This window comes from Trinickia fusca (assembly GCF_003628145.1).
Classification (GTDB): domain Bacteria; phylum Pseudomonadota; class Gammaproteobacteria; order Burkholderiales; family Burkholderiaceae; genus Trinickia; species Trinickia fusca.
Genome location: NZ_RBZV01000001.1, coordinates 835,229 through 891,419, shown reverse-complemented (window position 1 = coordinate 891,419; position 56,191 = coordinate 835,229). Strand labels below are relative to the sequence as shown.

The 56,191-nt window shown below is 65.4% G+C and carries 51 protein-coding genes and 1 tRNA gene (2 of these 52 cut by a window edge); 32 read left to right on the top strand and 20 right to left on the bottom strand.

From position 1 onward, the window contains the following. From clpX to D7S89_RS03665, 5 genes are all read left to right on the top strand, one after another. Window positions 1–388 carry the 3' end of an ATP-dependent Clp protease ATP-binding subunit ClpX gene (clpX, locus tag D7S89_RS03685; protein ID WP_121275660.1) on the top strand. Its footprint begins 884 nt before the window's first position, so the window shows 388 of its 1,272 coding nt (coding positions 885–1,272); its start codon lies off the left edge, out of view; the stop codon is at window positions 386–388. A gap of 184 nt (window positions 389–572) precedes the next feature. Then, entirely contained in the window at window positions 573–2,990 is a 2,418-nt protein-coding gene (lon, locus tag D7S89_RS03680; protein WP_121275658.1) for an endopeptidase La, read from the top strand. 230 nt (window positions 2,991–3,220) lie between these two features. Next, window positions 3,221–3,493 (top strand): HU family DNA-binding protein, encoded by a 273-nt coding sequence (locus tag D7S89_RS03675; protein WP_121275656.1) that lies wholly within the window; start codon window positions 3,221–3,223, stop codon window positions 3,491–3,493. Window positions 3,494–3,558: 65 nt separating this feature from the next. Further along, window positions 3,559–3,634, top strand: a tRNA-Val gene (locus tag D7S89_RS03670). 324 nt (window positions 3,635–3,958) lie between these two features. After that, on the top strand, window positions 3,959–4,285 hold the full coding sequence (locus D7S89_RS03665) for a DUF4148 domain-containing protein (protein ID WP_121275655.1): 327 nt from the start codon (window positions 3,959–3,961) through the stop codon (window positions 4,283–4,285). A 110-nt stretch (window positions 4,286–4,395) separates the two neighbouring features. On the opposite strand, the gene D7S89_RS03660 is transcribed toward D7S89_RS03665, so the two are convergent. Both D7S89_RS03660 and D7S89_RS03655 read right to left on the bottom strand, forming a co-directional pair. Continuing rightward, a complete protein-coding gene (locus tag D7S89_RS03660) occupies window positions 4,396–5,460 on the bottom strand; it encodes a GGDEF domain-containing protein (RefSeq protein WP_121275653.1) in 1,065 nt (354 codons plus the stop codon). Window positions 5,461–5,631: 171 nt separating this feature from the next. Next, window positions 5,632–6,510: a LysR family transcriptional regulator gene (locus D7S89_RS03655; RefSeq protein WP_121275651.1), complete on the bottom strand. Its 879-nt coding sequence runs from the start codon at window positions 6,508–6,510 to the stop codon at window positions 5,632–5,634. 111 nt (window positions 6,511–6,621) lie between these two features. On the opposite strand from D7S89_RS03655, the gene D7S89_RS03650 reads away from it, so the two are divergent. Both D7S89_RS03650 and D7S89_RS03645 read left to right on the top strand, forming a co-directional pair. Next, window positions 6,622–7,872, top strand: a complete 1,251-nt coding sequence (locus tag D7S89_RS03650; protein ID WP_245982686.1) for an MFS transporter — start codon at window positions 6,622–6,624, stop codon at window positions 7,870–7,872. Between the two features lie 33 nt (window positions 7,873–7,905). Then, a complete protein-coding gene (locus tag D7S89_RS03645; RefSeq protein ID WP_121275650.1) occupies window positions 7,906–8,895 on the top strand; it encodes a zinc-dependent alcohol dehydrogenase family protein in 990 nt (329 codons plus the stop codon). Window positions 8,896–8,902: 7 nt separating this feature from the next. On the opposite strand, the gene fnr is transcribed toward D7S89_RS03645, so the two are convergent. Next, window positions 8,903–9,676, bottom strand: a complete 774-nt coding sequence (gene fnr, locus D7S89_RS03640) for a fumarate/nitrate reduction transcriptional regulator Fnr (RefSeq protein WP_121275648.1) — start codon at window positions 9,674–9,676, stop codon at window positions 8,903–8,905. 304 nt (window positions 9,677–9,980) lie between these two features. On the opposite strand from fnr, the gene D7S89_RS03635 reads away from it, so the two are divergent. Further along, window positions 9,981–10,466, top strand: coding sequence for a universal stress protein (locus D7S89_RS03635; protein ID WP_121275646.1), 486 nt, complete (start codon window positions 9,981–9,983; stop codon window positions 10,464–10,466). A 49-nt stretch (window positions 10,467–10,515) separates the two neighbouring features. On the opposite strand, the gene phaZ is transcribed toward D7S89_RS03635, so the two are convergent. Next, on the bottom strand, window positions 10,516–11,769 hold the full coding sequence (phaZ, locus tag D7S89_RS03630; RefSeq protein ID WP_121275644.1) for a polyhydroxyalkanoate depolymerase: 1,254 nt from the start codon (window positions 11,767–11,769) through the stop codon (window positions 10,516–10,518). Window positions 11,770–12,062: 293 nt separating this feature from the next. Here phaZ and D7S89_RS03625 point away from each other — a divergent pair, with 293 nt between their 5' ends. Beyond that, entirely contained in the window at window positions 12,063–13,994 is a 1,932-nt protein-coding gene (locus D7S89_RS03625) for a SurA N-terminal domain-containing protein (RefSeq protein ID WP_121275643.1), read from the top strand. A 134-nt stretch (window positions 13,995–14,128) separates the two neighbouring features. Here D7S89_RS03625 and D7S89_RS03620 read toward each other — a convergent pair whose 3' ends face one another. Next, window positions 14,129–14,830 (bottom strand): arylesterase, encoded by a 702-nt coding sequence (locus tag D7S89_RS03620; protein WP_121275641.1) that lies wholly within the window; start codon window positions 14,828–14,830, stop codon window positions 14,129–14,131. Between D7S89_RS03620 and D7S89_RS03615 the strand changes: the two genes are divergently transcribed. Then, window positions 14,829–15,530 carry an ABC transporter ATP-binding protein gene (locus D7S89_RS03615; RefSeq protein WP_121275639.1) on the top strand — a complete coding sequence of 234 codons (702 nt, stop codon included), beginning with the start codon at window positions 14,829–14,831 and terminating at the stop codon, window positions 15,528–15,530. The two genes, D7S89_RS03620 and D7S89_RS03615, sit on opposite strands and share 2 nt — an antisense overlap. Window positions 15,531–15,584: 54 nt before the next feature. Here D7S89_RS03615 and pgi read toward each other — a convergent pair whose 3' ends face one another. From pgi to D7S89_RS03600, 3 genes are all read right to left on the bottom strand, one after another. Then, complete coding sequence (gene pgi, locus D7S89_RS03610; RefSeq protein WP_121275637.1) at window positions 15,585–17,207, bottom strand: glucose-6-phosphate isomerase; 1,623 nt, start codon at window positions 17,205–17,207, stop codon at window positions 15,585–15,587. A 164-nt stretch (window positions 17,208–17,371) separates the two neighbouring features. Continuing rightward, window positions 17,372–18,946 carry an NAD(P)H-hydrate dehydratase gene (locus D7S89_RS03605; RefSeq protein ID WP_121275636.1) on the bottom strand — a complete coding sequence of 525 codons (1,575 nt, stop codon included), beginning with the start codon at window positions 18,944–18,946 and terminating at the stop codon, window positions 17,372–17,374. A gap of 197 nt (window positions 18,947–19,143) precedes the next feature. Then, a complete protein-coding gene (locus D7S89_RS03600) occupies window positions 19,144–20,448 on the bottom strand; it encodes an FAD-dependent oxidoreductase (RefSeq protein WP_121276067.1) in 1,305 nt (434 codons plus the stop codon). A gap of 341 nt (window positions 20,449–20,789) precedes the next feature. Between D7S89_RS03600 and purL the strand changes: the two genes are divergently transcribed. Together purL and D7S89_RS03590 are read left to right on the top strand one after the other, a co-directional pair. Continuing rightward, entirely contained in the window at window positions 20,790–24,860 is a 4,071-nt protein-coding gene (gene purL, locus D7S89_RS03595) for a phosphoribosylformylglycinamidine synthase (protein WP_121275634.1), read from the top strand. 86 nt (window positions 24,861–24,946) lie between these two features. Continuing rightward, window positions 24,947–25,390, top strand: a complete 444-nt coding sequence (locus tag D7S89_RS03590) for a DUF29 domain-containing protein (RefSeq protein WP_121275632.1) — start codon at window positions 24,947–24,949, stop codon at window positions 25,388–25,390. Between the two features lie 101 nt (window positions 25,391–25,491). Here D7S89_RS03590 and D7S89_RS03585 read toward each other — a convergent pair whose 3' ends face one another. The 5 genes from D7S89_RS03585 to D7S89_RS03565 form a co-directional block, all read right to left on the bottom strand. Beyond that, window positions 25,492–26,271, bottom strand: coding sequence for a peptidylprolyl isomerase (locus D7S89_RS03585; RefSeq protein WP_121275630.1), 780 nt, complete (start codon window positions 26,269–26,271; stop codon window positions 25,492–25,494). A 107-nt stretch (window positions 26,272–26,378) separates the two neighbouring features. After that, on the bottom strand, window positions 26,379–26,708 hold the full coding sequence (locus D7S89_RS03580; protein WP_121275628.1) for a BolA family protein: 330 nt from the start codon (window positions 26,706–26,708) through the stop codon (window positions 26,379–26,381). Between the two features lie 4 nt (window positions 26,709–26,712). Beyond that, a complete protein-coding gene (locus tag D7S89_RS03575) occupies window positions 26,713–27,243 on the bottom strand; it encodes a septation protein A (protein ID WP_121275627.1) in 531 nt (176 codons plus the stop codon). A 111-nt stretch (window positions 27,244–27,354) separates the two neighbouring features. Next, entirely contained in the window at window positions 27,355–27,804 is a 450-nt protein-coding gene (gene msrB, locus D7S89_RS03570; protein WP_121275625.1) for a peptide-methionine (R)-S-oxide reductase MsrB, read from the bottom strand. 137 nt (window positions 27,805–27,941) lie between these two features. Then, complete coding sequence (locus D7S89_RS03565) at window positions 27,942–29,498, bottom strand: protein adenylyltransferase SelO (protein WP_121275623.1); 1,557 nt, start codon at window positions 29,496–29,498, stop codon at window positions 27,942–27,944. A 170-nt stretch (window positions 29,499–29,668) separates the two neighbouring features. Between D7S89_RS03565 and D7S89_RS03560 the strand changes: the two genes are divergently transcribed. The 9 genes from D7S89_RS03560 (at window position 29,669) to D7S89_RS03520 (ending at window position 38,922) form a co-directional block, all read left to right on the top strand. After that, window positions 29,669–31,324, top strand: coding sequence for a 3-(methylthio)propionyl-CoA ligase (locus tag D7S89_RS03560; RefSeq protein WP_121275621.1), 1,656 nt, complete (start codon window positions 29,669–29,671; stop codon window positions 31,322–31,324). Window positions 31,325–31,518: 194 nt separating this feature from the next. Next, on the top strand, window positions 31,519–33,615 hold the full coding sequence (locus tag D7S89_RS03555; protein ID WP_121275619.1) for a 3-hydroxyacyl-CoA dehydrogenase NAD-binding domain-containing protein: 2,097 nt from the start codon (window positions 31,519–31,521) through the stop codon (window positions 33,613–33,615). A 33-nt stretch (window positions 33,616–33,648) separates the two neighbouring features. After that, the gene (gene pncA, locus D7S89_RS03550) at window positions 33,649–34,275 is read left to right on the top strand and encodes a bifunctional nicotinamidase/pyrazinamidase (RefSeq protein WP_121275617.1); all 627 of its coding nucleotides are present in this window, start codon (window positions 33,649–33,651) and stop codon (window positions 34,273–34,275) included. Between the two features lie 90 nt (window positions 34,276–34,365). Continuing rightward, window positions 34,366–35,544, top strand: a complete 1,179-nt coding sequence (locus D7S89_RS03545) for an acetyl-CoA C-acyltransferase (RefSeq protein WP_121275615.1) — start codon at window positions 34,366–34,368, stop codon at window positions 35,542–35,544. A gap of 80 nt (window positions 35,545–35,624) precedes the next feature. Then, on the top strand, window positions 35,625–35,927 hold the full coding sequence (locus tag D7S89_RS03540) for a Dabb family protein (RefSeq protein WP_121276065.1): 303 nt from the start codon (window positions 35,625–35,627) through the stop codon (window positions 35,925–35,927). A gap of 10 nt (window positions 35,928–35,937) precedes the next feature. Then, window positions 35,938–36,426: a PaaI family thioesterase gene (locus D7S89_RS03535; RefSeq protein ID WP_121275613.1), complete on the top strand. Its 489-nt coding sequence runs from the start codon at window positions 35,938–35,940 to the stop codon at window positions 36,424–36,426. A gap of 41 nt (window positions 36,427–36,467) precedes the next feature. Beyond that, a complete protein-coding gene (locus D7S89_RS03530) occupies window positions 36,468–37,466 on the top strand; it encodes an NADP-dependent oxidoreductase (protein ID WP_121275611.1) in 999 nt (332 codons plus the stop codon). Window positions 37,467–37,555: 89 nt separating this feature from the next. Beyond that, the gene (locus tag D7S89_RS03525) at window positions 37,556–38,443 is read left to right on the top strand and encodes an SDR family oxidoreductase (RefSeq protein ID WP_121275609.1); all 888 of its coding nucleotides are present in this window, start codon (window positions 37,556–37,558) and stop codon (window positions 38,441–38,443) included. Window positions 38,444–38,475: 32 nt separating this feature from the next. Continuing rightward, window positions 38,476–38,922, top strand: a complete 447-nt coding sequence (locus D7S89_RS03520; RefSeq protein ID WP_121276064.1) for a GNAT family N-acetyltransferase — start codon at window positions 38,476–38,478, stop codon at window positions 38,920–38,922. Window positions 38,923–38,926: 4 nt separating this feature from the next. On the opposite strand, the gene D7S89_RS03515 is transcribed toward D7S89_RS03520, so the two are convergent. From D7S89_RS03515 to D7S89_RS03500, 4 genes are all read right to left on the bottom strand, one after another. After that, window positions 38,927–40,462, bottom strand: coding sequence for a serine hydrolase domain-containing protein (locus D7S89_RS03515; protein ID WP_220702117.1), 1,536 nt, complete (start codon window positions 40,460–40,462; stop codon window positions 38,927–38,929). 143 nt (window positions 40,463–40,605) lie between these two features. Beyond that, on the bottom strand, window positions 40,606–41,436 hold the full coding sequence (locus tag D7S89_RS03510; RefSeq protein WP_121275606.1) for an NRDE family protein: 831 nt from the start codon (window positions 41,434–41,436) through the stop codon (window positions 40,606–40,608). Between the two features lie 13 nt (window positions 41,437–41,449). Beyond that, entirely contained in the window at window positions 41,450–42,487 is a 1,038-nt protein-coding gene (gene ygfZ / locus D7S89_RS03505) for a CAF17-like 4Fe-4S cluster assembly/insertion protein YgfZ (protein WP_121275604.1), read from the bottom strand. A gap of 412 nt (window positions 42,488–42,899) precedes the next feature. Next, a complete protein-coding gene (locus tag D7S89_RS03500; RefSeq protein WP_121275602.1) occupies window positions 42,900–44,345 on the bottom strand; it encodes a DEAD/DEAH box helicase in 1,446 nt (481 codons plus the stop codon). 251 nt (window positions 44,346–44,596) lie between these two features. On the opposite strand from D7S89_RS03500, the gene mltG reads away from it, so the two are divergent. From mltG to D7S89_RS03455, 9 genes are all read left to right on the top strand, one after another. Beyond that, entirely contained in the window at window positions 44,597–45,622 is a 1,026-nt protein-coding gene (gene mltG, locus D7S89_RS03495; protein WP_121275600.1) for an endolytic transglycosylase MltG, read from the top strand. Window position 45,623: 1 nt separating this feature from the next. Further along, complete coding sequence (gene tmk / locus D7S89_RS03490) at window positions 45,624–46,244, top strand: dTMP kinase (protein WP_121275598.1); 621 nt, start codon at window positions 45,624–45,626, stop codon at window positions 46,242–46,244. 15 nt (window positions 46,245–46,259) lie between these two features. Continuing rightward, window positions 46,260–47,300: a DNA polymerase III subunit delta' gene (locus D7S89_RS03485; protein WP_121275597.1), complete on the top strand. Its 1,041-nt coding sequence runs from the start codon at window positions 46,260–46,262 to the stop codon at window positions 47,298–47,300. Window positions 47,301–47,314: 14 nt separating this feature from the next. Further along, a complete protein-coding gene (locus tag D7S89_RS03480) occupies window positions 47,315–47,857 on the top strand; it encodes a GNAT family N-acetyltransferase (protein ID WP_121275595.1) in 543 nt (180 codons plus the stop codon). 68 nt (window positions 47,858–47,925) lie between these two features. After that, entirely contained in the window at window positions 47,926–48,705 is a 780-nt protein-coding gene (locus D7S89_RS03475; RefSeq protein ID WP_121275594.1) for a TatD family hydrolase, read from the top strand. Between the two features lie 189 nt (window positions 48,706–48,894). Next, the gene (locus D7S89_RS03470) at window positions 48,895–49,563 is read left to right on the top strand and encodes an ankyrin repeat domain-containing protein (protein WP_245982682.1); all 669 of its coding nucleotides are present in this window, start codon (window positions 48,895–48,897) and stop codon (window positions 49,561–49,563) included. Window positions 49,564–49,666: 103 nt separating this feature from the next. Further along, on the top strand, window positions 49,667–50,023 hold the full coding sequence (locus D7S89_RS03465) for a Rap1a/Tai family immunity protein (protein ID WP_121275592.1): 357 nt from the start codon (window positions 49,667–49,669) through the stop codon (window positions 50,021–50,023). A gap of 9 nt (window positions 50,024–50,032) precedes the next feature. Beyond that, window positions 50,033–51,418, top strand: coding sequence for an alpha,alpha-trehalose-phosphate synthase (UDP-forming) (otsA, locus tag D7S89_RS03460; RefSeq protein ID WP_121275590.1), 1,386 nt, complete (start codon window positions 50,033–50,035; stop codon window positions 51,416–51,418). Between the two features lie 251 nt (window positions 51,419–51,669). Then, a complete protein-coding gene (locus D7S89_RS03455) occupies window positions 51,670–52,737 on the top strand; it encodes a glycosyltransferase family 4 protein (RefSeq protein ID WP_121275588.1) in 1,068 nt (355 codons plus the stop codon). A 39-nt stretch (window positions 52,738–52,776) separates the two neighbouring features. On the opposite strand, the gene D7S89_RS03450 is transcribed toward D7S89_RS03455, so the two are convergent. Both D7S89_RS03450 and D7S89_RS03445 read right to left on the bottom strand, forming a co-directional pair. Further along, on the bottom strand, window positions 52,777–53,376 hold the full coding sequence (locus D7S89_RS03450; protein WP_121275587.1) for a BPSL1445 family SYLF domain-containing lipoprotein: 600 nt from the start codon (window positions 53,374–53,376) through the stop codon (window positions 52,777–52,779). Window positions 53,377–53,497: 121 nt separating this feature from the next. Continuing rightward, window positions 53,498–53,953 (bottom strand): hypothetical protein, encoded by a 456-nt coding sequence (locus tag D7S89_RS03445; RefSeq protein ID WP_121275585.1) that lies wholly within the window; start codon window positions 53,951–53,953, stop codon window positions 53,498–53,500. A gap of 373 nt (window positions 53,954–54,326) precedes the next feature. Here D7S89_RS03445 and D7S89_RS03440 point away from each other — a divergent pair, with 373 nt between their 5' ends. Then, window positions 54,327–54,608 (top strand): hypothetical protein, encoded by a 282-nt coding sequence (locus tag D7S89_RS03440; protein WP_121275583.1) that lies wholly within the window; start codon window positions 54,327–54,329, stop codon window positions 54,606–54,608. Window positions 54,609–54,669: 61 nt separating this feature from the next. On the opposite strand, the gene D7S89_RS03435 is transcribed toward D7S89_RS03440, so the two are convergent. Beyond that, window positions 54,670–55,245, bottom strand: coding sequence for a TetR/AcrR family transcriptional regulator (locus D7S89_RS03435; protein WP_121275581.1), 576 nt, complete (start codon window positions 55,243–55,245; stop codon window positions 54,670–54,672). A 283-nt stretch (window positions 55,246–55,528) separates the two neighbouring features. Between D7S89_RS03435 and D7S89_RS03430 the strand changes: the two genes are divergently transcribed. Further along, on the top strand, window positions 55,529–56,191 hold the 5' portion of the coding sequence (locus D7S89_RS03430) for a sugar ABC transporter substrate-binding protein (RefSeq protein ID WP_121275580.1). The gene runs 300 nt beyond the window's last position; only the first 663 of its 963 coding nucleotides appear in the window; it begins with the start codon at window positions 55,529–55,531; the stop codon falls past the right edge of the window.

The following is a 56,191-nucleotide window of genomic DNA, read 5'->3' as shown; positions in this document are numbered from 1 at the left end:
GATCAAGTTCGGCCTGATCCCCGAGTTGATCGGTCGTTTGCCCGTCGTGGCGACGCTGGGCAAGCTCGACGAAGCCGCACTGATGAAGATCCTCGTCGAGCCCAAGAACGCGCTCGTGAAGCAATATCACAAGCTGTTCGGGATGGAACGCGTCGAGCTCGAGATCCGTCCGGCTGCGCTGCAGGCCGTGGCGCGCAAGGCGATCCGCCGCAAGACGGGCGCGCGCGGGTTGCGCTCCATTCTGGAACAGGCGTTGCTTGACGTGATGTACGAATTGCCGGCCATGAAAGGGGTCAGCAAAGTCATCATCGAGGAGAACGTCATCGATGGCGACGGCAAGCCTCTGTTGATCTACGAAGAAGCCCCTAAGGTTGCGGGCTCGAATTGATCAGCCCTAAAGCTTTTTCTGAAACAGCCGTTCATGGCAACGTGAACGGCTTTTTTCGTTTATCTTGTGGGTACCACTGACTGCTTCCTAGCTGCACCAAACTTTTTCCCACACGCGAAGGCTTGCAATTCGTTCAGCGGGCCTCAACTACCGAACGATCTGATTCCACTCATGGGGAAATGAAATGTCAGGAACCCAACTCCTCCCTTCGGAGCGCACTACGCTCCCACTCCTGCCTCTGCGAGACGTAGTCGTTTTCCCGCATATGGTAATCCCGCTGTTCGTGGGCCGGCCGAAGTCGATCAAGGCGCTCGAAGTGGCGATGGAGGGCGGCAAGCACATCATGCTCGTCGCGCAAAAGACAGCCGCCAAGGACGAGCCGACTGAAAAGGATATGTACGAAGTAGGGTGTATCGCCAACATCCTGCAAATGCTGAAGCTGCCGGACGGCACCGTGAAGGTGCTCGTCGAGGGCCTGCAGCGCGCGAAGACGCTCACGATCGAAGAGCAGGAAACGCAGTTCTCGTGCGATGTCATGCCGCTCGAGCCCGACCACGCCGATAGCGCCGAAACCGAGGCGCTGCGCCGTGCGATCGTGTCGCAGTTCGATCAGTACGTGAAGCTGAACAAGAAGATCCCGCCCGAGATCCTGACCTCGCTGGCGGGCATCGACGAGGCAGGGCGCCTGGCCGATACGATCGCCGCGCATCTGCCGCTCAAGCTCGATCAGAAGCAGCATATCCTCGAGATGTTCCCGGTTGTGGAGCGCCTCGAGCACCTGCTCGCGCAGCTTGAAGCCGAAATCGACATCCTGCAGGTCGAAAAGCGCATCCGTGGCCGCGTCAAGCGCCAGATGGAGAAGAGCCAGCGCGAGTACTACCTGAACGAGCAAGTCAAGGCGATCCAGAAGGAACTCGGCGAAGGTGAAGAAGGGGCGGATCTCGAAGAGCTCGAAAAGCGCATCGAGGCGGCCCGCATGCCGAAGGAAGCCAAGAAGAAGGCCGATTCCGAACTCAAGAAGCTCAAGCTGATGTCGCCGATGTCGGCCGAGGCGACGGTCGTGCGCAACTACATCGACACGCTGATCGGCCTGCCGTGGCGCAAGAAGAGCAAGGTCAACAACGACCTGTCGAACGCCGAGCGCGTGCTCGACGAAGACCACTTCGGGCTCGAGAAGGTCAAGGAACGCATTCTCGAGTACCTCGCGGTGCAACAGCGCGTCGACAAGGTCAAGGCGCCGATCCTGTGCCTCGTCGGGCCTCCGGGCGTGGGCAAGACCTCGCTGGGTCAGTCGATTGCGCGCGCAACGAACCGCAAGTTCGTGCGCATGGCGCTGGGTGGCGTGCGTGACGAGGCCGAGATCCGTGGCCACCGCCGCACGTACATCGGTTCGATGCCGGGCAAGATCCTGCAGAGCCTCACGAAGGTCGGCGTGCGCAATCCGCTCTTCCTGCTCGACGAAGTCGACAAGATGGGCATGGATTTCCGCGGCGATCCTTCCTCGGCGCTGCTCGAGGTGCTGGACCCGGAACAGAACCACACGTTTGCCGACCACTACGTCGAGGTCGATTTCGACCTGTCGGACGTGATGTTCGTGGCGACGTCGAACTCGCTGAATATTCCGCCCCCGCTGCTCGACCGGATGGAAGTCATCCGTCTGTCGGGCTACACCGAGGACGAAAAGGTCAGCATCGCGCAGCGTTACCTGCTGCCGAAGCAGAAGAAGAACAACGGCTTGCGCGATGGCGAGGTCGAGGTCACCGAGCAGGCGATCCGCGACATCATTCGCTACTACACGCGCGAAGCCGGCGTGCGTTCGCTCGAGCGTGAAGTCTCGAAGATCTGCCGCAAGGTCGTGAAGATGCTGCTGCTGAAGAAGGCTGAAGGTGCGGTCAAGGTAGACGGCGGCAATCTCGATACGTTCCTCGGCGTGCGCAAGTACGACTTCGGCCTGGCTGCCAAGGAAAACCAGACCGGCCAGGTCACGGGGCTCGCATGGACCGAAGTCGGCGGCGATCTGCTGACGATCGAAGCGGCCGTGATGCCGGGCAAGGGCAACGTCATCCGCACGGGCTCGCTCGGCGACGTGATGAAGGAGTCCGTCGAAGCGGCACGCTCGGTGGTGCGTTCGCGCTCGCGGCGCCTCGGCGTCAAAGATGAGGCGTTCGAGAAGCAGGACATCCACATCCACGTGCCGGAAGGCGCGACGCCGAAGGACGGTCCGTCGGCCGGTATCGCGATGACGACGGCGCTCGTCTCGGTGCTGACGGGCATCCCCGTGCGCGCCGATGTGGCGATGACGGGCGAGATCACGCTGCGCGGTGAGGTATTGCCGATCGGCGGCCTCAAGGAGAAGCTGCTGGCCGCGCATCGCGGCGGCATCAAGCTCGTGCTGATCCCTGAGGAAAACGTCAAGGATCTGGCCGAGATCCCCGACAACGTCAAGAACGCGATCGAGATCGTGCCGGTCCGCTGGATCGACAAGGTCCTCGAACTCGCGCTCGAGCGTGTGCCGGAGCCGCTTGCCGAAGAAGAGCCGAAGGCTGCACCGGTGGCCGATCAGGCCAAGGATGCGACGGCCAACGAGGTCGTCAAGCACTGACCGTCTCCTGGTCAAAGCTCGACCGAAACGAAAACCCGCGGCTTGCGTTGCAGCCGCGGGTTTTTTAATGGGCGCGCAAGGCTCCGCAGGGGGGCACATCCGGCGCAACCCCGCTTGACACAAGGGTTTCGGCCACATTAAATGAGCGGGCTCAGCGTGGTGCTGTGCTTAATATCCGGCGCTTTGAAGCGCTTTCACGATTGCCCAACAATTCATTCTCGGGGGCCTGGATGAACAAGACGGAATTGATCGACCACATCGCAGAACAAGCGGATCTATCCAAAGCCGCGGCAGGGCGCGCACTCGATGCGCTGATTGGCGGCGTCAAAGGCACGCTGAAAAAGGGCGGTTCGGTGACGTTGGTCGGTTTCGGCACGTTCGTGGTCGGCAAGCGGACGGCTCGCACGGGCCGTAACCCGCGAACGGGTGCGGCGATCAAGATCAAGGCGGCGAAGGTTCCGAAATTTAAACCTGGCAAAGCGCTAAAAGATGCGTTAAACTAGCGGGCTCGCTGACTGATGATTTTTCTAGCGAACAATTGATCGGTCAGTCGTAGCAGCACGCGGACGGGTGCTTAGCTCAGTTGGTAGAGCGGCGCCCTTACAAGGCGTAGGTCGGGAGTTCGAGCCTCTCAGCACCCACCAGATTTTTCCGTTTCGCATGCTGCTCGCGCGCTTGAACCTGTTTCGGCGCAATCATCAAAGAACCCGCATCGCTGATGGCCATGCGGGTTTTTTGTTGTCCGTCGCGAATCGATCACCTCGTACCCAGTCTCGCCACCACGAACACAGGCCGTGCCAGGCGCCGCCCGCGTCATTGCTGCAGCTGCAGCATTGTTCGCACAGGGGTATCAGTGAATTCTGAATTCGACTATTTATCGGCTTGGCCGAGCCTCCTAGACTGCCCATACCAGCTGCACACAAACGTGGTTGCAGCCCCGTAACAGGAAGTGATCTGGAGGTTCAATCATGAAGTCGCTCATCAACGCTGTTGCCCTGACCGTTGCGCTTGCCGCTCCCGTTGTCACGTTCGCCCAGTCGAATCAGCCGCTGACGCGTGAGCAAGTGCGTCAAGACCTCATTCGCATGGAACAAGCCGGCTATAACCCGTCGGACTGGATGCACTATCCCGACAACGCACAGGCCGCGTTAAAGCGCATTTCCGCGCAACAGCAGGCCGCGGCACCGGCCGATACGAGCGGCTATGGGACCAGCGTCGAAGGGATGTCGCAGTCGGGACAACGTACCGAAGGCGTAGTCAGCTCTTATTCTCCGCCTATTTATCAGCATAACTAATTAATTACGCGAGGCGCCACAGCGCGAAGCGCTCCAACCCGCTGGACACCCGGTGGTCTTGCCCAGGTCATGAACGACCTGGGCTTTTTTGTGTGCGCTGTCGCCTCGCATCAGCGATGCAGGGCTCGCGCTTCGCGGTGGCGCTGCTGGTCCTGTGTCATGCGCTGCTGCGCGACGCGCAACGCTTCCTTGAGTCGTTTGCGCGTATGGGCCGTCGCGGTGCCGATCGCGAACGCCAGTGTCGGTCGTGCGTAGCGTGCATTGGCGAGCGACAAATACCGGGCGATTTCCTCGAGCACTGTCTGCGCCTCGCGCTCGTCGGCGCCCGGCAACAGCACCGCGAACTCGTCGCCGCCGATGCGTGCGGCGAGCCCCGGCCCATGCACGGCATCGCCCAGGACCTCGCCGGCGCGGCAGAGCAGCGCGTCGCCGGCAGCGGGGCCAAGATAGTCGTTCAGGTGCCGCAAATCGTCGACGTCCAGCAGGATCACACTGAGCGGGAACGGTCCTTCGCATTCGAGCCGGTGCAACTCGTCGAAGTAGAACGCGCGATTGCTCAATCGAGTAAGGGCGTCGTGCTGACTCAGATGCTCCAACTGCGCTTGTGCCTTGTCGCGTGCGGTGACGTCGGTCAACGCGAGCAACACGAGGTCCCAATGCGGTTCATGACCGGGCAGCACGGATAGCTGCAATTGCACGGACACCGGCGTGCCGTCCAGCGAGTAATGCACGGCGTCGCGCTGCTGGAACAGCCGTCCGTCCCACAGATCCAGCAACTGAGCGAGAAACGACGGCGCCACGCCATGTCCGAGCGTCTGCGGCAGGCTGGCGAGCAACGTCGCTTTATCGGGGGCGTTCAGCATGTCGAGCGTTTCGCGATTGACGTCGAGCACGACGATGTCGGCGAGGCTCTGCGCGACGAACTCGGGATGCTCAGTGACGAAAGCCCTCAGATCGGTTACGCCTTCTGCACGTAGTGCGTCGAAGCGCGCCTTGATCTGGCGAAAGTCTTCGAGCCACAGCGAGACAGGTGCGTGTTCGAACAGGCTGTACGCAAGGGCGCCGCGATCCTCTAGCCAATGCAGGGAGCGAGTGTCATCGGCGCAGTCGAGGCGGACACGGTCCGGTGCGGCGGATACCGCGGCAGGTGGCGAAGCAGCGTGTGAGTCGATCATGGCCTGACGAAGTGCGCGGGGCGGCGCAAAGCTACCCACGCCTGTTTAACGGCAGCGCGCCGGCTCGGATTTAGGCATCCGAAGCAATCGATAGTGAGGGTCGTATCGTGCTCGCGTCGCACGCTTGTCACGTGGTATGAGGCGCTACAAACACAAACGCGCCGCTCCGCCTTACGCCGAGATGAGCTGCATCGCCGCCCGCAGGTGCTCAGTGAACACGCCTACCTTCGCGCTGGCGCGCGGCAGCGCACGCAGCACGTGGATTGCCTCCTCGGTACGGAAGGGATCGTCGAAGACCTTGACGAGGGTGCCGCACGCGAGGGCATCGCTGACTACCCAGCTCGGCAGCAGTGCGAGGCCAAGCCCGCCGAGCGCCGCTTGCCGCAGCGCTTCGTAATCGTCGCAGCGCAGCACGACGCGACCCTCGTGCGCAGGCGGGGCCGGCCACCCGGCTCCGCTATGGCATTTGTCGAGCACGTCGTGGCCCGCCAGCTGGTCGAGCCCGGCGGGGCAACCGCGGCGCGTCAGGTAGGCCGGGCTCGCATAGACGCCGCGCCGCTGCGTGCCGATACGCGTGGCGTACAGCGAGCTATCCTGGAGTTCGCCGATGCGCACGACCGCATCCATACGTTCCTGCACGGGATCGGTCAGGCGCTCGGTGAAATCGAATTCGACTTGCAGCCGCGGATGCTCGGCCAGCAACGCCGGTAGCCACGGCAGGATATGGCGCCGCCCGAACGTCGGCAGGCACGCGATCCGCAACAGACCCTGCGGCTCGTCGCCGAGCGCGGCGATTTCGGCGCGCGTGTCGACGAGGGCCGCCAGAATGTCGGCCGCGCGCGGCAGCAGCGTCTCGCCGGCGTCGGTCAGCAGCAAGCCGCGCGTCGAGCGCAAAAAGAGCGGCGTGCCCAGTTCGGCTTCGAGCGTGTCGATCTGGCGCACGACCGACGACGGCGCAACGCCGCTTTGGCGTGCCACGGCCGAGAAACTGCGGGCACGGGCGACCGCAACGAACACGCTCAGGTTTTCGGCGTAACGGATCAGGTTCATTGTCGTTGCATTTTACGCAAAGCCATTTGGCATGGGCAGGCCGTTCTGCTACGCGCGCGTCATCCCTATGATGCGGGCATCGTTCTGAATGAAAAGGAGAACCCATTGAGCGTGTCCGCCCAAGCCGACGCCCTGCGTGCGCCGAGCGTGAGCCAGACGGTATGGCTCGCTTGCGCGTGCGGCGTGGCCGTCGCAAATCTCTATTACAACCAGCCCATGCTGGCGTTGATCGGCGCGAGCTTCGGGCATGCAGGCAGCTCGCTCGGCGTGATCGCCATGTGCACACAGATCGGCTACGCGTGCGGGCTCGTGCTGTTCGGCCCACTCGGCGACCGCATGGAGCCGCGCCGGCTCATCGGCATGCTCGTCCTCGCCAATATCGCGAGCCTGCTGTTGTGCGCGAGTGCGCCGAACTTTGCCGTGTTGCTGGCAGCCAGCGTCGCGATCGGGCTCACCGCCATCACGGCGCAAATCATCATCCCGACGGTCTCGGGACTCGTGCCGGTGCAGCAGCGCGGCAAGGCCGTCGGCAGCCTCATGAGCGGGCTGTTCGCAGGGCAGCTGTTCGCACGGCTCGTTGCGGGCATCGTCGGCGCGCATGCGGGGTGGCGCCCCATGTACGGACTGGCCGTCGCACTCGAGGTGATACTGCTGCTGATCGTGCGCGCGACGTTGCCGGCGACGCAGCCTCACATGGCACACCAGGCTGGGCCCGAGACGTTGCCCTATGGCCAGCTGATCCGTTCGATGGCCCGGCTGGTGCGCAACGAACCGCTGCTGCGCGAGGCCTGCGCGTCGGGTTTTCTGCTGTTCGCGGCGTTCAGTGCGTTGTGGGGCTCGCTCGCCTTTCTGCTCGCCCGACCACCATATCGCTACGGCAGTGACGTGGCCGGTCTGTTCGGCCTCTTCAGTCTGCTCGGCATGCTGGCCTCGCCCACGATCGGCAAGTGGACGGATCGCTATGGCGGGCGCCGCGTCGTTGCAGCGGGCGCGCTTGCCGTGGCGTGCGCATTCGCCCTGATCGCCGGGGCGGCGTTTCATCTCGCGTGGCTGCTGGCCGGCATCGTCGTGCTCGATTTTGGTAGTCGCGCGTCGCTGGTCGCCAATCAGTCGCGCCTGCTGACGATTGCTTCGGCCGCACGCAGTCGGCTCAACACGGTGTTCATGAGCTGCTATTTCGCGGGTGGGGCCTGTGGTTCGTCGCTGGGCGCGGTAGCGGCGGGCCGCTACGGCTGGCAGGGGCTCGCCGGCGTCGGCGTGGCCGCGGCGTGTGGGGCGCTCGTTGTGCTCGGAATCGGCGCGCAGCGGGTCATGCGGCGACGCCTTGAGGCGGATCAACACGTGGCAGGCGAATTGCGCTGAAATGGATGGGTCGATCAGCGACGGAGGGCAATCATGCGCGCCATGGTGTTCGACGGACGCTCGGCGGTCCTGACCGAGCGCGAATTGCCCGATCCTGCGCCGGCTCCAGGGCAGATTCTCATCGACGTGCACGCCTGCGGCGTGTGCCGCACCGATCTGCATGTCGTCGATGGCGAGCTCGCGCATCCGAAGGTGCCGCTCGTGCCGGGACACGAGATCGTCGGCACCGTCGCGGCGCTTGGCGAAGGGGTGAGCGGCTTCGTGCGCGGTGAGCGCGTGGGCGTGCCGTGGCTCGGTCATACCTGCGGCCATTGCCGCTTCTGCGCGAGCGGGCACGAAAATCTCTGCGACGCGCCGGGTTTCACCGGCTATACGATCGACGGCGGCTACGGCGAACGCACGGTAGCCGACGCCCGTTACTGCCTGCCTTTGCCGACGCGCTACAGCGACGTCCAGGCGGCGCCGCTGCTATGTGCCGGGCTCATCGGCCTGCGTACGCTCGTCATGGCCGGCGACGCCGAGCGCATCGGCCTTTACGGGTTCGGCGCCGCGGCGCACATCGTCGCGCAGATCGCGCTCCATCAAGGGCGCACGGTCTATGCTTTCACGCGTCCTGGCGATACGTCCGCGCAGCAGCTCGCGCGACGTCTGGGGGCGCATTGGGCCGGCGGCAGCGACGAACCGAGCCCGGCCAGCCTCGACGCGGCGCTGATCTTCGCGCCGGTCGGCGCACTCGTGCCGACGGCGCTCGCGGCGCTGGCCAAGGGCGGTATCGTCGTCTGCGGCGGCATTCATATGAGCGACATCCCATCGTTTCCGTATGCGGCGCTGTGGGGCGAGCGGCGCATCGCGTCGGTCGCAAACCTCACGCGCAAGGATGGTCAGGCGTTCATGCGCATCGCACAGGTCGTGCCGCTCGAGATCGAAACGACGGTCTATCCGTTCACCGAGGCGAACCGCGCGCTCGGCGATCTGCGCGCGGGACGGCTCGCTGGGGCAGCCGTGCTGACGATGACGGCGTGATACACCCTCAGACGCGTTCGAGCGCTTCGATGTCGACGATCCGGATTTGCTTGCCGCGCGTCTGCACGAGGCCGTCGCGCTGGAACTTCGAGAACATGCGGCTGACCGTCTCGAGCTTCATGCCGAGGTAGTTGCCCATCTCCTCGCGCGTCATGCGCAGGTTGAATTCGTTCGGCGAGTAACCGCGCGCCTGCATGCGGCTCGACAGATTGAGCAGGAAATTGGCGACGCGCTGTTCGGCGCTCATCGTGCCGAGCAGCATCATCAGCGACGATTCGCGCACGATCTCGCCGCTCATCGTCCGCAGCACTTGCTGTTGCAACGCCTTCGATTCGGCACACATTTGCTCGAGCAGTACGTAAGGAATGATGCAAACGCTGCTGTCCTCGAGCGCGATGGCGTCGCTGCTGTGATGCTCGGTGTAGACGCCGTCGAGGCCCAGCACTTCGCCGGCCAGATGGAACCCGATGACCTGCTCGCGGCCGTCGCGATGCATGACGACGGTCTTGAACGAACCGGCGCGCACGGCGTAGATGCTCTGGAACGGGTCGTTGGTGCGATACAGCGCATCGCCGCGCTTGACGAGCCGCGTGGCGCTCACGATGGCGTCGAAACGCGTCAGGTCGGGGGCGCTGAAACCGGACGGCATGCACGCGGAGCGCATCGAACACGACGAGCAGCGCACCTGCGTACGCGACGCTTTGGCCGGCCGGGATTGGTAGGCCGCCTGTGGCGGGCTGAGTGCGCAGTGCTCGTCTGCGCAGTCGGTTTCCGTGAACATGAGGGGCCTCCGCTTATTGGTGGCGCCGCCAAACACGCGTCGCTCGTTGACTGTCTGTGCTTTGAAGTATCGATGTTGATGTCGTCCACGCCTATCGGCGAGGGTTGAAGTTGGGGTAGGGCTTAGCGAAGGTTTGTCAGGTTTGTCCTACAAGGCACATAGGCGGTTACTTAATCGACGGCTCGAGCGGCGGGCATCGAACAGCCCACTGCCTTGACGCCCGTCAACACGGCCCGCCCACGCGCGTTGCACACTCGGTGAAAGCGGCATCTATGCAACGGGCGCGTGGCCCGGGAGGTTTCTCATGTACAAGCGGATTCTCGCGGCGGTGGACGGCAGCCGCGGAGCGCGTCTTGCGCTCGACGAGGCGGTGAAGATCGCCCAGGCGTCCAAGGCGGAGGTCTTCGCGGTGTGCGTCGTCGAGCACGTGGCGCAGCTCGTCGACGTTGGGGCGGTCTATGCGCCTGGCGGAGGCGCCGATGCGGCCGCGGTCGACGCGGCGACAGAGGCGCTCGAGGAGGCCAAGGCATGCTTCGCGGCGTCCGGCGTGGCCGGCACGACGCGCGCGGTCGATGCTTACGGCGAACCGGTTGCGTCGGTCCTCGCGCGCGTGGCCGACGAATACGAGCCCGATCTGATCGTGATGGGCACGCATGGCCGTCACGGTGTGCGGCGCGTGCTGCTCGGCAGTGTGGCCGAGTCGCTGCTGCGCGCGACGTCGATTCCGGTGCTGCTCGTGCGTCACCAGGCGGGCGAAGAGGCGGGCAAGGGCGGCGGTAGCGGCCACTGACGCAGCCGCCTTGATCCGCGGCTCGGCGGCAATGCCGCGGATCAGTTGGCTACGTATTCGTATTGGCAACCTGACTGCGTCTTTCGGCCAGCGCGCGCCAGAAGCGCCCGAGCGCCGGATGGATCTGCTCGCGCCAGCGCGGGCCCGTGAACAGGTCATAGTGATCGCATTGCGCGACCGTCATGCGCGTGCGCAGCGCATCGGGGATGCCGCTGCACAGCGCGTGCGCGGCATGGGTCTGGCCCGCGCCCGTGATGTCGTCGTGATCGCCCTCGACCGTGCAAAGCGCTGTCTCGGTCAGCACTTGCGGCTGCACGCGGCGGCCGGCTACGAGCCACGTGCCGCGCGCGAGCCGCTGTTCCTGGAAGATCACGCGCAACGTGTCGAGAAAGTAGGTCTCGTCCATGTCGAGCACGGCCGAGTACTCGTTCAAGGCGCGTTGGCTCGCATCGCGCTCGGCATCGTCGCCGGCTACGCGACTCTTCCAATGGCGGGCCTCGAGCGCGAACTGCCGATGGGGATGCGCGGCAACGATCGCCGCGTGCTGTAGATGGCCCGGATAGATGCGGCGGCCTACACCCGCATAGCCGGCCGGCACCGTGTCGATGACCGTGTCGCGAAACCATTCGATCCGGTGGCTGACGGCCAGTCGATCGAGCAAAGTGGGACTCAGGCGCGTGTCGATCGGGCCGCCCATCAAGGTAAGGCTCGCGGGCGCGGCGCCACCGGCGTCGGCGACGAGCGCAGCCGCTGCGAGGCTCGGCACCGTCGCCTGACATACGGCGACCACATGCAGGCCATCGCTCGCGAGCCGGCGGATGAAGCGTTCGATCGTCATGACGTACTCGTCGAGACCGAAGGTGCCGGCAGCACAGGGCACGTCGCGCGCGTTGGCCCAGTCGGTCACGTAGACGTCGGCGTCGGCCAGCAGCGTTTGAACGGTCTCGCGCAGCATCACGGCATGATGCCCGGCCAGCGGCGTGCACAGCAGGATGCCCGTGCCTGCCGCACACGAGGGGCTCTGCGGCGCGCTCACGCGCGCAAAGCGCCGTAGCGCGCAAAAGGGCGCTTGCTCCACGACCGATTCCTCGACGGCCACCTGCTCAGCGTCGATCGTGACGAAAGGAATGTCGAATGGCGGCGGCTCGGGTGTAGATTGGAAAATGCGACGCAGCCAGTCGCAGCCCGGCGGCAACATCGGGTCCTTGCTCGCGTTACTGCCCCACGCGTTCGAGGCGAGGTTTGCCCAGGTATCGATCGAGCGCAGCAGGGCACGTTGCGCTTCAAGCCAGTCGTACAGCATGCGCCTCTCCCGCGTGCGCCGCGCGCTTCACGGTGCCGCAAGCGTTGGAGGGACCGGCGCGCGGGGCGCCGGCGTCCCGGCCATGCCCGCGCGTGTCGCGTACCGTGTGCTGAGCGCACGGCGGTATCGCGCGGGCACAAGCCGATCATCCATTGTGCAATTGTGCAGAGCGCGTGTCCCCGCTGGCAACCCCGTGAAACAGGCGCGGCTCGTCAAAGGCATCGCAGGTTTTGCCGTGGTGGCGGACACCTGTTGTACTATTGGGCGTTTTTGTCCAACGTAACCGGTCACGCATGCTCGATTTCTTTCGTAACCACAAACGCCTGATGATGTTCATGCTCGTCCTCGTCATCGTGCCGGGGCTGGGTTTCGTCGGTATTCAGGGTTTTCGCGGGTTCTTTGACGAAAGCGCGAATGTCGCGAGCGTCAACGGACATAAGATTGCGCGCGCCGAATTCGATAACGCCGTGCGTCAGCAACTCGATCAGGCGCGGCAGATCCTGGGCGCGCGCTACGATGCCAAGCTCTTCGATACGCCTGAGCGCCGGCACGAGCTGCTCGACAACCTGGTTCGCCAGCGCGCGCTGGCCGACGAGGTGCAGCGCGAACACCTGACAGCCTCCGACGATGCCGTGCGCCGCGCGCTGCTGGCCGACCCTGTGATCTCGTCGCTGAAGAAGCCGGACGGGTCCGTCGACGTCGAGCGCTACAAGCAGCTGCTCGCCATGCAGGGCATGACGCCCGAGCAGTACGACGAGCGCGTACGCTATGGCCTCGCGATGCAGCAGATTCCCGAGAGCATCGGCTCGAGCGCGTTCACGCCCAAGAGCCTGGCCGAGCGTCTGGCTGAGGTGGCCGAAGAGCAGCGCACCGTGCAGCCGCTCGTGCTGCATGTGAGCGATTACGCGGCCAAGGTGCAGCCGACCGATGCGCAATTGACGGCTTACTACGACGCGCACCGCAACGACTTCGCCACGCCGGCCACGGCGACGATCCAGTACCTCGTGCTGTCGCCGGCCGCGATTGCGGCGACGGTGGAGCCGACCGATGCCGATGCGAAGAAGTACTACGACGAAAACGTCGCGCATTACACGACGCAGCGCGAAGTGCGCGTGAGCCAGATCCTGATCGCCGCGCCCAAGTCGGGCAGTCCCGCCGACGATGCCAAGGCCAAGACGAAGGCCGAGCAGGTGCTGGCCGAGGTGAAGGCGCACCCCGATCAATTCGTGCAGATCGCCCAAAAGGAATCGCAGGACCCGGGCTCGGCGTCCAAGGGCGGCGACCTCGGCTACTCGACGGGCGGTGTGCTGACGGGTGACAAGTCGTTCGACGATGCGGCGTTCGCGCTGAAGAAGGATGAAGTGAGCGGCCTCGTGCGCTCGGCGTTCGGCTATCACATCATCAAGGCAACCGACGTCAAGCTGCCGGTCACGAAGCCGTTCGACGAGGTCAAGGCTCAGATCGAGAAGGACCTGAAGACGACGCTGGCGACCAAGGCTTTCAGCGACGCGGCCGAGGGCTTCACGACGACCGTCTACGAGCAGGCCAAAGCGCTGAAGCCGGCAGCCGACAAGTACAAGCTGACGATTCAGACGGCCACGGTCACGCAGCAGCCGAACCCGGCGTTGCCGCCTGACAGTCCGCTGAACAATCCGAAATTCCTGACGGCCGTCTTCGCCAACGACTCGGTCAAGGATCGCAACAACACGCAGGCCATCGACGTCGGCAACAGCACGCTGATTTCGGCGCACGTGACCGACTACAAGGCAGCGACGATTCCGTCGCTCGCGTCGATCAAGGATGCCGTACGCAACAAGTACATCGCTGAACAGTCGACCGAACTCGCACGCAAGGACGGTGAAGCGAAGCTCGCGCAACTGCAAAAGTCGAAGGCCACCGCAGGCTTCGGTGCCGAGCAGAAGGTCGCGCGTGCCGATGCGGTGGGCCTTGCGCCGGCCGCGGTCAGCGCGATCTTCAAGGCCGACCGCAGCAAGCTGCCGGCTTACGTCGGTGTCGACCTCGGGGCAGGCGGCTACGCCATCTATCGCGTCAATGCCATCGTGCAAGGCGCGCCCGTCGACGCCGCGCGCCTGACGGCCGCACAGCGGCAGATCGCGCAAATGAGCGGGCAGGCTGAAATGGAGGCCTACGACGACGCGCTGCGCGCACGCTCGAAGGTCAAGCTGTACGGCTCGGTCGACTCGTCATCTGCCGACGCGCAGTGATGCAGTAAGTGAGTCAGCCGCGGCCGATAGGCCTCGCCTGACGAAACGAAGGCCCCGCATCGATCCGATGCGGGGCCTTTGTTTTATCGATGTCTTATCGATTCAACAGCGCGATTCAACCGCGATCGGCGCGCTCAGCGTCCGGGATGACGCAACAGCGGTTGCAGGACGGGCCAGACGTTCTCGAGCAATGTCGGCTGGGCCTGTTGCGTCGGATGCATCTGATCGGCCTGGAACATCTCGGGCTTGTTCTCGATACCGGCCAGCAGGAACGGCACGAGCTTCACGTTGAGCTGCTTCGCGAGCGTGCCGTACAGCGCGTGAAACTGCTGCGTGTAGGCCGGCCCGTAGTTGGGCGGCACGTACATGCCGACGAGCACGACCTTCGCATGGCCTTGCTGCGCCTGTTCGACGATCGTGCGCAGGTTGTCTTGCGTCGTCGTGAGCGGCACGCCGCGCAGCGCGTCGTTGGCGCCGAGCTCGACGATCACGATCGAGGGCTTCAAGCGCGCCATCAGCTCGGGCAGACGGGCTCGGCCGCCGCTCGTCGTGTCGCCGCTGATGCTCGCATTGGCGACGCTATAATCGAACCGCCCATCGGCGAGGCGCCGACGCAGCAGCGCCACCCAGCCCGTATCGCGCGGCAGGCCGTATTCGGCCGAGATGCTGTCGCCGAGCACGACGATCACGGGTTTGGCCTGCTCGTTCGCACGAGCGGCAAGCGGCGCGCTGAGCGGCCAGGCCGCCATGGCGGCGACGGCCGCGGCCAGCCATGCACGACGGGCACGATGCAGGCGGTTTGTCGCCGAGCCCACTTTCAAGCGACGCTTCTTCATGCAAAAAAAACCTGATCCGATCATTGAAGTGCGGAGTTTGTGCAAGAGGGTGAAGGATGCAACCGGTGAGTTGACGATACTCGAAGGCGTCGATTTCGACATCATGCGGGGCAGCAGCGTGGCCATCGTCGGCGCATCGGGTTCAGGCAAATCGACGTTGCTCGGTTTGCTCGCGGGCTTGGACAATGCGACATCGGGCTCGGTTCGGCTATTCGGGCAAGATCTCGCGACGCTGAGCGAAGATGAGCGGGCGCGTTTGCGCAACGGCTCGATCGGCTTCGTTTTCCAATCCTTTCAGTTGATGCCGCATCTGACTGCGCTCGAGAATGTGCGGTTGCCGCTCGAGCTGCAGGGTTCGATTGCCGCACACGAGGCGATTGCGCGCTCGCGTGCGCTGCTGGAGCAGGTCGGGCTCGGCGCACGCATGGGACACTATCCGAAGCTGCTCTCAGGCGGCGAGCAGCAGCGCGTCGCGCTCGCGCGAGCATTTGCCACGCAGCCTGACATCCTGTTCGCCGACGAGCCCACGGGCAGCCTCGACGCCGCCACGGGCCACGCCATCATCGACTTGATGTTCAAGATGAATGCCGCGCATGGGGCGACGCTCGTGCTCGTGACGCATGATATCGAGCTTGCTCAGCGCTGCACGCGCAGCATCACGATCGACGCGGGGCGGGTGGTTCACGCCAATAACCACTAGCACTGGCCCTGGCACGGCGCCCCGCCTGCCGGGCCGGGGCTGCCTGCCGTGCCGTCAGCGCGAACCGAGGGCGCGGCGCGCCCGCGCGATCAGCGCCGAGGTCGACGAGTCGTGCTTGCTCGCCTCGAACGCGGGCGCAGTCAGATCGGCTTCGACCACCTTGCCGAGGATCTTGCCGAGCTCGACGCCCCATTGGTCGAACGGATTGATGTTCCACACGGCCGCCTGCACGAGCACTTTGTGCTCGTAAAGCGCGATCAATGCGCCGAGCGAACGCGCCGTCAATGCATCGAGCAACAACGTCGTGGACGGACGGTTGCCTGGGAACACCAGGTGCGGCACGAGCTCGGGCTTGTCGGGGCCTGCCACTTGGGTCGCTTCCTCCACGGTGCGGCCGAGCATCAACGCTTCGCTTTGCGCGAAGCAGTTCGCGAGCAGCTTCGGATGATGGCTGGCGAGCGGATGCTCAGGCGTGAGGACGGCGATGAAGTCGATCGGCACGATCGTCGGCCCCTGGTGCAGCATCTGGAAGAACGCGTGCTGGCCGTTGGTGCCGGGTTCGCCCCACGTCACGGCCGAGGTCGGATAGTCGACGAAGGCGCCGTCCAGGCGTGCCGACTTGCCGTTGCTTTCCATCTCGAGCTGTTGCAGATACGAGGGCAGGAAATGCAGCGCTTCCGAATACGGCGCGACGAGGTAGCTCTGCGAGTCGAAGAAGTTGCGGTACCAGATGCCGATGAGGCCCATCAATACGGGCAGATTGCGCTCGAGCGGGGCACTGCGGAAATGCTGATCCATGTCGTGCGCACCCGCGAGCAGCGCATCGAAATGCTCAGGACCGACGGCGAGCATGATCGACAGGCCCACGGCCGACCAGAGCGAGTAGCGCCCGCCGACCCAATCCCACATTTCGAACACGTTTTCTTGCGCGATGCCGAACTTCACGACTTCGGCCGGGTTCGCCGACACGCCGACGAAGTGCTTGGCGAGCGCGTTTTCGGGGCAGCCCTGTTGCACGAGCCAGTCGCGCAGCGAGCGAGCGTTCGTCATCGTCTCGAGCGTCGTGAAGGTCTTGGAGACGACGATCGCGAGCGTCTCTTCAGGATCGATGCGCTCGAGCACGCGCGCGAGGTCGGCGCCATCGACGTTCGAGACGAAGTAGCTCGAGATCTGCGGATGGGCGAGGTGCGCGAGCGCATGCACGACCATCTTCGGCCCGAGGTCCGAGCCGCCGATGCCGATGTTCACGATGTGGCGGATGCGCTTGCCCGTATAGCCGGTCCAGCTGCCGCTGCGCACGGCATCGGCGAACGCCGCCATGCGTGCGCGTTCGGCCGACACTTGCGCGTGGAACGGCGCCGCAGGGCTCGTGGCGCGCAGCGCAGTGTGCAAGGCGGCGCGTTTCTCGGTCGGGTTCACGATCTCGCCGGCGAACATCGCGTCGCGGCGTGCCTCCACGCCCGTTTCGCGCGCGAGCGCAACGAGCAGCCGCAACGTTTCGTCGGTGATGCGATTCTTCGAGAAATCGGCGACGAGGCCGCCGCCTTCGAGCGTGAATCGCTCGGCGCGGCTTTCATTGCCTTGCTCGCCGGCGAACCAGTCGCGCAAGCGCGCATCGCGGATGTCTTCGTAATGCGCACTGAGCGCGGACCAGGAGGAAAGCGATTTCGTCGTCATAGCTGTCCGTCAAACGATGGGGGCTCGCACGGGGCTCGCGTGTCGCGAGCCTGGTTGCACCGCGAGATGGAGGCAAAACTTCATGTGGCGGTGCGGTCGGTCAGTATAGCGGCGTTGCGTGCTGGCCCGCAGCATCGATTTGCATGGGGCGGGGCGGGCTCGGCTTACCCGCGATTCGGATAGGCGAGGCGATTGAGCGCCGCGCGCACGGCCGTAGCGAGCTCGCCGGCCGTCAGGCCCGCGGGGCCGGCGCCGCTGTGCGTCAGCGTGTCGGCCGCGAGCCCATGCAGATAGACGCCCGCAAGCGCTGCTTCATAAGCCGGCAGCCGCTGCGCGAGCAGCGCGCCGACGATGCCGCCCAGCACATCGCCGGTGCCGCCCGCGGCCAGTGCGGCGTTGCCGGTCGGATTGACGGCCAGTCGGCCATCGGCGGCCGCGATGACGGTACCGGCACCCTTGAGCACGACCACGCAGCCAAAGCGCTGGGCCAGCGCGCGCGCGGCCGCCAGCCGGTCGCGCTGCACCGCTGTGGCATCGCTGCCGAGCAGTCTTGCCGCTTCGAGTGGGTGCGGCGTCAGCACACAGGCATGACGGGCGGCACCACGCTTGACCAGCAGGTCGGCAAGCGCGGTGTCGTGCGCGAGCAGATTGAGCGCGTCGGCATCGACGAGCATCGGCACCTCGAGCGTCGCCGCGTTCGCGAGCACTTCGGCCGCGTGCTTGCCGCGCCCCATGCCGCAGCCGATCGCGAGCGCATTCATCGTGCCGAGCGGCAGCGTGCCGGCCGGATGCAGCATCAGTTCGGGATAAGGCGGGTCGTAAGGCGGCGCACCGGCTCCGATGAAGGCGACGTGCACCTTGCCGGCTCCGGCGTGCAGCGCTGCACGCGCCGCGAGGATGGGCGCTCCACACATGCCTGTGTCGCCGCCGACGACAGCCAGGCTGCCGAACGTCCCCTTATGCGAGGCAAACGCGCGTGCCGGGAAGGAGCGGGTGAAGAGCGCCGGCGCGTTGAGCCGGGCCAGCGCCGGATCGGCGGGCGCATCGATGCCGAGCGGGGCGATCGTGACGGCGCCTGCGAGGTCACGTCCGTGTGTCATGTAAAGACCGGGCTTGGCGCCGAGGAACGTGACCGTGTGCGTCGCGCATACGGCCGTGCCGTTGCCGACAAGGTTGCCGGTGTCGCTGTCGAGTCCGCTCGGCACGTCGAGTGCGAGTACCCGGCCGTGTGCACGCGCATGCTGGGCGATGCGCTCGGCGAGCGCGGCGAACACGCCCTCGAGCGGCCGGGCCAGTCCGATGCCGAACAGCCCATCGACAAGCCAGCCATACGCGTCGAACGAAGCGGGCGGCACATGCGAGATCGGAATGCCCGCTGCGCGTGCGGCGCCCAGCGCCCAGCGCGCATCGTCAGGCTTGACTTCGAGCGGCATGCAGACGTCGACCGGTATGCCCAGCGCGCGCAATTCGACGGCGACGACGAGCGCATCGCCTCCGTTATTGCCGGGGCCGGCCGCGAGCCAGACCGGCCGCCCCGCCGCAAGCGAGCCGTCGTGTGCCGCGAGCTCGGCGAGGCAGCGTGCCGCGGCGGCTCCGGCCCGCGCCATCAACGTATGGGCTGGCAGGTGCAAGGCGCCGTGCGCTTCGAGCGCGCGCAACTGCGCGACCGTGTAAAGCGGCAACGGCTGCTCGTGAGGCGTCACGAGCAGCGGGTGGGAAACGGCAGCGGCATCGGTCATGGCAAGCGGTAGGCGGCAACGCAACGTTCGACTGGATGAACTCTTATGAGCTTAGGCGTTGACGTCTCCGGCCGTAAGGCACGCTTGCAGGGCGTGCGTACGGCATAGCGCATGGCGGCGCTGCCGCTCACCGGGCCAGCAGCGGCGGGCTTGCCGCGCGGTGCGGGCGGCCCGCGAGCGAGCCAGGCCAATGCGCGTCAGTGTTCGAAGCGATCGGGGCGCAGGGCCGCGAGCGTATCGGGCGGCACGCTCGGCGTCACGCCGGAGACGAGATCGGCGACCACTTTAGCAGACCCGCACGCGAGCCCCCATCCGGCAGGGCCATGGCCGAAGTTGACGAACAGCCGCGGGTGCAGCGCTTGCCCGACGACGGGCAGGCCGTCCGGCGACAGCAGCTTGACGCCTTCCCACGCGTGCGCGGCCGAGATCTTCGCGGCGCCGGGGATCCAGTCGTGAGTGGCCTGAGCGAGCAATGCCGTGGCGGCTTCGGCGAGCGGCGTGGCGACGGGCTTGGCGCTCTCGCTTTCGGACTGGAGCACGGCAGCGCCGGCGATGCGCACGCGCTGGTTGGCCCGTGCCATCGTGATGCGCTTGACGGTATCGACGACGGCCAGGTGCGGCGCGCATTCCTCGTAGGCGATCGGTGCGGTCAGCGCGAACAGCCGCGCCGGATGCAGCGGCAGCCGCAGGCCGAGCCGCTCGAGCAGCGGCAGACTGCCGGCGCCTGCCGCGACGACGATCGCGTCGGCCGAGATCACGTCGACTTCACGTGCGTTCGCCCGCTCGCCTTCGCGCGGCGCGAGCTCGACGGCGGCCCGCTGGTTGTCGACGCGAATCGCCTCGACGGCGCGGCCGAACATGAACTCGACGCCGCCGAGCGTATCGAGCGTCTGTTTGACGAGTTTCGTAAAAAGAGGGCAGTTGCCGGTGCGCTCCTGCTCGAACAGCACGCCGCCGGCAAAACCAGGCTCGGCCGGCACCGAGTGCTCGATGTCGGCGCATTCCGTCGCGCTGAGCACATGGTGTTGGATTTCGAATTCGCGCAGCAACTCGAGCGCGCTTTGCACCTGCTCCCAGTCGCGATCATGACGGACGACGTGCAGTACACCGCTGCGTTGCTCGAACTCGAGCGCAAAGCGGCTCTCGATCGCCGTGCTGGCCTCGCGCGCGACGTCGACGAGCGGCTTGACGCGCCGGTAATGCTCGGCGAACGCCTCGGCGGGCTGAAGGCGGCTAAGCCGTCGTACGAAGCTGCGCACGTTCGAGTTGTACCAGCCCGGCTTGTAGACGACACCGGCCCGCGGCGCGCGCCGGTTCTTCATGAAGGTGGGGCCGAACCAGACGTCGAGCGGCGTCGGCAGCATGGCGCCGCCGTGGCCATACGTGGCGCCCTGCGCGACGGTCGCGTGGCGCTCGAGTACGCACACGCGATGACCGGCGGCGTGCAACTGGTATGCGGTGGCGACGCCGACGATTCCGCCGCCTATGACGATGACATCCATGAGTGACTGATACGTGGCTGCCGCGGCGCGCGGCCGTGCAGCGACAAACGCGGCACCGGTTGCGGGCCAGGCGGACGCAAGCGCAGGGGCGCGCAGGCGACCGGATGCCGGATGCGCGCGCCCGCGCGGGAATAACGCGCCGAGGAACAAACCGCTCATGATAGCGCACAAACATGCCTGTTCATCCGCTTCTCGAACGGCGGTTCGGTGCGGCAAGACCGCTGTCCGGCATATTAGGAGGCGACTTCCGGGTATAATCTCGGTCTTCCTTTCGCCTCACGTCGTCTGCATGCGAGTGACGTTTCGCGCATCGGCGACACATCGACGCCTACGTCCTTCCAATGGCCCACTTCTCGTGTTTCCCTGGTGCTTCGGCGCTGTCCGATTTCCGTCAAACCCGTCTGCTCGAAACGCTGTCGCGCATCGACGGCAACATCGTCGGCGTGCGCGGGCAATATCTGCACTTCGTCAATGCGCTCACGCCGCTGTCGGCTGAGGACAACGCCCGTATCGAGGCGCTCATGCACTACGGTTCGCCGTTCGAGGCGGACAGCGAGCGCGGGGTGACCGAGACGTTCCTCGTGGTGCCGCGTTTCGGCACCGTATCGCCGTGGGCCAGCAAGGCGACCGACATCGCGCATCATTGCAACCTCACGCATGTGCGCCGCATCGAGCGCGGCATCGAATACACGATCACGCTCAAGAGCGCGCTGTTCGGCGGCAAGAAGGCGCTGTCCGACGAGGCGCGCGAGGCTGTCGTGGCGGCACTGCACGATCGCATGACCGAAAGCGTGGCCCCGTCTCGCGATGCCGCGCTGCATCTGTTCGACGAGCTGCCGGCCAAGCCGCTTGCGACCGTCGACGTGCTGGCCGCAGGCCGCGGCGCGCTCGAGCAGGCGAACACGGAGCTGGGCCTGGCGCTGGCCGACGACGAGATCGACTACCTCGTCGACGCGTTCACGAAGCTCGGCCGCAATCCGAGCGATGTCGAACTCATGATGTTCGCGCAGGCCAACAGCGAACACTGCCGTCACAAGATCTTCAACGCGCAGTGGACGATCGACGGGCAGGCGCAGGACCTCTCGCTGTTCCAGATGATCAAGAACACCGAGAAGCTGAACTCGCAAGGCACGATCGTCGCCTATTCCGACAACTCGGCGATCATGGCGGGCGGGACGGCCGAGCGCTGGTTCCCGCGTCCGGCAGGTGCCTCCGGCGACGGCGCGCTCGATCAGCGCTACGGCCGCCACGAGGAGCTCACGCACACGCTGATGAAGGTCGAGACGCACAACCACCCGACCGCGATCTCGCCGTTCGCCGGCGCCGCGACGGGCGCGGGCGGCGAAATCCGCGACGAAGGCGCGACCGGGCGCGGCGCGCGTCCGAAGGCCGGGCTGACGGGCTTCTCGGTCTCGAACCTCGAACTGCCGGACGCGATCGAGTCGTGGGAAACGGCGCGCGATGCCGCGCAACCGCCGACGCAACGCAATCCGGCCGAGCAGCACGGCGCCTACGGCCGCCCCGACCGCATCGCCTCGCCGCTGCAGATCATGATCGACGGCCCGCTCGGCGGCGCCGCGTTCAACAACGAATTCGGCCGCCCCAATCTGGGCGGCTACTTCCGTGTCTACGAGCAAAACGTCGGCGGGCAGGTGCGCGGCTATCACAAGCCGATCATGATCGCGGGCGGCATCGGCAATATCTCCGATGACCACACGCACAAGCACGATCTGCCGGCCGGCACGCTGCTGATCCAGATCGGCGGCCCCGGCATGCGCATCGGCATGGGCGGCGGCGCCGCGAGCTCGATGGCGACCGGCGCGAACACGGCCGAGCTCGACTTCGATTCGGTCCAGCGCGGCAACCCTGAAATCGAACGGCGCGCGCAGGAAGTCATCAACGCGTGCTGGCAGCTCGGCGACAAGAACCCGATCCTCAGCATCCACGACGTCGGCGCGGGCGGCTTGTCCAACGCGTTCCCCGAGCTCGTCGACGGTGCGGGCAAGGGCGCACGCTTCGAGCTGCGCCAGGTGGCGCTCGAGGAGAGCGGCCTGTCACCGCGCGAAATCTGGTCGAACGAGGCGCAGGAGCGCTACGTGCTCGCGATCGCGCCGGCCGATCTGCCGACGTTCGAGGCGATGTGCGCGCGTGAGCGCTGCCCGCTGGCCGTGGTCGGCGTGGCGACGCAGGAGCGTCAGCTGCAACTGATCGATGCCCAAGGCGAGGGCGTCGAGGCTTACCCCGTCGACATGCCGATGGACGTGCTGCTCGGCAAACCGCCGCGCATGCAGCGCGACGTGACGCGCGTGGCCAGCGAGCGCACGCCGGTGGACGTGACGGGCATCGCGCTGGGCGATGCCGCGGTCGCTGTGCTCAAGCACCCGACCGTCGCGAGCAAGTCGTTCCTGATCACGATCGGTGACCGTTCGGTCGGCGGCACCTCGGTGCGCGACCAGCTGGTCGGCCCGTGGCAGGTGCCCGTGGCCGACTGCGCCATCACGGCCGTCGATTACGCAGGCTTCCGCGGTGAAGCGATGACGATGGCCGAGCGCGCACCGCTGGCCGTCATCGATGCGCCGGCGTCGGGTCGTATGGCGGTCGGCGAGGCCATCACGAACATCGCGGCCGCGCCGATCGCATCGCTCGACAAGCTCAAGCTGTCCGCCAACTGGATGGCCGCCTGCGGCAGCGCCGGCGAAGACGCGGCGCTGTTCGACACCGTGAAGGCGATCGGCATGGAGCTGTGCCCGGCGCTCGGCATCAGCATCCCGGTCGGCAAGGATTCGCTGTCGATGAAGACGAAGTGGGACGAAAGCGGCGTGGCGAAGGAAGTCGTGGCCCCGGTCTCGCTGATCATCTCGGCATTCGCGCCTGTCGAGGATGTGCGTCGTCATCTGACGCCGCAACTGCGTAGCACGGCTGAAGTTGGCGACACGGTGCTGATCGCGATCGACCTGGGGCGCGGCAAACACCGCCTCGGCGGCAGCATTCTCGCGCAGGTCACGCAGCAGGTCGGCGACTCGGTGCCCGACGTCGACGATCCCGAAGACCTCAAGCGCTTCTTCACGGCCATCCAGGCACTGAATGCCGACGGCAAGCTGCTGGCCTACCACGACCGCTCGGACGGCGGCCTGTGGGCGACGGTCTGCGAGATGGCGTTCGCGGGCCATATGGGCGTCTCGCTGAATGTCGACATGCTGGCGCTCGATGCAGCGCACGAATTCGACTACGGCGATGCAAAGGACTGGGCCAAGCAGACGAGCGGCCGCCGCGACGACCTTACGCTGCGCGCGTTGTTTACCGAGGAGCTCGGCGCGGTCGTCCAGGTGCGGGCGGGCGAGCGTGACGCGGTGCTCGGTGCACTGCGCGAGCAGGGTCTCGGCGCGTGCTCGCATGTGATCGGCAAGCCGAACGAGCGTGACGTCGTCGAGATCTACCGCGATGCGAAGAAGATCTACGACGCGCCGCGTGTCGACTTGCAGCGCGCCTGGAGCGAAGTGAGCTGGCGCATCTCGCGCCTGCGCGACAATCCCGCGTGCGCCGATGCCGAACACGATGCGCTGCTCGATGCGAACGACCCTGGCATTACGCCGCATCTGACGTTCGATCCGGCCGAGGATATCGCGGCGCCGTTCGTTGGCAAGGGTGCGCGTCCGCGCGTGGCAGTCCTGCGCGAGCAGGGCGTGAACTCGCATCTCGAGACGGCCTACGCGTTCGACCGCGCCGGCTTCGAAGCGTACGACGTGCACATGAGCGATCTGCTCTCGGGCCGCGCGACGCTGGCCGACTTCGCGGGCGCCGTGGCGTGTGGCGGCTTCTCGTATGGCGACGTGCTCGGCGCTGGCGAGGGCTGGGCCAAGACGATCCGCTTCAATCCGCGTCTTGCGGACATGTTCGCGGCATTCTTCGGCCGTTCGGACACGTTCGCGCTCGGCATCTGTAACGGCTGCCAGATGATCAGCAGCCTTGCGTCGATGATTCCGGGCGCCGAAGCGTGGCCGAAGTTCACGCGCAACAAGTCGGAGAAGTTCGAGGCGCGTTTCTCGCTCGTGCAGGTGGAGGAATCGCCATCGATCTTTTTCGCCGGCATGGCGGGCTCGCGCATTCCGGTGGCGGTTGCGCACGGCGAAGGCTACGCGGACTTCTCGCAGCAGGGCGATGCGGCGCGCGCGACGGTTGCGATGCGCTACGTCGATCACCGCGGCGAGGCCACCGAGCGCTACCCGTTCAACCCGAACGGCTCGCCCGCGGGCATCACGTCGGTCACGACGCCTGACGGCCGCTTTACGGTGCTGATGCCGCACATGGAGCGCGTCCATCGTACGGTGCAGATGAGCTGGCACCCCGAAGGCTGGGGCGAAGCGAGCCCGTGGATGCGCGTGTTCCGCAACGCGCGCCGCTGGCTTGGCTAAACGGGCAGGGGGCAACGTACAATGAAGCCGGCTATCCTGCGATGGATGGCTGGTCTTTGTATTCGCTTAGTCCACTGAGGTGCTGCATGGGAACGGAATACGAACATGACGTGGTCGCTTGGGCTCACGAGCAAGCCGCGCTCTTGCGTGCTGGAAAGTTCTCCGCGCTCGACATCGAGCATATCGCGGAGGAAATCGAGGACGTGGGTAAGAGCGAGCAGCGTGAACTGGCGAACCGTATGGCCGTCCTCCTTTCCCATCTTTTGAAGTGGCAGTTTCAGCCAGAGCGCCAGGGCGCAAGCTGGGAAGCGACCATTCATACGCAGAGGAACAGCATCGAGCGGCGCATTCGGAAAACACCGAGCCTGAAGGCATCGTTATCCGATGCCGATTGGTGGGCCGATGCATGGGATGATGCGGTTGAAGCGGCTTCGAAGGAGACCGGTTCGTCCTACGTGCAATTCCCCGAAACCTGTCCTTGGCCGCCTGAACAGGTACTCGATCAAGGCTTCTTTCCGACTGCCCGATAGCGGTATACCCATCGGACACGTCGTTCGGTAAGCCGCCTCACAAACAACAATGCCGCCCAAGGGCGGCATTGTCATATCTGCGATTCAGAAAAACCGAGTCATTACTCGATCTTCGCCTTCGCGCGCAGGCTTTCCTCGAACGCTTGCAGCTTTTGCTGCTGGATCTGCTGCACGATTTGCTGCTTGACCTGCTCGAGCGGCGGCGGCGTAACCGGACGCGTATCATCGAGGCGGATGATGTGCCAGCCGAACTGCGTCTTGATCGGCGTGTCAGTCATCTGGCCTTTCTGCAGCTTGTTCGCGGCGGCCGCGAACTCAGGCACGTAGGCTTGCGGGTTCGACCAGTCGAGGTCACCACCGTTCTTGCCCGAACCCGGGTCCTTCGAGAACTGCTTGGCCAGGTCCTCGAACTTCGCGCCACCCTTGATCTTGGCGATCAGATCCTTGGCTTGCTGTTCGTTGTCGACGAGGATGTGGTGCAGGTGCAGTTCCTTGCCGGCCGTCTGCTTGACGAGCTCGTCGTAGCGGGCCTTCACTTCGGCATCGCTCGGCGTGTTCTTCTTCACGAAGTCTTCGATGAGCGCATGCAGCACGACGGACTGCTGTGCGACGGCGATTTGCGCCTTCACATCGGCGCGAGCCGGGATGCCTTCACGCGTGGCTTCCTGCATCAGGATCTCGCGATTGATGAGCTCATCGCGCACGTTCTGACGCAGTTGCGGCGTGTCGGCCTGACCTTGCTTCACGATTTGGCTGACGAGCGCGTCGGCGCGCGACTTCGGAATGGCGGTGCCATTGACGACAGCAACGTTCTGCGCGAAAGCCGGGGCGGCTGCGAAAGCGGCAAGCATCACCCAGAGGCGAGTTTTGTTATGGCTCATCGGAAGTTCCTAACGGTCCTATCGAAAAAGATTCGTGGAGGTTCGCCCCCGCGTTTTCCGCTCTCTCGAAAAGCGGGGCGTGCAAAAGACGTCGCTCGACGCGTCGTTCATCGGGCGTCCGGCGACTGGGCAAATTCCTCGGGGGTATAAGCCGTGATCGCCAGCGCGTGAATCCCGCGTTGCATCACGTCGGCCAGCGCATCATACACCAGGCGGTGCCGTGCCACGCGCGCTTTGCCAGCAAAGGCGGCCGAGACGATCAATGCGTGATAGTGGCCACCCGCGGCGGCGCCGGCATGACCGGCGTGAAGGGCACTGTCGTCGCGCACGGCCAGCGAGACGGGCGAGAGTGCCGCGTGCAGCCGTGCTTCGATGAACGCGATGCGCTCGGCGGGAGACGCATTGACGAAGGCGGAGACTGACGAAACATCGCTCATCGCGTTACTCCTCCTTCAGATACTTCGCGAGCCACAGGCTTTGCGCGACGATGAATACGAGCATCGCGCCCGTCGTGCCGAACAGCTTGAAGTTGACCCACTGCGCCTGCGTGAAGTTGCCGACCACGTACAGGTTCGCGAAGCCGAGCACGACGAAGAAGAGCGCCCAGGCGACGTTGAGCTTGTCCCAGACGTTCGTGGGCAGCGTCAATTGCTTGCCCATCATCTTTTCGATGAGGTTCTTGCGCAGTGCGTAGCGCGCCGTCAGCAGGCCGACGGCGAACAGCCAGTAGAGCGCCGTCGGCTTCCACTGGATGAACTTCTGGTCATGCAACACGAGCGTCGCACCGCCGAACACGACGATCACGATTAGGCTGACCCACAGCATCGTGTCGACCTTGCGATGCCGGAACGCGACCCAGGCGACTTGCACGAGCGTGGCGGCAATGGCGACGCCCGTCGCCGTGAAGATGCCCCACAGCTTGAACGCGACGAAAAACAGGATGATCGGGAACAGATCGAACAGAAATTTCATGTGTGGCCGAGAGCGTCGGGTAAGCGTGAGAAGGCGTGGCGCGCTTGCCGCCGGCGTGCGAGGAGCAACCCAAGCGGGCGGCCCGTCGCTTGAGCGACGGGCGATGCCACGTTACTTGGGCTCGAATTGTAGCGCAGCCGAATTGATGCAGTAACGCAGGCCCGTGGGCGCCGGGCCATCTTCGAACACATGGCCCAGATGGGCGCCGCATTGCTTGCAGCGCACTTCGATGCGCAGCATGCCGTGCGAGCGGTCGGTCAGCTCTTCGATGACCTCGCCGTTGATGGGCTTGAAGTAGCTGGGCCAGCCGCAGCCGGCGTCGAACTTCGTCGCCGATTCGAACAGGGGCGTGCCGCAGCACACGCAATCGTAGATGCCGCCTTCCCAGTGATCCCAGTAGCGGCCCGTGAACGGACGCTCGGTCGCCGCATGGCGCGTCACTTCGTATTCGATGTCGGACAACTGGCCGCGCCACGCGTCGTCGGTCTTTTGGACCGGGTACGCATCGTGCGGCGCATCGCTCGGATCGTTGGGATCGTTTGGATCGGTACGACGATTCATTTCGATGTGTCTCCGTCAAGCGGCGCCAGCCTGCCGGCGCCTGGTTGTTCGCGCCCGCACGCAACGCGCATGCGGCGCATGGATTGCCCGGGCGGTTCGCTATATACGTGCGCGCGGCGCCGCCGGATGCCGAGCCGTTACGACGAGCAACTGACTTCGAGCGAGCTGGCCCACTCGGGTGGCAGCGCCGCGTATTGCTCGTACTCGGGCTGTTCGTCGAACGGCCGGCGCAGGACGGCAGCGAGCCGCTCCACCTCCGAAAAATCCTTCTCCTTCGCGCGCAAGATCGCCGTCTCGGCCAGGTGATTACGTAAGACGTATTTGGGGTTCACACGGTTCATCGCCTCGCGGCGGGCCGCATCGTCCCACGCTTCGTTCGCGAGCCGCGCCCGGTATTGGGCGGCCCAGCCGTCGAAGGCGTCGCGGTCGATGAACATGTCGCGGACGGCCGAGTCGCCGCTCGCGTCATGTTTGGACAACAGCGCGAGCCGACGGAACGTCAGCGTGAAGTCGGCGCGGCTCTGATGCATGAGCTCGAGCAGCCGGTCGACGAGCGCGTCATCGCCGGGTTCGGCGTGCGCGAGGCCGAGCTTGTCACGCAGACGGCGCTCGAGCGCGGGCGCAAAGCGCGGTTTGAAGTGTTCGAGCACGCCCTGCGCATCGGCGACCGCGCGTTCGGCACGTACCGCCTCGTCATAGCGCAAGCCGATCAGCGGCAGCAGCGCTTGGGCGAGGCAGAAGCAGTTCCAGTACGCGATCTGCGGCTGCATGCGATAGGCGTAGCGGCCTTGCGTATCGGAGTGATTGCAGATGTGGCTGGCGTCGAACGCGTCGAGAAAGCCGAACGGCCCGTAGTCGATCGTGACACCGAGGATCGACATGTTGTCCGTGTTCATCACGCCATGACAGAAGCCGACCGCCTGCCATTGCGCAACGAGCTCGGCCGTGCGCCCGACGACTTCGTCGAGCAGCGCGAGGTACGGGTCGTCGGCCTCGCGGCAGTGCGCGTAAAAGCGCTCGATCACGTGGTCGGCCAGCGCGCGCAACTCGTCGGTGCGGTCGTTGGCGAAGAAATGCTCGAAGTGGCCGAAGCGGACGAAGCTCGGCGCGACGCGCGTGACGACGGCCGCTGTTTCGATCTCCTCGCGGCGCACGGGCTGGTCCGAACCGACCACGCATAGCGCGCGCGTGGTCGGAATGCCGAGATGGTGCATCGCCTCCGAGCAGAGGAATTCGCGAATCGATGAGCGCAGCACGGCGCGGCCGTCGCCCATGCGCGAGTAGGGCGTGCGGCCGCTGCCTTTCAATTGAAGCTCGTAGCGCTGGCCCGCATGCTCGAGTTCGCCGAGCGACAGCGCGCGGCCGTCGCCGAGCTGGCCGGCCCAGACGCCGAATTGATGTCCTGAATAGACAGACGCGTACGGCAGCGCGTTGCGCGGCCATTCGGGCGTCGTGTTGCCGCAGAAGAATTCGCCGAAGCCCGGCTCGCGGGCGATGGCCGGATCGAGGCCGACCAGTTCGGCGGCGTCGAAGGAGAAGCCAACGAGATAGGGGGCGGGCAGCGGAGCGGCCGGCTGGCGCGTATGGAACGCACAGCCGAGCCGTGCGAACGAGCTTGTGCGTTCGATGCCGAGCGATGCGCCGACGGCGCGCATGGGCTCGGAAAGCTCGGTGATGCTGGGGGAAGACGACATGTCGGAAGCCTCGGGATTTCCCGATATTGTAAGGCGCTGCTCGATGGTGCGTAGTCGGCTCCGTCGGGCATGGGACTTGCCTACAAGGGCCGCCTCTGTTTCCATACGGGACGAGCATGCATGGTTCCCTTGAGCACAGAGACTTCGAACAAAGACTGGAGACTGCCGCTATGAGCAAGCCGTTGCTGGGCCAGATGATGGATATGCCGCTTAACGTGTCGATGCTGCTCACGCACGCCGCACGCTCTGCGGGCGATACGGAAATCGTGTCGCGGCGCATCGAGGGCGACATCCATCGCTACACCTATCGCGACTGCGAGCGGCGAGCCCGGCAACTCGCGCAAGCCCTGATCCGGCGTGGCGTGCAGGCCGGCGAGCGCATCGCCACGCTGGCCTGGAACGGCTACCGGCATCTCGAGGCGTACTACGGCACGACGGGCTTTGGCGCCGTCTGCCACACGATCAATCCGCGTCTGTTTCCCGAGCAGATCACCTACATCATCAATCACGCCGACGATCGCTACGTCCTGTTCGACACGACGTTCGCGCCGCTCGTCGCCGCGCTCGCGCCGCACTGCCCGAACGTGAAGGCCTGGATCGCGCTGGCCGACGATGTGCATATGCCGTCGATCGACGCGCCGCTGCTCGGCTACGAGATGCTGCTCGCGGCCGAGGACGGCGACTTCGAATGGCCGATCCTCGACGAGCGCCTCGCCTCGTACCTGTGCTACACGTCGGGCACGACGGGCAACCCGAAGGGCGCACTCTATTCGCATCGCTCGGTCGTTCTGCATGCCTACGCGGCCGCGATGCCCGACGCGATGGGTTTGTCCGCACGCGACTCGGTACTGCCCGTCGTGCCGATGTTCCATGTCAACGCGTGGGGCATTCCGCATGCCGCGCCGATGGCGGGCGCCAAGCTCGTGTTCCCCGGCAAGGACCTCGACGGCAAATCGCTGTTCGACCTCATGGAGGCCGAACGCGTGACGTACTCGGCCGGCGTACCGACGGTCTGGATGGGGTTGCTCGCGCATGTGCGCTCGATCGGCGCGCGCTTCACTTCGCTCGAGCGCACCGTGATCGGCGGCTCGTGCTGTCCGCCTTCGATGCTGCGCGAGTTCGAGGAGGAGTATGGCGTGCGCACCATTCATGCGTGGGGCATGACGGAAATGTCGCCGCTTGGCACGCTGGCGCGCCTCAATTGGGAGCAGATGCAGCGGCCGCTCGAGGAGCGCCGCCGACTGCTCGATAAGCAGGGCACCGCCGTGTTCGGCGTCGAGATGAAGATCGTCGGCTCCGACGGGCGCGAGTTGCCGCACGACGGCGTCGCGTTCGGCGATTTGTACGTGCGCGGCCCGTGGGTCATCGAGCGTTACTTCGAGGGCACCGACTCGCCGCTCGTCGACGGCTGGTTCCCGACCGGCGATGTCGCGACGATCGACCGCGACGGCTTCCTGCAGATCACCGATCGCAGCAAGGACGTGATCAAGTCGGGCGGCGAATGGATCAGCTCGAGCGACGTCGAGAACGTCGCGGTCGCGCATCCCGATGTCGCCGAAGCGGCCTGCATCGCGTGCCCGCATCCGAAGTGGGGCGAGCGTCCGCTGCTGGTCGTCGTCAGGCGGCCGACGGGCCTGGCGCTGACGCGCGAGGCCTTGCTCGCGTTCTACGAGGGCAAGGTCGGGAAGTGGTGGATTCCCGACGATGTCGTATTCGTCGACGAGCTGCCGCATACAGCCACGGGCAAGCTGCTGAAGGTCAAGCTGCGCGACATGTTCCGCGGGCATGTGCTGTCTAGCGTGCAGGAAGGCGCGACCAACGTGTGATCAGCATCGGCGCAACCGACGCGATCAGGTGCCGGCAGCAAGTCTAGTGAAGCGAGGACGATCGGCGCACGCGTCCGATTAAAAATGCACGATCGTTCTTTTCTGTGTATGCTTGCCCGCAAACCAGCGGCATTGACCGCACCTACCGATCCGCAGGCCATCCCGCCGCCTGCGACAGACATGGAGGCCCCCCGATGGCAGTGGACTACACGATCCGCGACGGCGTCGCCGTCGTCACGCTGGATAATCCTCCCGTCAACAGTCTTGGCTTCGAGACGCGCCGCGGCCTCGCCGATGCGCTTGATCAAGCTACGCGCGATGCGGCGGTCGTCGCGATCGTGCTGACAGGCGCCGGCGGTTTGTTCTCGGGCGGAGCCGACATCACCGAATTCGGCACGCGCGAAGCGATGCGCGAGCCGACGCTCTGGAGCCTCATCGATCTGCTCGAGCGCAGTGCCAAGCCTGTGGTGGTCGCGCTCGACGGGCTCACGATGGGCGGTGGACTCGAACTTTCGCTGGGCGCGCATTATCGTGTGGCCTCGCGTGGCACTCGCGTCGGACTGCCGGAGGTCAAGCTGGGGTTGCTGCCGGGCGCCGGTGGTACGCAGCGGCTTCCGCGCGCGGCCGGCCTCGAGACGGCGCTGAACATGATCGTGACGGGCGCGACGATGACGGCCGGCGAGCTCGCCGAATCGGGCCTCTTTGCGCGCGTGGTCGATGCTGACCCGCTGACGGCTGCGATTGCGTTCGCGCGCGAAGCGGCCGAGCGGGGCGCGAGCCAGGGCCAGTCCCATCCGCTTGTCCGCGACCGTCCGATCGAGCATGACAATGCCGCGGGCTTCCTGCAGTTCGCGCGCAACCAGGTGGCCGCAACGGCCAAACATCTGCCTGCGCCGGGCAAGTGCATCGACGCGATCGAGTACGGCGTGCTGCACGGTGTCGACGCCGGGCTGGCCCACGAACGCGAAGGCTTCTTCGCGCTCATGCAGACGCCCGAAAGCGGCGCGTTGCGCCATGCGTTTTTTGCCGAGCGCGCAGCGAACAAGATCGCCGACGTCCCGCCTGAGACGCCCGTGCGCGAGATTCGCCGCGTGGCCGTGATCGGTGCGGGCACGATGGGCGGCGGCATCGCGATGAGCTTCGTCAACGCGGGATTGCCGGTGACGCTGGTCGAGACGAGTGGCGAAGCGCTCGAGCGCGGTCTCGCTACGATTGCCCGCAACTACGATGCGAGCGTCAAGAAAGGCAAGCTGACCGAAGCGGCGCGCGACCAGCGCATGGCCTTGATCGCGCCGACGCTGACGTACGACGCGATCGCCGAGGCCGATCTCGTGATCGAAGCCGTGTTCGAAGAACTCGGTGTGAAGGAGCAGGTGTTCAGCCGTATCGATGCGATCGCCAAGCCTGGCGCGATCCTGGCTTCGAACACGTCGACACTCGATCTGAATCGCATCGCCGCCTTCACGTCGCGGCCTGCCGACGTGGTCGGGCTGCATTTCTTCAGTCCCGCGAACGTCATGAAGCTGCTCGAAGTGGTGCGCGGCGAGAAAACGGCCAAGGACGTGCTGGCCACCGTCATGCGCATGGCGAGGAAGATCGGCAAGACGGCCGTCGTCTCGGGCGTGTGCGACGGCTTCATCGGCAACCGCATGATCGAGCAATACTTTCGCCAATCGCTATTCATGCTCGAGGAAGGGGCGCTGCCCGCGCAGATCGACCGCGCGATCGAGCGCTTCGGCTTTGCGATGGGGCCGTTCAGGATGAGCGATCTGGCCGGCAACGACATCAGTTGGGCGATCCGCAAACGCCGCTATAGCGAGGCGCCGCAGCTTCATTACCCGCGCGTGGCCGACCGGTTGTGCGAGGCCGGCCGCTTCGGCCAGAAGACGGGCGCCGGCTGGTACGACTATCGCCCCGGCGAGCGCGCGGCGCTGAGCTCGCCGTTCGTCGAGGCCATGATCGTCGACTATTCGAAGAGCCTCGGCAGCGCGCGTCGTGCGATCGGCGACGAGGAAATCGTCGAGCGGCTCGTCTATGCGTTGGTCAACGAAGGCGCCAAGATCCTGGCCGAAGGCATCGCGGCGAAGGCCTCGGACATCGACGTCGTCTATCTGGACGGCTATGGTTTTCCGGCATGGCGCGGCGGCCCGATGTACTACGCTGATACGGTAGGTCTCTATCACGTCGAACGCGCGATTGCGCGCTATGCGGAGCAGGTGAACGGCGATGCATGGGAACCCGCGCCGCTGATCGCGCAACTGGCCAGGAGCGGCGCACGCTTGACGGGGTAGAGGTTCATCCAACCCAGTGAGGGAGGTGATACCGTGAAACCATCGAACGACGTGTTGCTTGTCATCGACGTACAGAACGACTTCATGCCTGGCGGTGCGCTGGCCGTGCCGCGCGGCGACGAGGTATTGCCGGTCGTGAACCGGCTCGCCGAGGGCTTCTCGCATGTCGTGCTCACGCAGGATTGGCATCCGCGCGATCACGTGTCGTTTGCGGCCAATCATGCGGGGGCCTCGCCATTCGGGACGATTACGCTGCCGTACGGCGAGCAGGTGCTGTGGCCTGTGCACTGCGTGCAGGATACGCGCGGCGCGGCGTTGCACTCGGATCTCGTCGCGCCGCACGCGCGGCTCGTGATTCGCAAGGGTTACCGGCGCGAGATCGACAGCTATTCGGCATTCGTCGAAGCCGATCGCGTCGCGCGCACCGGGCTGGCGGGCTACCTGCGCGAGCAGGGCGTGCAACGCGTCTGGTGCTGCGGTCTGGCGACCGACTATTGCGTGGCCTGGAGTGCGCTCGATGCGCAGGCAGCCGGGTTCGAAGCGGCCGTCATCGAGGACGCGAGTCGCGCGATCGATCTGAACGGCTCGCTTGAGCGGGCTTGGCAGGCGTTGTCGAAGGCAGGGGTGCGGCGGGCGTCGTCCCGGGACGTGCTCGCTTGATGTTGGCCATGCCCGGCAAGTGGGCGGTGGCGGCCAACGTGCCGGGCGATTCGGATTCTCTTTCTCTTCGACTCGACGAAGGAGCGATGAATGACCGATGCCGTAATCGTATCGACGGCGCGCACCGCGATCGGCAAGGCTTGGCGCGGTGCGCTGAACATGACGCATGGCGCGACGCTGGGTGGCCATGTCGTCGCGCAAGCGCTGGCGCGCGCCGGCATCGATCCCGCGCGCGTCGACGACGTCGTGATGGGCTGCGCGCTGCCCGAGGGCGCAACCGGTAGCAACATCGCGCGGCAGGTCGCGCTGCGTGCGGGCCTGCCGACACAGGTGCCCGGCATGACGGTCAACCGCTTCTGCTCGTCGGGCCTGCAGGCCATCGCACTGGCGGCGCAGCGCGTGATGACGGGCGAGGGCGAGGTTTTCGTCGCCGGCGGCCTCGAGTCGATCTCGTGTGTGCAGAACGAAATGAACCAGCACATGAGCGAGGAAGGCTGGCTGCTCGCGCGCACGCCCGCGCTGTATTGGCCCATGCTGCGTACGGCAGAGACGATGACGGGGCGCTACGGCATCGCGCGTGAGCGTCAGGACGAGTATGGCGTGGCATCGCAGCAGCGTGCGAGCGCGGCGCAGGCGGCCGGTCGTTTCGACGATGAGATCGTGCCGATCACGGTGCTTGCCGGTGTCGTCGACTCGACGACGGGGCGGATCGAGAGCAGACGGGTCACGCTTGCGGCCGACGAAGGCGTGCGGCCCGAGACGACGCTCGAAGGCATCGCCAAGATCCGCCCCGCGCTGCCTGGCGGTGCGATCGCGGCCGGCAATGCGAGCCAGCTTTCCGACGGCGCATCGGCCTGCGTCGTCATGAGCGCGACGCGTGCCGAGCGCGAAGGCGTGCAGCCGCTCGGCCTGTTCCGCGGCTTCGCCGTGGCAGGCTGTGAACCCGACGAAATGGGTCTCGGCCCCGTGCGCGCCGTGCCGAAGCTACTGCGCGCACAGGGCCTGCGTATCGACGACATCGACCTGTGGGAGCTCAATGAAGCGTTCGCCGTGCAGGTCATCTACTGCCGCGACCAGCTCGGCATTCCCGATGAACGGCTCAATGTGAACGGCGGGGCCATTGCGCTTGGCCATCCGTATGGCATGTCGGGGGCGCGGCTGACCGGGCATGCCTTGATCGAGGGCAAGTGGCGTGGGGCGAAGTTCGTCGTCGTGACGATGTGCGTAGGCGGCGGGCAGGGCGCCGCCGGCCTCTTCGAGGTGGTTTGACGTCGGCTGTGGGGGCCGGCGATGCGAGTATCATCCCTCGCTACCGCTCAATTCAGGCGACGAAGACGAAGGAGTCCAGATTGATTCGACACATCGTAATGTGGAAACTGAAGGAAACGGCAGAAGGCGCCACGCGCGCCGAGAATGCGCTGAAGCTGAAGGAGAAGCTGGAGGGCTGCCGCAACATCATGCCCGGCATCCTGCACCTTGAAGTCGGCATTGCCGGTGCGGGTCTGGTGTCGACCTACGACGCCGTGCTCGTCTCCGATTTCGCCGACAAAGCTACGCTCGACGCCTATCAGGTCCACCCGCAGCACGAAGCGGTCAAGCAGTTCATCGGTGCGGTCAGCGAGACGCGCCAGTGCGTCGACTACGAAGTCTGACGAGCACGTGATGTCCGATAGCACTACACCTCAGCCGCCCGAGCAGGATCTGATGCTCGAAAGCCCGTTCGTCGATCACCTGGGGGTACGGCTCGTGGCGGCGGCCGACGGCTCGAGCGAACTCGCGCTGACGCTGACCGAGCCGCACCTGAACACGTGGCAGGTCGCGCACGGCGGCGTCACGATGACGTTGGCCGACGTCGCGCTGGCCACCGCCGCGCGCAGTCTGGCCGACGAAGGCGTCGGCGTCGTCACCGTCGAAATGAAAGTGAACTTCATGCAGCCCGGACGCGGCGAGTTGCGCGCGTTCGGCCGTGTGCTGCACCGCTCGACCACGATGGCCTATTGCGAAGGCGAGGTGCGCGACAGCGCGGGCCACTTTGTCGCCAAGGCACTCGGCACGTTCAAGTACATGCGGCGGCTTGCCGTCGGGCGAGACGTTCATGAGCAACGCAAGCGTCGTGCGCCGGGTGCCAAGCCCGGCCCCAGTGACGGCTGATGCGCAAGCACGCGCCGTCCAGAACCTGAGAGGAAATCGTGATGACGCGGAACAACCGCCGGATCTTGCTCGCCTCGCGCCCGGAAGGCGCGATCTGCGCAGAGAACTTCAAGCTCGTGAGCACACCGCTCGAGCCGCTCGTCGACGGGCAGTTTCTCGTGCGCAATCACTACTTGTCCGTCGATCCGTACATGCGCGGACGCATGGGCAAGGAGAAGTCGTACGCGGCGCCCGTCGCGCTGAACGAGGTGATGGTCGGTGCGACGGTCGGTGAAGTCGTCGCGTCGCTGCATCCGCAGTTTGCGGTCGGCGACAAGGTCACGGGTCTCTTCGGCTGGCAGGAGTACGGTACGTCCGACGGCGTGGGCGTGCGCAAAGTCGACGACAAGCTGGTGCCGTTGCAGGCGTATCTGGGCGTCCTCGGCATGCCCGGCGTCACGGCCTGGTACGGCCTGAACAAGATCGTCGCGCCTCAGGCGGGACAGACGATCGTCGTCAGCGCGGCGAGCGGGGCCGTGGGCAGTGTCGTCGGCCAACTGGCGAAGCTGGCCGGTTGTCGGGCCGTCGGCATCGCGGGCGGCGCCGAGAAGTGTCGTTACGTCGTCGAGACGCTGGGTTTCGACGCATGCGTCGACTACAAGGCCGGCCGTCTCTACGAGGACTTGAAGGACGCGACGCCCGAAGGTGTCGACGGCTGTTTCGAGAACGTCGGCGGGGCCGTGCTCGACGCGACCCTTGCACGCATGAATCCGTTCGGCCGGATCGCAATCTGCGGCATGATCGCAGGCTACGACAACCAGCCTGTGCCGCTCAAGCATCCGCAGATCATTCTGTCGATGCGGCTGCTCGTGCAGGGCTTCATCATTTCCGAGCACCCCGAGGCGTGGCCGCCAGCGCTCAAGGAACTCGGCGGGCTCGTCGCGCAAGGCGAACTGCACTATCGCGAAAGCGTCGTCGAGGGGCTCGAACGCGCGCCCGAAGCGCTGATGGGGCTGCTCAAAGGCGCGAACTTCGGCAAGCAGCTCGTGAAGCTCGTTTGACCGGTTGCCGCCATCGGGCGGCGCACGCTACGCATCATGCACCCGCGGCCGGTACGGCACGGGCACCGAATCGATCGAGGAAGAAACACATGGAGCAGTTCGCAGGCAAGGTCGCCGTCATCACGGGCGCGGCGAGCGGTTTTGGCCGCGCGTTCGCCGACAAGGGCGCCGCGCTCGGCATGAAACTCGTGCTGGCCGATATCGATGCGGCCGCGTTGGCAGCCGTCGTCGAGACGTTGGTTGCGGCCGGCGCGGACGCGATCGGCGTACCGACCGACGTGTCCGACGCGGCATCCGTCGAAGCGCTTGCCCAACGTGCGCTCGAGACCTACGGCAAGGTGCATCTGTTGTTCAACAACGCAGGCGTCGGTGCAAGCGGTTTTCTGTGGGAGATGAGCGCGCACGACTGGGAGTGGGTGTTCGGCGTCAACGTGATGGGCGTCGCACATGGCGTGCGCGTGTTCACGCCGATCATGCTGCGTCAGAACGAGCCCGCGCACATCGTCAACACGGCCTCGGTGGCGGGCCTGCTGTCGCCGCCGGGGATGGGCATCTACAACGCGTCGAAGCACGCTGTCGTCTCATTGACCGAGACGCTGCACCACGATCTGCGCAACGCCGGCGCACCGATCGGTTGTTCGCTGCTGTGCCCCGCCTTCGTGCCGACGGGCATCGCCGAGGCCGAGCGCGCCCGGCCCGCACGCTGGCGCAATGACGCGGCGCCGACCGCTTCGCAACTGCTCGCGGGCAAGGCGCTGCGCAAGGCCGTGCGTTCGGGCCGCTTGAACGCGGCCGACATCGCCGATGCGACGTTCGAGGCCGTGCGCGAAGGGCGCTTTTACGTCGTCACGCATCCGGCCATCATGCCGAGCGTACGCTTGCGCCACGAGGACATCGAGCAGCTGCGCGCGCCCAGCGATCCGTCGGCCGAGCCGCCATTGCCGACGGCTTCACACAGTGAGGTGCGCGAGGCATGACCGCGCGCATCCGACTCGACGAGGACCCGGCGATGAGCGACGTGATCGTGCAAGCGGGAGATTGGGCGACGCTCGGCGCCGATGCGGCCAGTGTGCGCCATGCGGTATTCGTGCGCGAGCAGCACGTGACGGCACTGCTCGAATGGGACGACGCCGACCTCGATGCGCTGCATGTCGTCGCCTATCGTCAAGAGGGGGCGCAGCGCCGGGCCGTGGCGAGCGCGCGTCTGCTGCCTGGCGGCACCATTGGAAGGTTGGCAGTGCTGACTGATTCTCGGCGCGGCGGGGTGGGCTCGCGCATGTTGCAAACACTGCTCACCTACGCGCAGCAGCGCGGGGAGCGTAGCGTAAGGCTGTACGCGCGCTGCGACGTCGTGCCGTTCTATCTGCGGCACGGCTTCACGACCGTCGGCGAGATCTTCGTCGAAGCCGGCATCGAACACATCGAGATGCGGCGTGTGCTCGTGAACACGCCCTGAACACTCAACAGCGATCGAAACGCAATATGCGGCTTCTTTGCGTTGCCAGCAGCACGGAGCGGAAGTCGTCGCTGAAGCAAAGGCAAACACGCTGCTGACGTGGCCCCTCGGTGCGCTCGAAAATGGCGCGCCTTGCGTCGAGAGGGGTGAGCGCATGGCATGCGATGGTGGGACCCGAGCCGAGCGTAATCCAAGCCGCTTTATCCTGGACGTCGATAGTAAAGAGTGCATTTTGCGTGGGATGTCGCCACGTTCCGGCCCATGCCGCGACAGGTGATGCATCTGCCGCAACGGAACGGAAGTGTCTGAACCGATGTCCCACTTCGCCGACGATCTCGTTACCACTGAGTCGCAGCGTCATCGGTGCATAGAAAGCGCGACTATCGAATCCCCCATCCTCGGTAGGATGCAGATTGGTCGTCGTACCGAGGAAGGTGGCCGTGCCCGCCTTGAGTTCGAGCCAGTCTGGGCCTTCAGCGGCCACGAAGCGTCCGTCGGGAAGCGCGACCGGCGAGCGATTCACGTTGTCCGCGGTATTGCCCAACAGACTGGAGAGCACCGCTTCCACGTGAGCGGCCGGATTCGCGTCTTCCCGATTGGCGACACCGAGAACACCTACCTTCAAGCTCGGGACGAGCAGGAATGCGGTGCGATAACCGGGCAAGCCGCCGACGAACCCGACGCAGTGCTGCGCACTATTCGTACTGTGAGCGAGCCCGAATCCCACTCCGGTTGCTCGCCCATTCGAAAGCGTGCCCATCGAAGACAGACGATCGAGCAGGCCCTCCGCCGGCCCGCGGTTGGCGAGTAACGCTTGCAGCCAGGCGACACATTGCTCGGTGCTCACACAGAGTCCATCGGCGCCGGAGTACGGCATGCCGGAAATGCCGTGACGCCAGCCGTGTGAACCGTGCCAGTAACCGGGCGCGAGACCGGGGACAACGTCGGCGTAGTCATCCGGCAGCGCCATGCTCACACCCAACGGCTCGAACAAGTGCTCGCGTAGCCCGACTCCCAACGCAATGCCTTGAGCTTCCATGGCGGCCTCTACGAGCCGATAACCTGCATTCGAGTAGGAAAACTCGCTGCCAGAGGGGAAGTTGAGGCCGTCTAGGGAAGCCAGAAAATCGAGGACTTGCCGACGATCCAGCAAGGCGGTTCGTGGAACGCCGAGCATCCACGCCGTGTCGATCATGTCCGCGAGCCCACCGGTCATATCCAGCGCGCCTCGCACGGTGACATGGCCGGGAATGCCGTGCAGTTGCGGAAGGTAAGCGTTGAGCGGCGCGTCGAGGCGCAGATGGCCGGCGTCTACCAGTTTCATCGCGAGACTGGCGACCACGTGTTTCGTCACGGACGCAAGACGAATCACGGTCTTTTCGGAAAACGGAACCCCGAACTCGATATTGGCGCCACCGCCGAAGGTGCTTATCTGAACCGTCTTGTCGTCAAAGACGAGGATGCCGCCACCGGGAGATTCAACCGAGTCCCATTGGGCGGTACAGGCTGTTGCCGTTGCGCCCGCTGCCTTCCAATCCATCGCCATCGTAGCCCTTTAAATGGAATCTGATGCCGCACGCCGCAGCACTAAAATCGACGTGCTATGCGCGGCTACCGCTTGAAGGATCTTATCTGCGAGCTGAACGTTGTGCTTCCGGGTGAGCTTGGGCGGACAGCAAACGGCTAACGCGTCAGCGCGGCAGCAGGCTCGGCATCGAACGTGTAGGCGCGCTCATGATGGCCAGGCCGTGCGAGACGATGTGAGCCATCATCGTCGCTGCGCTCGACGATCTCGATGCCCAGCCGCGCGTCCCGCACACTCACGCGCAGCGCCGTCGTGCCGCGCGTGCCGTACTGGGACGTCTCGATGAACGCGGCCGACAGTGCGCGTTCGCGCTCGAGCGGGATGCCCGTGGTGGGCAGCGCATCGTCGGGGGCGATCTCCGTATCGCGCATCAGCTCGACGAGCGTCGAGAGCGCGGGCGCGGCGTCGCCAGCTACGAGCGAGGCCAATTGCGCGCGTTTGCGGACGAGTTTGGGCCACGGCGTGTCGAGCACTGCGTTCGAGATGCCGTGGGTACCCGGTGCAAGCAGGGTGGGGGCGGTGCCCGCGCGATTGCAGTACCACGCGAGCTCGCGGCGCGCGAAGTCGCCGACGATCAGGTTGAAGCCGTTGTAGATCGCGCCGCGCTCGGCCACACGCTGGAGGTAGTCGAGCGGCGAGCAGGCGCGCTCCCTGATGAAATCGGCGACGAGCGTGCCGCGCGTGGGCGCGTCGGCGCGCATCTCGTGCGGCGCGCGATAGTTCGTGAGCGCGGCAAAGCGCGCGTCACGTGCGATGCCGAGCCAAGTGCCGCCGCCGACCAGATCGCGCCCGGCCAGCACGTTCGGCGTATCGGACCACCACGCCAGCGGCGCGCTCGCGCGGCTGAAATATTCGTCGCGATTGGCGGCCAGCGTGAACAGCGGGCCGTTTTCCGCTTCAGGCCGCCAGTCGAAAACGATCAGACACATGCTGAGTCGCGCCTCAGACTTCGCTCGGCAGCGCGTAAGGCAGCGGCAGGAACGCGAGTGCCGGGCCGTCGGCCGCACCCAGGTGCACGCTGCCTTCCTCGAGTGCCACCAGCTTGATCTCGACCAGCACGTCGATGCCGCCTTGTGGCGCCGCAGCCGCATTGACGACCATGCCGCACGGCTGGCCCGGATCGGCCGAATGAAAGAGCTCCACACCGGCCCGCACGGCGGTTGGGTGGTCGGCGACGTTCGCGAGCGCCATGCGCCGCTTGATCGTGCCGCGGTACTGGCTGCGCGCAACGATTTCCTGTCCCGGGTAGCAGCCCTTGCGGAAATTGACGCCGCCTATCACGTCGAAGTTGACCATCTGCGGCACGAACTGCTCGACCACGGCTTGCGTGATGCGCGGCTCGCCGGCGCGGATGTCGAGCCAGTCCCACACGGCCGGAGATACGCGGGTGAGCCGCTGCTCGAGCTCGGTCAGGCGCGCTTCGACGAGTTCCTTGGGCCCGATCCAAAGATAGCGTGCACGGCCGGCCGCGTCGGGCACGCGAATCAGCGAACCGGCTGGGCCGCCGACCTGTACGTGCACGCCGTCAGGCAGCGCATCGAAGATGGTCGAGAGCGCCGTGCGCACGTCGCCGGCAAAGCCCACCACGGCCAGCGAGCCGCTGACGTCGGCGAGTTTGGCCTTGGCGCGCAGCACGAACATCGAGAGCCGCTTTTGCACGGCGGGCACGAGCTCCTGCGCGACGAGCAGACGAATGGCGTCGCCAAAGCACCACACGAGCATCGAGGCGAGCAGACGGCCTTTGGGCGAGCAATAGCCGGCCAGCCGTGCGCTCGCCGCGTCGAGGTGCTGGATGTCGTTCGTGAGCTGGCTGTGCAGGAACGATGCCGCATCCATGCCGACGGCTTCGATGACGCCGAGTTGCGTGAGCGGCGCGAAGGCGCCGCGCGTCAGTACGGCGTCGAATTCGCCGGCGGCAGGGCGCGGCAAGGCAGATAGCACGGAGTCGTTCGTGGGAGCGGAAACGTTCGGAGCGTTCATGAAATCGGGGTCGAGGGTGGAGCGTCGGTCTGGCTGCGATTATACGGTCGGCGTTGTTTTTCAGCGCGCGGCCGTTGGCGGGAGGGCGGCGATATGTCGAAGTTAGCGGCGTGTTCACGCCACTGGCCGACGAGTCCTACTTTGTGCTCGCGACAATCCGTGATGGCGTCGTGGTTTGCCAAAGGGCGCCGATATCGAGCCTGACACTGCTGCCAAGCGCGACGATGAGCGGACTGCGGGTCATCTCGGCTTCTGGTCTAACACTTCAACCGAAGTTTGTAGGGGCGAGGGCGTTGGGTCGCATCGACGTCCCGCGGCCTCAAATCCAGTCCGTGGTGCCCTTGCGGTCGGTACGGCAGCGGGCCGCAAACCGCCAGCCTGTTCCAGGGCTGGCGTTACTTATCCCCACCGATCAGGGTTGGCGTTTGCCGCGGCCACCAGCGCGTTTGCCAGCCGGCTTACGTGGACCCGCAGCTGACTTGCTGGCGGGTTTGCTGCGTGGCTTTTGCACGCTGAATGGGTTACCGCTGGACAAACTTGTGCCTTTACCCGCGGCCACAGCGCGCTGCGCCGCAGGCTTGCGTTTGTTTTCGCCACTTTGCGGGCGCGGTTTTTTACTGAGCACCTGCATAGCGCCCGGCGCAGCTTGCGGCACTTTCGGCTTCTTAGGCTTTTTCGGTTTCTTGATGATCTGGCCCGTCGCGCTGGTTTGCGGCACGCGGTGTTCGGCTTCAAAACCCGGCTCCTCTTCACGGGGCAGCGTTTGCCGGATCAGCGCCTCGATCGCGGCCAGTTGCGGCGCTTCATCGGCACACACAAGGGACACCGCCACGCCGCTGGCGCCCGCGCGGCCGGTACGGCCAATACGGTGCACATAGTCTTGCGCCACGATCGGCAGATCAACGTTGATCACCAGTGGCAGGTCGTCGATATCCAGCCCGCGCGCAGCCACGTCGGTGGCTACCAGCATATGTACTTCGCGCGTCTTGAAGCGCTCCAGCGCACGCAGGCGCGCGGGTTGCGGTTTCTCGCCGTGGATGGTGTCGACCGCATAGCCCGCTTCATCGAGCATGGCCGCCAGGTAATCCACGCCATTGCGGGTTTTGACGAACACCAGTGCGTGCTCCCAGTTGTTCTCGGCCACAAGGTGCATGAAGAGGTCAGGCTTGTTCTTTTTATCCACCGGTACCACCCACTGCTTGATCTTGCCGGCCGTGGCATTGGGCGGGCTGACGCTGATATTGACCGGGCCGCGCAGAATGCCCGCCGCCATGGCGCGGATATCATCGGTAAACGTGGCGGAGAACAGCAGGGTCTGGCGCTGAGCGGGCAAGGCAGCAAAGACGGCGTCGAGTTCGCGCGCAAAGCCCAGATCCAGCATGCGATCGGCTTCATCCAGCACCAGCGTTTGTACTTGATCAAACTGCACTGCGTTCTGGCGATTGAGATCCAGCAAACGGCCCGGCGTGGCAACGAGCACATCCACGCCTTTGCGCAACTTCATCATCTGCGGGTTGATACTCACACCGCCGTAGGCGGCCAGAAATCGTAAGTCGAGACCTTTGCCGTAATTGATGAAGCTCTGCAGCACTTGTTCGGCCAGTTCACGCGTGGGCACCAGCACCAGAACGCGCGCGCGGTTGCTGGACACCGCCGGGCCGTGTTGCACCAGCCGTTGCAACAGCGGCAGCGCAAAACCCGCCGTTTTGCCAGTGCCGGTCTGTGCCGCAGCCATGACGTCCTTGCCACTGAGCACAGCAGGAATCGCCTTGGCCTGCACCGGCGTAGGTGTCTGGTAATTGAGGTCCTGCACATTACGCAGCAAGGGATCGATCAGGCCAAGCAAGGCAAAAGACATTGGCGTATTCCGGGCTAAAGCCGCAATTCTAGCGGTCACCGCCTGAGTGCGCCGCACAGATCAACGGCCAAGAGGATCGACGTTGATCGCCCCACACGCGGGCGTGTCGCCGATCTGCCCCCCTACGTTCGGCAACGGCCCGCCCGACAAGGCTTCCAGGCGTGTCATTCGCGCCGATAGGCCAGTCGGGCGAGCGCCGGAGGCCAGCCGGAAACGGGTATGATATAGGGTCCATTCGAGCCTGATTCCGCATGTCTTTGTTGAAGAAATGCCTCGCCCTCGGGGTAGTGGTCCTCGTTTTGCTTGCCGCTGCCGGGGCCGCCGGAGGCTACTATTGGGCCACGAGCCCGGTTTCGCTGTCGGCGCCGGTCGTCGACGTCACGATCCAGCCCCGCAGCAGCGTACGCAGCGTCACGGTGCAGCTGAACCGCGGCGGCGTGCCCGTCGCGCCCGAGCCATTCGTGCTGATGACGCGCGTCCTGCGCCTGCAAAGCAAGCTCAAATCGGGCAACTACGAGTTCAAGGCCGGCGTGACGCCCTATGAGGTGTTGCAAAAGCTTGCGCTCGGCGATGTCAACGAGGACGTCGTGACGATCATCGAAGGCTGGACCTTCCGACGCATGCGCGGCGAGCTCGACGCCAATCCCGCGCTCAAGCACGACACGGCCGGCATGAGCGACACCGCGCTGCTCGCGGCGATCGGCGCGTCGGAAGCGGCGGCGGCCAATGCGGGCAACGCCGAGGGGCTGTTCTTCCCGGATACCTATCTGTTCGACAAGGGCGAGAGCGATCTCGACGTCTACCGCCGCGCTTATCGGCTGATGCAGCGCCAACTGGCCCAGGCGTGGGCCGCACGGGTGCCGGGGCTGCCATACCGTACGCCGTATGAGGCGTTGACGATGGCCTCGCTGATCGAAAAGGAAACGGGCCGGGCCGGCGATCGCCCGTTCGTGGCCGCCGTGTTTGCGAACCGCCTGCGCATCGGCATGCCGCTGCAGACCGATCCGACCGTCATCTATGGCATGGGCGACGCTTATGCGGGGCACTTGCGCAAGCGCGACTTGCAGACCGACACGCCGTACAACACGTATACGCGTCGTGGCCTGCCGCCCACGCCGATCGCGCTGCCCGGGGCGCCATCGCTCGAGGCAGCCATGAACCCCGCACAGACAGCGGCGCTCTATTTCGTCTCACGCGGCGACGGCAGCAGCATCTTTTCCGACACGCTCGACGACCACAACAAGGCTGTCGACAAATACATTCGAGGACAACAATAAAATGGCGCGGGGCAAATTCATTACGTTCGAGGGAATCGACGGGGCCGGCAAGACGACTCACCTGGCCTGGTTCCGCGAACGCCTGGAAGAGAAGCTCTCCGCGACGGGCCGCGCCGTCGTCGTCACGCGCGAGCCCGGCGGCACGCCGCTTGGCGAGGCGCTGCGCGAGCTGCTGCTGCATCAGCGCATGGATCTCGAAACCGAAGCGCTGCTGATGTTCGCCGCGCGGCGCGAGCACCTCGCGCAGGTCATCGAGCCCGCGCTCGCGCGGGGCGATTGGGTGCTGAGCGACCGTTTCACCGATGCCACCTTCGCCTATCAGGGCGGTGGGCGTGGTTTGCCGCGCGACAAGCTCGAAACGCTCGAGCGCTGGGTGCAGGGCGGCTTCGAGCCCGACCTCACGGTGCTGTTCGACGTCGCGCCCGAGACGGCGAGTGAGCGCCGCGGCGCCGTGCGCGCACCGGACAAGTTCGAAAGCGAGACCGAGGGCTTTTTCGCGCGCACGCGTGCCGAGTATCTGCGCCGTGCCGAGGAGGCGCCATACCGCTTCGCGATCATCGATGCGACAAAAAGCATCGAGCGCATCCGCGAAACGCTGAACGACGTGATTGCAGCACTCTGACGAGGCTCAACGACGATGATCTATCCGTGGCAACTGGAGGATTGGGACCGCTTGCAGCGGCTGCGCCCGCAGTGGCCGCACGCGTTGCTGCTGTACGGCCAGGCCGGCATCGGCAAGCTGCGCTTCGCGCAGCATCTGGCGCAGGGGTTGTTGTGCGAGTCGCCGGCAGCGAACGGCGAGCCGTGCGGTGCATGCGCGGCCTGCAATTGGTTCTCGCAGGGCAATCACCCTGACTACCGTGCGTTGCTGCCGGAGGCGTTGGCCGGCGAGGTGGGGCAGGCCGGCGCGACGGACGACAAGGAAAAGGCCGACAAGGCCGACGGCGAAGAGTCGAAGAAAACGCGCACGCCGAGCAAGGAGATCAAGATCGAGCAAGTGCGCGCGCTGCTCGATTTTTGCGGCGTTGGCGCGCACCGCGGCGGCGCGCGCGTCGTGCTCGTCTATCCGGCCGAAGCGCTCAATGCGGCGTCGGCCAACGCGTTGCTGAAGACGCTCGAGGAGCCGCCCGCAGGCGTCGTGTTCCTGCTCGTGTCGGCGCGTGTCGACCGGCTGTTGCCGACGATCGTGAGCCGCTGCCGTCAATGGCCGATGCCCACGCCGTCGCCCGACGGGGCGCGCACGTGGCTGGCCGAGCAAGGCGTGGGCGATGCGGCGGGCCTGTTGGCCGAAGCCGGCGGCGCACCGCTCGCCGCACTTGCGCTGGCCGCCGACGAGAACCGGCCACTGCGCGATTTCCTGCTCAAGCAGCTTGCAGCAGGCGCCGATTGCGACGCGTTCGCGTGCGGCGAAGCGCTGCAGAAGCTGCCTGTGCCGGTCGTATTGGGCTGGCTCCAGCGGTGGCTCTACGATCTGCTCGCCGAGCGCACTGCACAGCGGCCGCGCTATTTCCCGGCAGCTGCGCGCGAGCTCGTCCGCTGTGCCGAGCACATCGATGCGAACGCGTTCGCGCGCTACATGCAGACGGTCACCCGCGAGCGCGCCGTCGAAAACCATCCGTTGAACGCCCGGCTCGTGTTCGAGGCATTGTTCATCGGCTATCGCGACCTGTTCGTGTAAGGAGTGCTTGCAGCATGAGCCCGATCTATCGTCACGCGACGCTCGAGGACTTGCCGGCGATCGTCGCCATCTACAATTCGACGATCGCGTCACGCCAGGTCACTGCCGATCTCGAGCCCGTGACGGTCGAAAGCCGCCTCGCATGGTTTCATGCGCATGGGCCCGATACGCGTCCGCTGTGGGTCGTCGACGGTGAGCCGCGAGCGGGCACGGACGGTGCACCGCACGTGATCGCCTGGCTCAGCTTCTCCGATTTCTATGGTCGTCCGGCTTACGCGCGCACGGCCGAAGTCAGCATCTATCTCGACGAGCGCGCGCGCGGCCGCGGGCTCGGCAAGCAGTTGCTGGCCGCGGCACTCGAGCAAGCCCCTAGCCTCGGCATCGATACGCTGCTCGGCTTCATCTTCGGCCACAACGTGCCGAGCCTCGCGCTGTTTCGGTCGAACGGTTTCGACGAGTGGGGGAACCTGCCGCGCGTAGCGGTGCTCGACGGCGTCGAGCGCGATCTGATCATTCTGGGGCGGCGCTTGGCGCTGCCTCGGTCGGCGGCGCAATAAGGGGCCATCGCGCCCTTGACGCCACTTCCGCGGCGCAGACACTGCGCCGCGCAGCACAGGAATACACGATGTTTGTCGATTCGCATTGCCATATCAACTTCGAAGGACTGATCGACCGGCTGCCCGACGTGCTGGAGAACATGCGCACGCATCAGGTCACGCACGCGCTATGTGTGAGCGTCGATCTCGAGACGCTGCCGCAAGTGCTGGCCGTGGCCGAGGCGCACGAGAACGTGTATGCGTCGGTCGGCGTGCATCCCGATCACGAGGACGCGCGGGAGCCCAGCGTCGATGAGCTGGTGGAACTGGCAAAGCACCCGAAAGTCGTCGCGATCGGCGAGACGGGGCTCGACTACTACCGGCTCGAAGGCCGCTCGATCGACGAGATGGAATGGCAGCGCGAACGCTTCCGCACGCACATTCGCGCGGCGCGCAAGACCGGCAAGCCGCTGATCGTCCATACGCGCGCCTCGGCGGAGGACACGCTGCGCATCATGGCCGAAGAGGGCGCGCACGAGCCGGGCGGCGTCATGCATTGTTTCACCGAGCCCTGGCCCGTCGCGCAGCGCGCGCTCGAGCAGAATTTTTACATTTCGCTGTCGGGTATCGTGACATTCAAGAGTGCGACCGACGTGCAGGACGTCGCGCGGCGCGTGCCGCTCGATCGCCTGCTGATCGAGACCGATTCGCCGTACCTCGCGCCGGTGCCTTACCGCGGCAAGCCCAATGAACCTGCGTACGTCAGTTATGTCGGACGCTTTATCGCGCAGGCGCGCGCGATGCCGGATGAGGCGCTGGCCGCGGCGACGACGGAGAACTTTTTCCGGCTGTTCGGCCTCGCGCGCTAACCGTATACCAAGCGCCTTACCCACTAGCCCTGTCCTGAAGGCCCGCTTCAGGCAACGGAAAGCAGAAAGGAAACCCAGTTGGATATGAACATGCTCCCCCCCGCACCGCGTACTCCTGCCACTGTTCCCACCCGCCGCCTCGCGCTGCGCTACCGCTTGCATCGCGTGTTGCTGGGGCTGGCGAGCGGCATGGCCGCCGTGACGCTGACCGCGCATGCGGCAGGGGCCGACAATACGGTGGTGAAGGCCGTCAAGTTCGACGACGTCAAGGAAATCAACAAGCAGCTGGCGAAGGGCCTGGATCCCAACGCGACCGATCCGCAAGGCATGCCGCTCATCGTGCTGGCGGCGCGCGAGAAGTCCGACAAGGTGGCCGCCGTGCTCGCAGCCAATCCGAAGACCGACGTCGACCAGCTCGACCGTGCCGACGAGAACGCGATGATGCTGGCTTCGCTGAACGGCGATATCACGATCGTCAAGCTGCTCATCGACAAGGACGCCGAAATCAACAAGAAGGGCTGGGCGCCGCTACACTACGCGGCCGCGAACGGGCATGACGACATCGCGCAGTTGCTGCTCGACCGCTCGGCTTACATCGATGCCGCCTCGCCGAACGGCACCACGCCGCTGATGATGGCCGCGCGCGGCAACCATGCTTCGACGATCAAGCTGCTGCTTGCAGCGGGCGCCGATGCGTCGCTGAAGAACCAGCTCGGCCTGACCGCGCTCGACTTTGCGAAGCAGTATCACGCCAAGGATGCGACCGACGTGTTGGAGGCGGTGGCGGCCGAGACGCCGAAAAATGCGTCGCCGGCATCGTCCACTGCGCCAGACAAGGCACAAAACGGTGCAAAATGACCGTCCTTGGCGCGGCATCGAGCCGCGCGCCAGACAACCGGCTGGCGCTTGCCATGCGTTGGCCCATTCATTGCATCCTCACCGCTCGGAGAATAGAAACACCATGTTGCGGGCTTTGATATGCGTCGGTACGCTCGCGGTGCCGCTTGCGGCGCACGCGCTGACGGGCGACGAGCTCACCAAGTTGTGCACCCGGACAGACGTCGCCTCCCGCGCCGCTTGCAAGGGATACGTCCAAGGCGTCGCCGACGGCGTTTACAACACGATCGATGCGATTGGTGGCACGACGGGCCCGCGGGTCGGCCAATACTTCTGCCTGCGCGCGGAGACGAAGGCCGAGTCGATGATCGATGCGGTGCGCAAGTACGTGGCCGACAACCCGGGGGCGGGCAAGTACAACGCCAGCACGGTGATCTCGCTCGGGCTCGGCAAGGCGTTCCCCTGCAAGGTGGGTGACTGAGGAGTCGCCATGGGCCGCCTGATCGTCGTCTCCAACCGTGTCGCCAAACCGACGGAAACGAAGGGATCGGCAGGCGGGCTCGCGGTCGCGATCTTCGGTGCGCTCAAGGACACGGGCGGCGTCTGGTTCGGCTGGAGCGGCGAGGTCGTCAGCGAGGCGGTGGCGCACGCGGGGCCCACGCTCGTCGAGGAAGGCACCGTGACGTTCGCGACCGTGGGCCTCGTGCGCCGCGACTACGATCAGTACTACCGTGGTTTTTCGAACGCGACGCTGTGGCCCGTGTTTCACTATCGCAACGACCTGGCCGCTTACGAGCGCGATGACTATGCGGGCTATCGGCGTGTCAACGCGTGGCTCGCGCACAAGCTCGTGAAGCTCCTTGCGCCCGACGACATCATCTGGGTCCACGACTACCACTTGATCCCGTTCGCCGATGCGTTGCGTCGCGAGGGCATCGGCAATCGCATCGGCTTTTTCCTGCACACGCCGTTTCCGGCGCCGCAAGTGCTGTTGAACGTGCCGCCGCATGAGGAGCTCATCAAGTCGCTGTGCTGCTACGACGTGGTCGGCTTTCAGACCGACACCGACCGCGGCGCGTTTCACGACTACCTCGTTCGCCACGCGCATGGCACGGTCAGCGAGCAGGGTGAAATCGAAGCGTTCGGCCGGCGCCTGCGCACCGATGTGTATCGGATCGGCGTGTTCCCCGACGAGATCGCACGGGAGGCCGAGCGCAACGAAAGCCGTCAGCACGTGCTCGAGCTCAAGCAAAGCCTGGAGGGGCGCGAGCTCGTCATGAGCGTCGATCGGCTCGATTATTCGAAGGGGCTCGTCGAGCGTTTCAAGGCGTTCGAGCGATTGCTCGAGAACGCCCCGCAATGGCGCGGCAACGTCACACTCGTGCAGATCGCGCCGCCTACACGGGCCGACGTCGAAAGTTATCAAGAGATCCGCCACAACCTCGAATATGAGGCCGGACGCATCAATGGCCGTTTCTCGGGGCTCGACTACACGCCGATCCGCTATTTGAACCAGCGCTATGCGCGCTCACAGCTGATGTCGCTGTTTCGCGAATCGCAGGTGGGGTTCGTCACGCCGCTGCGCGACGGCATGAATCTGGTGGCGAAAGAGTACGTCGCCGCGCAAAACCCGGAGGATCCCGGCGTGCTCGTGCTGTCGGAATTCGCCGGGGCTGCGGCGGAATTGTGCGCGGCCGTGCTAGTCAATCCGCACGACATCGCCGGCATGGCCGAAGCGCTCGAGCGCGCGCTGGCGATGCCGTTGGCCGAGCGCAGGCAGCGTCATGAGGTCAACATGGCCGCACTGCGCAAGAACGACCTCGGCACCTGGCGCGACAGATTCCTGGCCGACTTGCGCGGCGAGCCATACGGCTGAACGAGACGAGGAGGTGCTTGGCGCCGTTGAAGGAAGCAGGATCTGGATGTTTCGCGACTGTAACAGCGGGCATCAATTGAAAGCAGGCGCGTGAATCGGGCGCGCCGTACAGAATAATGACGCGTTGATACGCATTGTGCGCTGCGGCAGCGGCAGGTTGCCGCTGCCCAGGCGTCCGTGAGCGGGGAGGGCCCGCGATTTGACGGGCGCATCGGGCCGCGGCGCCCCTATCCATCCTGGAGAGCCATCGAATGAAGATTGCGCAGATCGCACCGTTGACCGAATCGGTGCCGCCGAAGCTGTACGGCGGCACGGAGCGTGTCGTGTCGTACATCACGGAGGCGCTCGTCGAGCTCGGCCATGACGTGACGCTCTTCGCGAGCGGCGACTCGAAGACGAGCGCCAAGCTGGAGGCCGTCTGGCCACGCGCGTTGCGGCTCGATCCGGGTATCCGCGACCGCATCGCGCCGCACATGCTGTTGATGGAGCTCGTGCGGCGCCGCGCCGAGGAGTTCGACGTGCTGCACTTTCACATGGACTACTACTCGTTCTCACTGTTCAAGCGGCAAGAGACGCCGTTCGTGACGACGATGCACGGCCGTCTCGATCTGTCCGAGCAGCAGCCCGTGTTCGACACGTTCGACACCGCGCCCGTGATCTCGATCTCGAATTCGCAGCGCCAGCCGCTGCCGCAGGCCAAATGGCTCAAGACGGTCTATCACGGCCTGCCGCAAGCGCTCTACACGCCGCAGCCCGTCGAGCAGCGCTACCTTGCGTTCCTGGGCCGCATCTCGCCGGAGAAACGCGTCGATACGGCGATTCGCATCGCCGCACACTGCGGTCTGCCGATCCGCATCGCGGCCAAGATCGATGCGGCCGACCGCGAGTATTTCGAGCGCGAGATCAAGCCGTTGTTCGATCTGCCGCACGTCGAATACATCGGCGAGATTGCCGATCATCAGAAGGCCGACTTCCTGTCGGGCGCGCACGCACTGCTGTTCCCGATCGACTGGCCCGAGCCGTTCGGACTCGTGATGATCGAGGCCATGGCATGCGGCACGCCGGTGATCGCGTTCAACCGCGGGTCGGTGCCCGAGGTCATCGACGAAGGTGTCTCGGGCTTTATCGTGGAAGACGAGATCAGTGCGGTGGCGGCCGTGAATCGGCTGCACCTGCTGCCGCGTGCACGCGTGCGTCAGCGTTTCGAGGAACGCTTCACGTCGCACCACATGGCGCGCCAGTACCTCGATGCGTATCAGGCCGTCATCCGCGCACAGAAGCGCTCACGCTTCAAGGTCATCGATTCGGCCTCGAACTGACCGCGCACCGGGGGCCGGATGCGCGGCGCATCCGGCCTGTCAGATGTTCATGCGTGTGACCTTCGTGCCCTCGACCGACAGATCGCCCATCAAGCCGGCGTTCGTGAGGATGATCACTTGCACGGGCTTGGTCGCGGTCGTGGTGTCGAGCGCGCCGTTTGCGCCCATTTTCAACACGGCGACCGAGGCGTCGCCGCCTGCCGACCAGCCCTCACGCGAACGGAAGTTGCTGAGCGAATCGTCGGTCATGAACAGGAAGATGACGGCCTTCGACTGCGCGCCCGCCTGCAGGCCCAGCGAACCCGACACGGTGTTGTAGTAGCCGACGGTCTGTCCGCCCACCCGCAGCGCGCCTTCGCCGTATTGCCCGCCGACGACGAACCCCGCCTGCAGCACCTTCGGGAACACCAACACGCCGTGCGCCTTGGTGACCAGCTCGCGTGCGCCTGGCACTTGCGCATACAGGCGCGAGAGCGTCGCGTCGACGCTCGCGTTGATCTCTTGCCGCTTCGAAGCATCGCTGCCCGGGCTCGTAGCCGTTGGGCTGCCGTTGTTGGTGGTCGCGGTACAGCCCACGAGTGTCAGGCTGCCGACTACGACAGCCGCGGCAGCCTTGAGCATCCAATAGGGTTTTTGCATGGCTCTCTCCGTTTTGGATCCGTCGGTCAAACCCTCGACGGCAGGTTTGGGCGAAGCGTGATCTCACACCACGCGCTAAGGCTTCTAGCATGGTGCGTGCCCGGAATCGGCCCGAATTCGTTCAGCGATGGGCTGTGCTCTGTGCGCGGTTTTTGACGACCGGCGGCCGCCGCAGGGCGCGGCGGATGCCCGCGATGACGAGACCGACTGCGAAAATGAATGCCGCGGGCACGATCCAATAGCCGACGAATGCATGCCACAGGTAGCTCGCGAGCGTGTTGCGCCGGAGCGCGAATTCGTCGAGCGCGGCCTGTTGGCGTGGCGCGTTGGCGGCCAGCACGTCGGCGGGGCAGCCTGCTGCGCGCGCCTCGTCGGGCTTGCCGTGGCAACGCGCGGGCGCGCCGGCGGCACGCTGCGCGTCGGTGAATTCCCAGGTGGTCAGCGCGCGATCACGATCGACGATGTTGTACGACATTTCTTCGTGAATTTCGCGCAGCGCCACGATAGCCACCGGTATGGCCCAGATCACGATGGTGATGATCCAGCGCCTGATCCAGCGGTGTTGTCTCCATGCCATTCCTGCCTCCGCAATGCATCACGCATCAACGATGAGACGGCGGCCCGATGGCTCTGTGTAATAAGCGGGCCGTCTTGGCAGCCATCATAGAAGAAATGCGACGAATCGTCGCGTCGCCAGCCCTTAATGCTGGGTACGTCGCGTAAATTCTTCAAAGACCCCGGCATTTCGCGCTGTGCGGCGCCTTGCGCGGCTCGTGCGAGGGCGGGTCAAGCCCTAATGCCGGGGCATCAGGGAATGCGTCTTGCGTGACACCGGGAAGGAGTCGCGACGGACACGTCGGGCTGGGCAGGGTCACATGGGGCGTCGATCGTTGAAATCGGCGCTGGTGTCGCCGAGCTTCCTTCGTCCTTCGCAGAAGGAGCATCGAACCATGTCGCTACCGTTTTCCGATCAGTACAAAGGCTTTGCAATTGGTGTGCAAGCGTTGCGGCGCGCCAAGGAACCCAACGAGGCGGTCGATGCGTTACGGCACTTCGACATCGTCGTGACGATCTTTCGCAAGGCGAGCGGCGAGCGCGGCAAGGCCGAGATGTTCGGCGTGCCCGAGCACGCGCCGCTGCAAGATCAACTCGAGGCGCATCGTATCGGCATGCAGTACGCGTGCGACATCATCGACGGCAAAGTGCAGGGCGCGTCCGTCGATCATCTGTAGGGCAACAGCCCGTTAGCCGGAACGCCTGGCGTGTCTCTCGGGCGGCGTGCCTGGGGCACGGTTAGGCGCCGTCACCCGTCGCCGCACTCTTCAACAAGACTTCCGCCGCCTGCCAAGCGCGCTTGGCGGCCGCAGGATCATTGAACGCACGCGCATCGACCGTTGCCCCATCCAACAACATGACGAACACCTCTGCGAGCTGCCGCGCAGACTTGCGGGGCAGGGTCTCGCACAGCAGGCTTTCCAGCATGTTCATCAGCGTTTGCTTGTAGCCGATCGCGACGTCCGAGATGCCGGGGCAAGACGTGCCGAATTCCGCGAGTGCACGCTCGAACAGGCAACCCGCGAACGACTCGGTAGAGAACCAGTCACGGTACCAGTCGAAGATCCCCTTGACTTTCTGTTCCGGCGTTTCGAGCGACTCGAGGCGCGCCTCGATGCTGCTGATCAGCGCCGAATGACGATGCTGGAGCACCGCCCTGATGAGATCGTCCTTGCCGGCGAAATGGCGATACAAGGTCATCCGGGCGATGTCCGATTCATCGATGATGCGATCGATCCCAACCGGGTGGAACCCGTACTGGGAAAAGAGCTCAGTCGCCTTTTCGATGATCTGTCGACGCTTGCCTGTAGCCACCTCGAACCTCGATGATGGGCGTGCCATCCGCCGTGCGCTTTAAGCACGCGACGGTAGCACGCCCCTTGCGCGCGTAGCAAGAACGGTCCAGCATAGGCGGTCCCGCCCGCATGCGCATTCGGTGTGGGTGGGCAGCGTGCCGCGCGCAAGGAGCGCGTCGCCGCGTTTGACGTGCTCGTTCGAATGAAAAATCAAGGCTCGTCACGGGCCAAAAATCAAGGCTCTTGAAGAGCCCAAAATCACGGCTCTTCAAGAGCCAATAAGAAAGGAAAAGGAGAACTCCATGAATCATCGCCCCCGTCGTCGTCTGCTGGCTGCGCTCGCCGCTGTTTGTGCGTTCGGCCTGGCCTCGTTCAGCGCGACCGATGCTTGTGCCGACACTGCCCACAAGCCGAAAGTGGCGCTCGTGATGAAGTCGCTCGCGAACGAGTTCTTCCTGACGATGGAAAACGGCGCGAAGGATTATCAGAAGCACAACGCCGGCCAGTTCGATCTGATCACCAACGGCATCAAGGATGAAACCGATACGGCCAACCAGATTCGCATCGTCGAGCAGATGATCGTCTCGAAGGTCGACGCGATCGTGCTGGCACCGGCCGACTCGAAGGCGCTCGTGCCGGTCGTCAAGAAGGCCGTCGATGCCGGCATCATCGTGGTCAACATCGACAACCGCCTCGATCCGGACGTGCTCAAGTCGAAGAACCTGAACGTGCCGTTCGTCGGCCCCGACAACCGCAAGGGTGCCGAGAAGGTCGGCGACTTTCTGGGCAAGAAGCTGAAGGCCGGCGACGAGGTCGGCATCATCGAGGGCGTGTCGACGACGACCAACGCGCAGCAGCGCACGGCAGGCTTCAAGGACGCGATGGCCAAGGCCGGCGCGAAGGTCGTGTCGGTGCAATCGGGCGAATGGGAGATCGACAAGGGCAACGCCGTCGCTTCGGCCATG

Excerpts from the sequence above, each read along its gene's own strand:
- D7S89_RS03525 (WP_121275609.1), top strand. The coding sequence starts at position 37,556 with ATGGAGCAGTTCGCAGGCAAGGTCGCCGTCATCACGGGCGCGGCGAGC.
- otsA (WP_121275590.1), top strand. The coding sequence starts at position 50,033 with ATGGGCCGCCTGATCGTCGTCTCCAACCGTGTCGCCAAACCGACGGAA.
- fnr (WP_121275648.1), bottom strand. The coding sequence starts at position 9,676 with ATGTTCACGGAAACCGACTGCGCAGACGAGCACTGCGCACTCAGCCCG.
- D7S89_RS03515 (WP_220702117.1), bottom strand. The coding sequence starts at position 40,462 with ATGGATTGGAAGGCAGCGGGCGCAACGGCAACAGCCTGTACCGCCCAA.
- purL (WP_121275634.1), top strand. The coding sequence starts at position 20,790 with ATGGCCCACTTCTCGTGTTTCCCTGGTGCTTCGGCGCTGTCCGATTTC.
- D7S89_RS03575 (WP_121275627.1), bottom strand. The coding sequence starts at position 27,243 with ATGAAATTTCTGTTCGATCTGTTCCCGATCATCCTGTTTTTCGTCGCG.
- D7S89_RS03585 (WP_121275630.1), bottom strand. The coding sequence starts at position 26,271 with ATGAGCCATAACAAAACTCGCCTCTGGGTGATGCTTGCCGCTTTCGCA.
- D7S89_RS03655 (WP_121275651.1), bottom strand. The coding sequence starts at position 6,510 with ATGAACCTGATCCGTTACGCCGAAAACCTGAGCGTGTTCGTTGCGGTC.
- D7S89_RS03465 (WP_121275592.1), top strand. The coding sequence starts at position 49,667 with ATGTTGCGGGCTTTGATATGCGTCGGTACGCTCGCGGTGCCGCTTGCG.
- tmk (WP_121275598.1), top strand. The coding sequence starts at position 45,624 with ATGGCGCGGGGCAAATTCATTACGTTCGAGGGAATCGACGGGGCCGGC.
- msrB (WP_121275625.1), bottom strand. The coding sequence starts at position 27,804 with ATGAATCGTCGTACCGATCCAAACGATCCCAACGATCCGAGCGATGCG.
- D7S89_RS03555 (WP_121275619.1), top strand. The coding sequence starts at position 31,519 with ATGGCAGTGGACTACACGATCCGCGACGGCGTCGCCGTCGTCACGCTG.
- D7S89_RS03665 (WP_121275655.1), top strand. The coding sequence starts at position 3,959 with ATGAAGTCGCTCATCAACGCTGTTGCCCTGACCGTTGCGCTTGCCGCT.
- D7S89_RS03625 (WP_121275643.1), top strand. The coding sequence starts at position 12,063 with ATGCTCGATTTCTTTCGTAACCACAAACGCCTGATGATGTTCATGCTC.
- D7S89_RS03500 (WP_121275602.1), bottom strand. The coding sequence starts at position 44,345 with ATGTCTTTTGCCTTGCTTGGCCTGATCGATCCCTTGCTGCGTAATGTG.
- D7S89_RS03660 (WP_121275653.1), bottom strand. The coding sequence starts at position 5,460 with ATGATCGACTCACACGCTGCTTCGCCACCTGCCGCGGTATCCGCCGCA.
- D7S89_RS03455 (WP_121275588.1), top strand. The coding sequence starts at position 51,670 with ATGAAGATTGCGCAGATCGCACCGTTGACCGAATCGGTGCCGCCGAAG.
- D7S89_RS03450 (WP_121275587.1), bottom strand. The coding sequence starts at position 53,376 with ATGCAAAAACCCTATTGGATGCTCAAGGCTGCCGCGGCTGTCGTAGTC.
- mltG (WP_121275600.1), top strand. The coding sequence starts at position 44,597 with ATGTCTTTGTTGAAGAAATGCCTCGCCCTCGGGGTAGTGGTCCTCGTT.
- pgi (WP_121275637.1), bottom strand. The coding sequence starts at position 17,207 with ATGACGACGAAATCGCTTTCCTCCTGGTCCGCGCTCAGTGCGCATTAC.
- D7S89_RS03635 (WP_121275646.1), top strand. The coding sequence starts at position 9,981 with ATGTACAAGCGGATTCTCGCGGCGGTGGACGGCAGCCGCGGAGCGCGT.
- D7S89_RS03560 (WP_121275621.1), top strand. The coding sequence starts at position 29,669 with ATGAGCAAGCCGTTGCTGGGCCAGATGATGGATATGCCGCTTAACGTG.
- D7S89_RS03530 (WP_121275611.1), top strand. The coding sequence starts at position 36,468 with ATGACGCGGAACAACCGCCGGATCTTGCTCGCCTCGCGCCCGGAAGGC.
- D7S89_RS03645 (WP_121275650.1), top strand. The coding sequence starts at position 7,906 with ATGCGCGCCATGGTGTTCGACGGACGCTCGGCGGTCCTGACCGAGCGC.
- D7S89_RS03520 (WP_121276064.1), top strand. The coding sequence starts at position 38,476 with ATGAGCGACGTGATCGTGCAAGCGGGAGATTGGGCGACGCTCGGCGCC.
- D7S89_RS03510 (WP_121275606.1), bottom strand. The coding sequence starts at position 41,436 with ATGTGTCTGATCGTTTTCGACTGGCGGCCTGAAGCGGAAAACGGCCCG.
- D7S89_RS03545 (WP_121275615.1), top strand. The coding sequence starts at position 34,366 with ATGACCGATGCCGTAATCGTATCGACGGCGCGCACCGCGATCGGCAAG.
- D7S89_RS03535 (WP_121275613.1), top strand. The coding sequence starts at position 35,938 with ATGTCCGATAGCACTACACCTCAGCCGCCCGAGCAGGATCTGATGCTC.
- D7S89_RS03445 (WP_121275585.1), bottom strand. The coding sequence starts at position 53,953 with ATGGCATGGAGACAACACCGCTGGATCAGGCGCTGGATCATCACCATC.
- D7S89_RS03440 (WP_121275583.1), top strand. The coding sequence starts at position 54,327 with ATGTCGCTACCGTTTTCCGATCAGTACAAAGGCTTTGCAATTGGTGTG.
- D7S89_RS03485 (WP_121275597.1), top strand. The coding sequence starts at position 46,260 with ATGATCTATCCGTGGCAACTGGAGGATTGGGACCGCTTGCAGCGGCTG.
- D7S89_RS03480 (WP_121275595.1), top strand. The coding sequence starts at position 47,315 with ATGAGCCCGATCTATCGTCACGCGACGCTCGAGGACTTGCCGGCGATC.
- D7S89_RS03600 (WP_121276067.1), bottom strand. The coding sequence starts at position 20,448 with ATGGATGTCATCGTCATAGGCGGCGGAATCGTCGGCGTCGCCACCGCA.
- D7S89_RS03580 (WP_121275628.1), bottom strand. The coding sequence starts at position 26,708 with ATGAGCGATGTTTCGTCAGTCTCCGCCTTCGTCAATGCGTCTCCCGCC.
- D7S89_RS03565 (WP_121275623.1), bottom strand. The coding sequence starts at position 29,498 with ATGTCGTCTTCCCCCAGCATCACCGAGCTTTCCGAGCCCATGCGCGCC.
- D7S89_RS03615 (WP_121275639.1), top strand. The coding sequence starts at position 14,829 with ATGCAAAAAAAACCTGATCCGATCATTGAAGTGCGGAGTTTGTGCAAG.
- D7S89_RS03605 (WP_121275636.1), bottom strand. The coding sequence starts at position 18,946 with ATGACCGATGCCGCTGCCGTTTCCCACCCGCTGCTCGTGACGCCTCAC.
- D7S89_RS03470 (WP_245982682.1), top strand. The coding sequence starts at position 48,895 with ATGGCCGCCGTGACGCTGACCGCGCATGCGGCAGGGGCCGACAATACG.
- phaZ (WP_121275644.1), bottom strand. The coding sequence starts at position 11,769 with ATGCTGTACGACTGGCTTGAAGCGCAACGTGCCCTGCTGCGCTCGATC.
- D7S89_RS03675 (WP_121275656.1), top strand. The coding sequence starts at position 3,221 with ATGAACAAGACGGAATTGATCGACCACATCGCAGAACAAGCGGATCTA.
- D7S89_RS03590 (WP_121275632.1), top strand. The coding sequence starts at position 24,947 with ATGGGAACGGAATACGAACATGACGTGGTCGCTTGGGCTCACGAGCAA.
- D7S89_RS03620 (WP_121275641.1), bottom strand. The coding sequence starts at position 14,830 with ATGAAGAAGCGTCGCTTGAAAGTGGGCTCGGCGACAAACCGCCTGCAT.
- lon (WP_121275658.1), top strand. The coding sequence starts at position 573 with ATGTCAGGAACCCAACTCCTCCCTTCGGAGCGCACTACGCTCCCACTC.
- ygfZ (WP_121275604.1), bottom strand. The coding sequence starts at position 42,487 with ATGAACGCTCCGAACGTTTCCGCTCCCACGAACGACTCCGTGCTATCT.
- D7S89_RS03475 (WP_121275594.1), top strand. The coding sequence starts at position 47,926 with ATGTTTGTCGATTCGCATTGCCATATCAACTTCGAAGGACTGATCGAC.